Below are 55278 nucleotides of genomic sequence, written 5' to 3' on the forward strand. Positions count from 1 at the left end.
GGCCCAGCGCTCGCTCGCGGTGCGGGACTTCCACCGGATCCAGGACCTCGTCGCCGCCGATGTCTCCCTGCTGCCGCTGTGGCAGCAGAAGCAGTACGTCGTGTCCCGGGACGACATCACCGGCACCGAGTACGCTCTCGACTCCTCGGCGATGCTTCAGCTCTGGGAGCTCGGGCGGGGCGTCACGGACTGACCTTTCCCAACGGGGGGCGAATTTTTCAGCACACGGAACTGTGAGGAACGAGTACGTGAAACTGCGTGACCGATGGCTGGCCGTCCCGCTGGGCGCCGGCTTGATGGCCGCCACGCTGGCCGGCTGCGGGACCGAGCAGGCGGACGGGGGCGGCGGAGGCGACAAGGTCGTCATGGGGATGTCGGACAACGTCCTGTCCACCGACCCTGCCGCCGGTTACGATCCCGGCTCCTGGCTGCTGTTCAACAACGTCTTCCAGTCCCTGCTCAGCTTCCCCAAGGGCGGCACCGCCCCGCGGCCGGAGGCCGCGCAGAAGTGCCGGTTCGAGGACAACCAGAGCAAGGTCTACCGCTGCAAGCTGCGGGCGGGTCTGAAGTTCAGCAACGGCAACCCGCTGACCTCCAAGGACGTCAAGTTCTCCTTCGACCGCACCCTGCGGATCAACGACGAGAACGGCCCGGCGGTGCTGCTGTCGTCCATCGACAAGGTCAGCACCCCTGACGCCCGCACGGTCGTCTTCCACCTCAAGGCCGCCGACGCCACCTTCCCGCAGAAGATCGCCTCGGGCGCGGGCTCCATCGTCGACCACCGCGAGTACCCCGCCGACCGGCTGCGCACCGACCACAAGGCCGTCGGCTCCGGCGTCTACACGCTGGACTCGCTGGACGAGGAGAGCGCCGAGTTCTCGGTGAACCCGGAGTACCAGGGTGACGCCGAGGCCCAGAACCCGGGCGTCGAGCTGAAGTTCTTCCACGGCCGGCAGAGCGACCTGAAGGCCGCCGTGAAGAACGGTGACATCGACGTCGCCTACCGTGGTCTGACCATGCAGGACACCGCCGACCTGGAGGCGACCTCGCTGGACAGCGACGGCGAGATCAAGGTCGTCAAGGGCACCAGCGCGGAAATCCAGCACCTGGTGTTCAACGTGGACGACCCGGTCGTCGGCAAGCTGGGCGTGCGCAAGGCCATCGCCCAGCTCATCGACCGCGGCGCCCTGGTCCGCGACGTCTACAAGCGCACCGCGGAACCCCTCTACTCGATCGTCCCGGCGGGCATCACCGGCCACAACACGGCCTTCTACGACGCCTACGGCGACCAGCCCCGCCGCGACCGGGCCCAGGCATCGCTGCGCTCGGCCGGGGTGACCGGCAAGGTCAAGCTGACCCTGTGGGGCACGCCGAGCCGCTACGGGCCGGGCACCATCCCCGGACTGCGCAAGATCGCCGCCCAGCTCAACGCCAGCAAGCTGTTCGACGCCAAGGTGCGCAGCGTGGACCTGGAGACGTACGAGAAGGGCATCGAGGCCGGGGAGTACGGCGTCTATGTGAAGGGCTGGGTGCCGGATTACCCGGACGCCGACAACTTCGTCTCGCCGTTCTTCGGCGAGGGCAACGTCCTCGCCAACCACTACACCTCGAAGATCATCACCGGACAGCTCATTCCGGCCACCGCCGCGCAGCCCAGCCGGCAGGCCACCGTTCCGGACTTCCAGCGCATCCAGGACATCGTCGCCCAGGAGCTGCCGGTGCTGCCGCTGTGGCAGGGCAAGCAGTACGCGGTGGCCCGCTCCAACATCTCCGGACTCCAGTGGACCCTGGACGCGTCCACCGTCTTCCGATTCTGGGAGATCAAGAAGTCCTGACGGTCCGGACGGTCCGGGCGGTCCCGAGGGAGACAGTCCCGGCGGAGACCGTCCCGACCGGGCCGGTCAGCCCCTGGTGACCAGCCCCTGATGACCGCGACGCCCCGGCGCCTGAAGGCGCCGGGGCGTCGGTGCTCGCTCGGGTGCGGCCCGCGCTACTGCGCGCCGGGCCGGACCAGCCCGCTCTCGTACGCGTACACCGCGGCCTGCACCCGGTCGCGCAGCCCGAGCTTGGTCAGCACATGGCCCACATGGGTCTTCACCGTCGTCTCGCTGACGAACAGGTCCGCCGCGATCTCCGCGTTCGACAGGCCGCGGGCGACGAGCTTGAGCACCTCGACCTCACGGTCGGTGAGCGTGTGCAGCGTGTCCGGAACCGGCTCCTCGCCGGACGGCAGATGCCCCGCGTACTTGTCGAGCAGCCGCCGGGTGATGCTGGGCGCCAGCATCGCCTCGCCGGCCGCCACCACCCGGATCGCCTGCACCAGCTCATGGGCGGGCGCGTCCTTGAGCAGGAAGCCGCTGGCCCCCGCGCGCAGCGCCTCCACCACGTACTCGTCCAGATCGAAGGTGGTCAGCACCAGCACCTTGGCGGGGCCGTCCCGGCCCGGCCCGGTGATCTGCCGGGTCGCCTCCACGCCGTCCATCCGCGGCATCCGGATGTCCATCAGCACCACGTCGGGCTGCAGCGCCCGGACCTGGTCCAGGGCCTGCAGACCGTCCCCGGCCTCACCGACGACCGCGAGGTCCTGCTCGGCCTCGAGGATCATGCGGAAACCGGTGCGCAGCAGCGGTTGGTCATCGACGAGCAGGACACGGATAGCCACGGAGGTCTCCTTCGCTAGACCTGTCTCATTCTGCCCTGGCCTTATGCGTCGGGCTGCGCCGGGACGGTGATCCGCAAGGGGTACGGCGGGGGAGTGCCGCCGAATTCCGGACAGTGCGCCTGGTGGTCGCACCAGCCGCACAGCTTGGACTGGCGCGGCCGCCAGTCACCCGTCTCGGTCGCCAGCCGGATCGCTTCCCACAGGGCGTGCAGCTTGCGCTCCACCCCGAGCAGATCCGACTCCTCCGGGTCGTAGGTCAGCACATCGCCACTGCCCAGATAGACCAGCTGGAGGCGGCGCGGCACGGTACCCCGCAGCCGCCACAGCACCAGGGCGTAGAACTTCATCTGGAACAGCGCGCCCGAGGCGTACTGCGGGGCGGGCGCCTTCCCGGTCTTGTAGTCGACGATCCGCACCTCGCCGGTCGGGGCGACGTCCACCCGGTCGATGTAGCCGCGCAGCGTCAGCCCGGACTCCAGCGCCGTCTCCACGAACAGCTCGCGTTCCGCGGGCTCCAGCCGCGTCGGGTCCTCCAGCGTGAACCACCGCTCGACCAGCCGCTCCGCGTCCCCGAGCCACTGCGCCAGGCGATCCGGGTCCTCGCTGCCGTCCTCCCGGGCGAACAGCTCGGCCAGCTCCGGCCGCGCCGCCAGCAGCCGCTGCCACTCGCCCGGCACCAGCGCGCGGGCCCGGGGCACGGTGCGCTCGGCCGCCGGATCGTCGAAGAGCCGCTCCAGCACCGCGTGCACCACCGTGCCGCGGGTCGCCGCGGCACTCGGCTTCTCCGGAAGCCGGTCGATCACCCGGAAGCGGTACAGCAACGGGCACTGCATGAAGTCGGCGGCGCGCGACGGAGACAGCGAGGACGGCCGGCCCCGGTCCGAAGCGGCGGCCCCGGCCGGCCCTCCGACAGCCCCGGCCGCTCCGGTCGTCTCGGTCGCTGCCGCGGTCGTTTCGCCGGTCATCTCTCCGGACGAGGAGGAGGGGTCTGCGGCCTCCCCGGTGACGATTCCCATGGCGAAGACCATACGGCCTGCCACTGACAGTGAGGCCCCGGACCGACCGCCACCGGCCGCGCACCGCCCCGCACCGGCGGCGAGGAGAGCCGGGCCAGTGGGGTCGGGGAGCGGCCGGCGCATACCATCGACGGCAGAGCTCCTCGCACTGCATGATCGTGGGACCGTACCAAAGGGGTGCGAGGGACGAATCCGACGAGGGGACACCGTGGACAACAGCGGGCGCCGGCAGTCCGGCAGCGGGGGAGCCGACCGCGCGACCGGGCCCCAGGGAGACAGGCCACGACGCCCCCGTGAGACGGGTGGTGGCTTTCTGATGGGCCGGCCGTTCGGCGTCCCGGTGTACGTCGCGCCCAGCTGGTTCATCGTCGCCGCACTGATCACCTGGGTCTTCGGGGACCAGCTGGACCGGGTGCTGCCCGAGCTGGGCGCCGCCCGCTACCTCGTCTCGCTGTTCTTCGCGGTCGCCTTCTACGCCTCGGTGCTCATCCACGAGCTGGCCCACACCGTCGCCGCGCTCCGCTACAAGCTGCCGGTCCGCCGGATCCAGCTGCAGTTCTTCGGCGGGGTCTCGGAGATCGAGAAGGAGAGCGAGACGCCGGGCCGCGAGTTCGTCCTCGCCTTCGTCGGGCCGCTGCTCTCCCTGGTGCTCTCCGGGCTGTTCTACCTCGGCATGCAGTTCGTCGAGCCAGGCACGGTGCCCGGGGTGCTGCTGGCCGGGCTGATGATCTCCAATCTCATCGTGGCCGCCTTCAACCTGCTCCCGGGCCTTCCGCTGGACGGCGGCCGGATGCTCCGCGCCGTCGTCTGGAAGATCAGCGGCAAGCCGATGACCGGCACCATCGCCGCCGCCTGGGTCGGCCGGGCGCTCGCCGTCGCGGTCCTGATCGGCCTGCCGCTGCTCAGCCAGGCGGGCGGGCTCAACGAGGACGCCGAGGGCTTCGGCAGCTTCGAATCGCTCACCGACGCGCTGCTCGCCGCCATCCTGGCCGCCATCATCTGGACCGGTGCCGGGAACAGCCTGCGCATGGCCCGGCTGCGCGAGCGCCTGCCGGAGCTGAGCGCCCGTACGCTCACCCGGCGGGCCGTCCCGGTCGCCTCCGACACCCCGCTGTCGGAGGCGCTGCGCCGGGCGAACGAGGCCGGTGCCCGCGCCCTGGTCGTGGTGGACGGCAACGGCCTGCCCACCGCCGTGGTCCGCGAGGCGGCGATCGTCGGGGTCCCCGAGCACCGGCGGCCCTGGGTCGCGGTCGGCGGCCTGGCCCAGGACCTCAGCGACGGCATGAAGGTCTCCGCCGAGCTGACCGGCGAGGAGCTGCTGGACACCCTGCGGGCCACCCCGGCCACCGAGTACCTGGTGATCGAGGAGACCGGGGAGATCTACGGCGTGCTCTCCACCGCTGACGTCGAGCGCGCCTTCGTCGCCGCCATGGCCCGCACCCCCTCCTGAGGTCTGGGCGGCGGCTCCGGGCGCCCGCGGCTGAACGGCTGAACAGAGCCCCCGAAATAAGCGGGTAGGCTGGTCACATGTCCGAACCGACCGGTGCCGCCCGCCGTCGCGGGCCCTTCAAGGTCGGGGACCAGGTCCAGCTCACCGACCCCAAGGGACGCCACTACACGTTCACGCTCGAGGCCGGGAAGAACTTCCACACCCACAAGGGTTCCTTCCCGCACGACGAGCTGATCGGCGCTCCCGAGGGCAGTGTTGTCCGTACCACCGGGAACGTCGCCTACCTCGCGCTGCGCCCGCTGCTCCCCGACTACGTCCTGTCCATGCCCCGCGGCGCCGCCGTGGTCTACCCCAAGGACGCGGGGCAGATCCTGGCCTTCGCCGACATCTTCCCCGGCGCGCGCGTCGTCGAGGCGGGCGTCGGGTCCGGCTCGCTCAGCAGCTTCCTGCTGCGGGCCATCGGCGACCAGGGCATGCTGCACTCCTACGAGCGGCGGCCCGACTTCGCCGAGATCGCCAAGGCGAACGTCGAGCGCTACTTCGGCGGTCCGCACCCCGCCTGGCAGCTCACGGTCGGTGACCTCCAGGACAATCTCTCGGACACCGACGTCGACCGCGTCATCCTCGACATGCTGGCGCCCTGGGAGTGCCTGGAGGTCGTCTCCAAGGCGCTGGTCCCCGGCGGCATCCTGTGCGCGTACGTCGCCACGACCACCCAGCTCGCCCGCACCGTCGAGGCGATCCGCGAGTTCGGCACGTTCAACGAGCCGGCCGCCTGGGAATCGATGATCCGCAACTGGCACGTCGAGGGCCTGGCCGTCCGCCCCGATCACCGCATGATCGGCCACACCGGCTTCCTGCTCACCGCCCGGCGGCTGGCCGACGGCGTCGAGCCGCCGCTGCGCCGCCGCCGCCCGGCCAAGGGCGCGTACGGCGAGGACTACACCGGCTGGGGCGGCAAGGACGCCGCCGGCGGCAAGGCTGCCGCCAAGGGCGCCGAGAAGGACGTCGCCGCCGGCGACGGGGACGGCTCCGCCGACCGCGCCTGACCGGCCGGGCCGACCGCGCCTGACCGGCCGGGCCGACCGCGCCTGACCGGCCGGCCCGCCGCGGCCCCGGCACCTCGCCGGGCGGCAGCGGACCGTAGCCCCAACACACCATCGCAGCCACCGACTTCCCCCGGGAAGCCGGTGGCTGCGGCGCGTGGTGCCGGCCCGCCGCGGGCCCCGGCGCGCAAACCGGTACCCGGTGGTTCCCGCGCCCTGTGACGTGTGGCACGATGCTGGGCACCCCGAGCCTCCCCCAGCCACTCCCACTGGCTTCGCCGGGGCACCCTGGACCTCGTCCGGGGGTGCCTTACGGGGAGGTGCCCGCCGCTCTCACAGGAGTCGCCCCGCGTGCAGTCCCTGGCAGGTGCTGAAGCCCGTCCGGCATCCTCTCCGCTCGACCTGGACCTCGCGCACAGCCGCCCCCGGCCGGTGCACTGGGTCGCCACCGCGGCCGCCATCGCCGCCGTCATCGCGGGCGGCTCGATCGTGCAGCCCGAGGACGCCCATGCCTCCGGTCCGCGGCCCGCGGCCGCGGCGCCGGCGGTGCCCGCGGTCCCCGCGCCCGACGCCGGTGCCGCGGACTATCCGGTGGACTGCGGACCCGCCCGGCTGGACGTGGTGCAGCGGGCCTCCGGCGATCTGGACGGGGACGGACGGCCGGAGACGGTGGCCGTGGTCCGCTGCCACTCCGAGGCCGGGACCCCGCCCAGCGGCATCTACGTGCTGGCCCCGGCCGAGGCCAAGGGCGCCGCGCCCCGCGTGGTGGCCACCTTCCTGGACCCGAAGGAAGGGATGAGCGTGCAGGGCTTCGCGCTGCGTGGGACCACCGTCTCGGCGACGCTGCTCGGTTTCTCCTCGACGGACGTCCCGCGCTGCTGCCCGGATCTCCAGCGGAAGGTCAACTGGCAGTGGCGGGACGGCAAGTTCGCCCTGAAGGCGCTGCCGGCTCCGGGGAGTGTCTGAGTCGTCACTCGGCGTCGGGGCCGTATACCTCAATCTTGTCTGAAATGCGTCGTACGTGGATGCAATCACCGGGACATTCCCGGGCCGAGTCCACCACCTCGGCGAGGAGCGGCAGCGGCACCGGAGTGGTGGCGCCGGCCTCCTGGAGCAGCTCGTCCTCGGGGCTCTTGACGTAGGCCAGCCCGTCGATGTCCAGCTCGAAGACCTCAGGCGCGTACTGCACGCAGATCCCGTCCCCGGTGCACAGGTCCTGGTCGATCCACACCTCCAGCTCGGCGCCGTCGGTGCTGATGGAGAGGCCGTCGCTCTGCGCGGTCATGTGCTCTGCCGTTCCCTGTGCATGTGCCGCAGCGCCGACCAAAAGAAGCCAGCTCTGGCGGGTGTTGACCGTCCCGACGATACAACCGCTCGCTTTCGGATCTTGTTCGGTGGGTATTCACCTGGGGTGAGGACGTGCGCAAGGGTGAAGATCGGACACACTCCGACCGGGTTTGTGATCTAGGGGTTTCAACCTGCACCGGCCCAGGTAGGGTCAGGAAGCGTCCAGCTCCCCTTGGAGGAGGTGAGGACCGTGGCAGCCCACGACGACGACATCAACCGCGGCATCCGGCCGGGGCGGGGGTCTGAGGACCCAGCCGGCCAGGTTGCCTATCTAGAGCAGGAAATCGCCGTCCTGCGACGCAAGCTCGCCGACTCTCCGCGGCACACGAGGATTCTCGAAGAGCGGATCGTCGAGCTGCAGACCAACCTGGCGGGCGTGTCCGCACAGAACGAGCGGCTCGCCAACACCCTCCGTGAGGCCCGAGACCAGATCGTGGCCCTCAAGGAGGAGGTCGACCGGCTCGCACAGCCGCCGGCGGGCTTCGGGGTGTTTCTCCAGGCGAACGAGGACGGCACAGTCGACATCTTCACCGGAGGCCGGAAACTCCGGGTGAACGTCAGCCCAAGCATCGAGCTCGACGACCTCCAGCGCGGCCAGGAGGTCATGCTCAACGAGGCGCTCAACGTGGTCGACGCCATGGAGTTCGAGCGTGCCGGGGACATCGTCACCCTCAAGGAGATCCTTGAGGACGGCGAGCGTGCCCTGGTGATCGGGCACACCGACGAGGAGCGTGTGGTGCGGCTCGCCGAGCCGCTGCTGGAGGCCACCATCCGCCCCGGCGACGCCCTGCTGCTCGAACCCCGCTCCGGCTACGTCTACGAGGTCGTCCCCAAGAGCGAGGTCGAAGAGCTCGTCCTGGAAGAGGTCCCGGACATCGACTACACCAAGATCGGCGGACTGGGAAACCAGATCGAGCTGATCCGGGACGCGGTCGAGCTCCCCTACCTCTACCCCGACCTGTTCAAGGAGCACGAACTGCGGCCGCCCAAGGGTGTGCTGCTGTACGGTCCGCCCGGCTGCGGCAAGACGCTCATCGCCAAGGCCGTCGCCAACTCCCTTGCCAAGAAGGTCGCCGAGGTGACCGGGCAGCCGGCGGGGAAGAGCTTCTTCCTCAACATCAAGGGCCCCGAGCTGCTCAACAAGTACGTCGGTGAGACCGAGCGGCACATCCGCCTGATCTTCCAGCGGGCCCGGGAGAAGGCCAGCGAGGGCACGCCCGTCATCGTCTTCTTCGACGAGATGGACTCCCTCTTCCGCACCCGTGGCTCCGGGGTCAGCTCGGACGTGGAGAACACCATCGTCCCGCAGCTGCTCTCCGAGATCGACGGTGTGGAGGGCCTGGAGAACGTCATCGTGATCGGCGCCTCCAACCGCGAGGACATGATCGACCCGGCGATCCTGCGCCCCGGCCGCCTCGATGTGAAGATCAAGATCGAGCGTCCGGACGCGGAGGCCGCCAAGGACATCTTCTCGAAGTACCTGACCGCGACCCTGCCCATTCACACGGACGACCTCACCGAACACGGCGGGTCGCCGAAGGCCGCGGTGGCGGGCATGATCCAGTCGGTCGTCGAGCAGATGTACGCCGAGTCCGAGGAGAACCGCTTCCTCGAGGTGACATACGCCAACGGCGACAAGGAAGTCCTCTACTTCAAGGACTTCAACTCCGGCGCGATGATCCAGAACATCGTCGACCGGGCCAAGAAGATGGCGATCAAGGCCTTCCTCGACCACGACCAGAAGGGTCTGCGCGTCTCCCACCTGCTCGCCGCCTGCGTGGACGAGTTCAAGGAGAACGAGGACCTGCCGAACACCACCAACCCGGACGACTGGGCCCGGATCTCCGGAAAGAAGGGCGAGCGGATCGTCTTCATCCGCACCCTCGTCACCGGAAAACAGGGCGCGGACACCGGACGCTCCATCGACACGGTGGCGAACACCGGTCAGTACCTGTAAGGCCACTCTCCGGCTGCGGACGTCCTGTCGATCCCCCCGCCGAAGGCAGGGGAAGGGCGTCCGCGGCCGGACGCGTCTTTCCGCACGGGAAAAGCACGAGAGCACGGACGAAACCGGACCGGAGCAATGACCGAAATGATCTCCCAACCGCCGCGTCGCCCCTTTAGGCTCGTCGGTACCGCCGCGACGCGCTGTGGGGGATCAGGGCCGACCGCACTCGGACCGGAGGCGCAGCGGGACTTGAGCGCCGGCCTCATCGGGGGCCGCCGCCAGGCAAGGAGGGCCGCATGACCGTACGGCGCGTAATGGGCATCGAGACGGAGTACGGGATCTCTGTCCCCGGTCACCCGAACGCCAATGCCATGCTCACCTCATCCCAGGTCGTCAACGCCTACGCGGCGGCGATGCACCGGGCGCGCCGCGCCCGCTGGGACTTCGAGGAGGAGAACCCGCTGCGGGACGCCCGCGGCTTCGACCTCGCGCGCGAATCGGCCGACGCCAGCCAGCTCACCGACGAGGACATCGGCCTGGCCAATGTGATCCTCACCAATGGCGCGCGGCTCTACGTCGACCACGCGCACCCCGAGTACTCCGCCCCCGAGGTCACCAATCCGCGGGACGCGGTGCTCTGGGACAAGGCGGGCGAGCGCATCATGGCGGAGGCCGCGCTGCGCGCCGCCGAGGTGCCCGGCGCCCAGCCCATCCACCTCTACAAGAACAACACCGACAACAAGGGCGCCTCCTACGGCACGCACGAGAACTACCTGATGAAGCGGGAGACCCCCTTCTCGGACATCGTGCGCCACCTGACGCCGTTCTTCGTCTCCCGGCAGGTGGTCACCGGCGCCGGCCGGGTCGGCATCGGCCAGGACGGCCACGAGCACGGCTTCCAGATCAGCCAGCGGGCGGACTACTTCGAGGTCGAGGTGGGCCTGGAGACCACCCTCAAGCGCCCCATCATCAACACCCGCGACGAGCCGCACGCCGACGCCGAGAAGTACCGGCGACTGCATGTGATCATCGGTGACGCCAACCTCTCCGAGATCTCGACCTACCTCAAGCTGGGCACCACCGCCCTGATCCTGTCGATGATCGAGGACGGTTTCATCGCCGTCGACCTCGCCGTCGACCAGCCGGTGCGCACCCTGCACCAGGTCTCGCACGACCCGACCCTCCAGCGGCTGATCACGCTGCGCAGCGGCCGCACACTCACCGCCGTCCAGCTCCAGATGGAGTACTACGAGCTGTCCCGCAAGTACGTCGAGGACCGTTTCGGCACGGACGCCGACGAGCAGACCCGCGACGTGCTGACCCGCTGGGAAGACGTGCTGAACCGCCTGGAGAACGACCCGATGAGCCTGGCCGGAGAGCTGGACTGGGTCGCGAAGCGGGAGGTCATGGAGGGCTACCGGCGGCGGGACGGCCTGGACTGGGACGCTCCCCGGCTGCACCTGGTCGATCTGCAGTACGCCGATGTGCGCCCCGAGAAGGGCCTGTACAACCGGCTGGTGGCCCGTGGCCGCATGAAGCGGCTGCTGGACGAGGCCGACGTGGAGCGGGCCCGCAGCCGGCCGCCGGAGGACACCCGGGCCTATTTCCGGGGGCGCTGCCTGGAGCAGTACGCGGACGACGTCGCCGCCGCCTCCTGGGACTCGGTGATCTTCGATCTGCCGGGGCGTGACTCGCTGCAGCGAGTCCCCACGCTGGAGCCGCTCCGCGGCACCCGCAACCACGTCAAGGAGCTGCTGGACCGCTGCCGCACCGCGGAGGACCTGGTCCGGTTGCTCTCGGGGGGCTGAAAAGACCTTCGAAAGGGAATGATCGAGGTGGTCCCCGCGCGTTGGAAGAGTGCGGGATCGATGTCGGACCCGGCTTGTAGGGTCTGATCTTGAGCGATCGAATCAAGCGGGCAACCGAGCGGGGTGAGGTGGATGGCGACCAAGGACACCGGCGGCGGGCAGCAGAAGGCGACACGTGGCTCCGAGGAGGTCGAGGAGCAGGCGCAGGACGCGCAGGCTGCCGAGGAGCTCCGGGAGCGTCAGGAGAAGCTGTCGGACGACGTCGACTCCATGCTGGACGAGATCGACGACGTCCTCGAGGAGAACGCCGAGGACTTCGTGCGGTCCTTCGTGCAAAAGGGCGGCGAGTAGGGCGACCCGGGCCATCCGCCCTGTTCCGGGCCTGCTCCCGACAGGGCGGATGACACCGGCAGCCCCGGGTAAGGTCCGTGCAGTGTGACAAGATCGGCCCGACGCCATGCGGCAGGCGGCCACCTACCTGGAAGGAATGGTGTGGAAGCCAACACCGTTAGCACAGGGCGTCTGCCAGCGGCCTTCCTGACGCCCGGCTCGTCCTCGTTCATGGACTTCCTCGGCCAGCACGCGCCGGAGCTGCTGCCGGGCAATCGGCCGCTCCCGTCCGTGCAGGGGGTCGTGGAGGCCCCGCACGGCACCACCATCGTCGCGGCCACCTTCCCCGGCGGCGTGGTGCTCGCCGGCGACCGGCGCGCCACCATGGGCAACGTCATCGCGCAGCGGGACATCGAGAAGGTCTTTCCCGCCGATGAGTATTCCGCGGTCGGTATCGCCGGCACCGCCGGACTCGCCGTGGAGATGGTCAAGCTTTTCCAGCTGGAGCTGGAGCACTTCGAGAAGGTCGAGGGCGTCCAGCTCTCCCTGGAGGGCAAGGCCAACCGCCTCTCCACGATGATCCGTGGCAACCTCGGCATGGCCATGCAGGGCCTGGCCGTGGTGCCGCTCTTCGCGGGCTGGGACGTGGACCGCGAGAAGGGCCGGATCTTCTCCTACGACGTGACCGGCGGCCGTTCCGAGGAGCACGGATACGCGGCCACCGGCTCCGGCTCGGTCTTCGCTCGCGGCGCGCTCAAGAAGCTGTTCCGCGAGGACTTCACGGAGAACCAGGCGGCCACCGCGGTCGTGCAGGCGCTGTACGACGCGGCCGACGACGACTCCGCGACCGGCGGGCCCGACCTGGCCCGGCGGATCTACCCGATCGTCACGGTGATCAGCGAGGAAGGCTTCAAGCGGCTCACCGAGGCGGAGGTGTCCGAGATCGCCCGGGCCATCCACGAGCAGCGGCTCCAGCAGCCGGACGGCCCGCGGGCCGCCCTGCTCTGAGATGACGGGGGGACCACCGGGATGCATTCGCCAGTGACAGTGACAGAAAGGAACGGATAGCCGGTGACGACGCCGTTCTATGTATCGCCTCAGCAGGCCATGGCCGACCGCGCCGAGTACGCCCGCAAGGGCATCGCGCGCGGCCGCAGCGTGGTGGTGCTGCAGTACGCCGACGGCATCGTGTTCGTCGCGGAGAATCCGTCCCGTGCGCTGCACAAGGTCAGCGAGATCTACGACCGCATCGCCTTCGCCGCGGTCGGCAAGTACAACGAGTTCGAGAACCTGCGCATCGGCGGGGTGCGCTACGCGGACCTGCGCGGCTACACCTACGACCGCGATGACGTCACCGCCCGCGGCCTGGCCAACGTCTACGCGCAGACTCTGGGCACCATCTTCTCCAGCGCCGCCGAGAAGCCGTACGAGGTCGAGCTGATCGTCGCCGAGGTCGGGGACGGCCCCGAGGACGACCAGATCTACCGGCTTCCGCACGACGGCTCCATCGTGGACGAGCACGGCTCGGTCGCGGTGGGCGGCAACGCCGACCAGATCAGCAACTACCTCGGCCAGCGCCACCGGGACGGGCTCACCCTCGGCGAGGCCCTGAAGCTGGCCGTCGAGTCCCTGGCCAGGGACAGCAACGGTGGCGAGCGCAGCCTCACCGCCGAGCAGCTGGAGGTGGCGGTCCTGGACCGCACCCGCCCCCAGCAGCGGAAGTTCAAGCGGATCCTGGGGCGCCAGCTCTCCCGCCTGCTGGAGCCGGAGAGCACCCCGGCCGCCGAGGAGGAGGAGCAGGCGGCGCCGGAGTCCCCCGGCGGGGAGTCCTCCGGGGCCGAGTCCACCGGACCCGCGGACTCCACGGAATCCAAGGACTCCAAGGACTCCAAGAGCTCCGAGGAGTAGTGAGTGGCCGGAAGGCCCCGGCGGGCAGCAGCCCGCCGGGGCCTTCCGTGCGAAGGGGTTATGCCGGGCGGGCCGTGGAGCCGCGGACGACCAGCTCCACCGGCAGGCTTCCGCCGTCCGCCGGGCGCCCATCCAGCACCGCCAGCAGGGCCTCCATGCCGTGGGCCCCGACCTGCTCCGCGGGCAGCCTGACGGTGGTCAGCTCCGGCTCCAGGGCGGCGGCCAGCGCCAGGTCGTCGAAGCCGGTCACCGAGATGTCGTCCGGCACCCGCAGCCCCAGCCTGCGCACCGCCTTGCAGACACCCGCCGCCAGGACGTCGTCGTCACACACCAGAGCGGTGGGCCGGGGGCCGGCCCCGGCCAGCGCCCGCTCGGCGGCCTGCCGACCCCCCTCGACGCTGAGACCCGCCCGTTCCACCCGCACCCCGGCCCCCGGCACCGCGTCGAACGCCCCGGCCAGCGCGCGGGCCCGCACCCGGAAGGTCCAGGAATCCACGTCCGCGCCGATGTGGACGATCCGGCGGTGCCCCAGGGCCAGCAGGTGCTCCGCCACCTGCCGCATGCCGCCCGCGATGTCCGGGTTCACGGTCGCGGCGGCACCCGCGTCGTCCGGGTCGCTGTCCAGCATCACCAGCGGCAGCCCCCCGCCCCGCACCGCCGCGAGCGCCTCGGCCGCCATGGAGGAGGCGATCACCCCGTCCAGCGAGGCGCGCGCCGAGTCGAACGGGTCGCGGGCCGGGCCGATGCCCTCCGGCGAGGGATACAGCACCACGCCGAAGCCGTGATCCGCGGCCACCCGGGCCGCTCCGGTGTACACCCGGGCGAAGAACTCCGTGGTCAGGGCGGGGACGACGAGCAGCGCGGTCCTGGTGCGGCCCAGCCGGAGGCTGCGCGCCGCGAGGTTGGGCCGGTATCCCAGGTCGCGGGCGGCGGAGCGCACCGCCTCCGCGGTGCGCTCCGACACCCGGCCGCGCCACTTGTCACCGAGGACGAGCGAGACGGTCGCCTGCGAGACCCCGACCACGCGCGCCACGTCCTTGCTGGTGACCTGCGCCCCGGCGATCCGCCCGGCGGCGGCCTCGTCCGCCGCGGTCCGTGTCCGGTCCGCGGCGTCGCCGGTGGGCGCCCCGCGCACGGCCCGGGCCCCGGCTCGCCTGGCCACTGACCCACCGCTGCCGGCCGGTCCCGTGAGGTCCTGGTCGGCGACGTCCTGCTCCCGGGCGTCCCGGCCGGCAGCACCTCGCTCCTCGTCGCCCTCGTCCGGGGCTTCCCGCTCCCTGACGCGCTGGTCCGGGGCTTCCGGCTCCCTGACGTCCTGTCTCGGGGCGACGTGCTGCCGCTCCGGGGCACCCCGCCGCTCTTCCTCCGGACCGGCCTCAGCCGGGTGCGGGCTCCGCTGCTCCGCGGCGGCCGCCGCATCCCCACCCGCGGGGCCGCGCCTCGCGCCCGTCACCATCGCCTCGCTTCCGCTCTCGCCCTGCGCAGTTGCCCACCGCGAGGTAACTCAGTGGACCGGCGGTGAGCTGCCATGGTACGTATGACGCCGGACGTTATACGTAAAACCCCGGGAGATCCGGGGGAGAGGGGGAGGACGATGGCCACCGGCTACGCGGATCTGCTGCGCACCCGGCATGCGGCGCGGCTGCTCGCCGGGACACTCATAGGCCGCCTGCCGAACGCCACGGCCGCGCTCGCCGTGGTGCTCTTCGTGCGCGCCGAGGGCGGCAGCTACGCCCTCGCCGGCGGGCTCTCCGCGGTCTACGGCGTGGGCAACGCCATCGGGCAGCCGCTGCTGGGCCGGGCGGTGGACCGCCTCGGGCAGCCCCGGGTGATGTTCCCCGCCGCTCTGCTCTCCGCCCTCGGCATGGCGCTGTTCGCCCTCTCCGGCGTGGAGCCGCTGCCCGTCGCCTACGCCGCGATGCTGATCGCCGGCCTGTTCACCCCGCCGCTGGAGGGCGGCCTGCGGGCCCTGTGGCCGTCCGTGCTGAAGCGTGAGGACCAGGTGCACGCGGCGTACGCGCTGGACGCGGTCGCCCAGGAGGTGATGTTCGCCGTCGGCCCGCTGCTGGTGACGCTGCTGGTCGCCGCCTGGTCGGAGGCCGCCGCGCTGCTCGTCATCAACGCCGTCGGAGTAGCCGGCGCGCTCTCGGTGGTGGTCTCGCGGCCGTCCCGCCAGTGGCGTTCCGAGTCGCGCGAGGCGCACTGGCTCGGCGCGCTGCGCTCACCCGGACTGCTGGTGCTGCTCGCCTCGTTCTTCTTCGTCGGGATCGCGCTGGGCTCCATCGCGGTGGCCGCGGTCGCCTACGCCGACGAGCACGGCGGCGGCATGGTCTCCAGCTATCTGCTCTCCGCGCTCGGCGTGGGCGCGCTGATCGGCGGGGTGGTCTACGGCGCCCGGCAGTGGCCCGGTTCGCCCGAAGGCCGGATGCGGTTGCTGATGGCCGCGCTGGCGGTGGGATACCTGCCGCTCGCCCTGATGCCCGGGGTGGTGGGCATGACGGCCCTCTCGCTGATCTCCGGCGTCTTCCTGGCACCGGTGCTCGCCTGCGCCTTCGTCGTCATCGACCGGCACGCGCCGCGCGGCACCGTCACCGAGGCGTTCTCCTGGCTGGTGACCACCTTCGTGGTCGGCAACGCGGTCGGCACGGCGCTGGCCGGACCGGTCATCGAGACCGTCGACGTCAGGGGCGGGTTCGCCGTTCCGGGAGCGGCCGGCGCGGTGGCCCTGCTCGTCCTGCTGGCCGCGCGCCGCTTCCTCGCGCCGGTGAACGCACCCGCCCCGGCCACCGCGTCCGCACCGGTCACGGCGGAAAATGATCGAAACGGTGCCGCCGAACCCGGTTTCAGAGCAGGCCGTCAGGCGTAATGTTCAGTCATGGACCGCCGCATTTTCGGGCTGGAGAACGAGTACGGCGTCACATGCACGTTCAGGGGACAGCGCCGACTGTCTCCTGACGAAGTGGCGCGGTACCTCTTCCGCCGTGTCGTTTCCTGGGGCCGCAGCAGCAATGTCTTCCTGCGCAACGGCGCTCGCCTCTATCTGGACGTGGGATCACACCCGGAATACGCAACTCCCGAGTGCGACAACGTGACCGAGCTGGTCACCCACGACAAAGCGGGCGAGCGCATCCTCGAAGGACTCCTCGTCGACGCCGAAAAACGCCTGCACGAGGAAGGGATCGCGGGCGACGTCTACCTCTTCAAGAACAACACCGACTCGGCGGGTAACTCCTACGGCTGCCATGAGAACTACCTGGTGGCCCGGCACGGCGAGTTCTCCCGCCTCGCGGACATCCTCATTCCCTTCCTGGTGACCCGTCAGCTGGTGTGCGGCGCGGGCAAGGTGCTGCAGACCCCGCGCGGCGCGGTGTACTGCGTCAGCCAGCGGGCCGAGCACATCTGGGAGGGCGTCAGCTCCGCCACCACCCGCTCCCGGCCCATCATCAACACCCGGGACGAGCCGCACGCCGATGCCGAGCGCTACCGCCGCCTGCACGTCATCGTCGGCGACTCCAACATGTCCGAGACGACCATGCTGCTCAAGGTCGGCGCCACCGACCTCGTGCTGCGCATGATCGAGGCGGGCACCGTCATGCGCGACCTCACCCTGGAGAACCCGATCCGGGCCATCCGCGAGGTCAGCCACGACATCACCGGACAGCGCAAGGTGCGGCTGGCCAGCGGGCGCGAGGCATCCGCCCTCGAAGTCCAGCAGGAGTACTACGAAAAGGCGGTGGATTTCTGCGAGCGCCGCGGAATCCGCACCGGCACCGTGGAGCGCGTCCTCGAACTCTGGGGCCGCACCCTGGAAGCCGTCCGCTCGCAGGATCTCGACCGCATCGACACCGAGATCGACTGGGTGATGAAATACCGGCTCATCGAGCGGTACCGCGCCAAGAACAACATCACCATGTCCCATCCGAGGATCGCTCAGATAGACCTCGCCTACCACGACATCCACCGCCGCCGAGGGCTCTATTACCTCCTGGAGAAGCGCGGACAAGCGGCTCGCATCTGCAACGACGTGAAGATCTTCGAAGGCAAGTCGGTGCCGCCGCAGACCACCCGCGCCCGGCTGCGCGGCGATTTCATCCGGCGCGCCCAGGAGCAGCGCCGGGACTTCACCGTCGACTGGGTGCACCTCAAGCTCAACGACCAGGCGCAGCGCACCGTGCTGTGCAAGGACCCGTTCCGTTCGGTGGACGACCGGGTGGAGAAGCTCATCGCCGGAATGTGAGGTTCTGCTGAATACCGACGCGGGCCCCGTACGTTCCTCGTACGGGGCCCGCGCCACAACGTAGAGTGGCGCGCATTGCCCCCGCAGGATCTATCGAACGAGGACATCCGTGCGCCGACGCTCCGTACTCCTTGCCGTGCCCGCCGGCCTGCTCACGATGGCGGGCTGCGGTAGCGAGAAATCCGACTCCGACAAGGGCGACAAGGCATCCCCCTCCGAGCCGCAGAGCCCCACCTCCTCCGCCGAGCCCACCGGCAAGATCGTGAACGGCCCGGTGCCCGAGCTGACCGGCGGCACGGCGTTCGGCGAGAAGCCCAAGGTCGCCAAGGGCTCCGGAGACCCGTCCTCCGATCTCGCGGTCAAGACCCTGATCGCCGGCCGCGGCGGGGCCGTGGCCAAGGGCGACTACCTCCAGGTGAACTACCTCGGCCAGATCTGGAAGACCGCCAAGGTCTTCGACAACTCCTACGACCGGGGCAAGCCGGCCGTCTTCCAGATCGGCACCGGACAGGTCATCCCCGGCTGGGACCAGGGTCTGGTCGGAAAGAAGGTCGGCAGCCGCGTCGAGCTGGCGATCCCCCCGGCCCTCGGCTACGGCAAGCAGGGCCAGCCGCAGGCCGGCATCAAGGGCACCGACACCATGGTGTTCGTCGTCGACATCATCGGCACCTTCAACGGCAGCAGCGCCGCCAAGGGCTCCACGGTCGCGCAGAGCAACAAGGACCTGCCCAAGGTCGGGGACAAGACCGACGGCAAGGCCCCGGAGATCACGGTGCCCAAGACCGACGCGCCGAAGAAGCTCGTGTCGAACTACATCATCGAGGGCGACGGGCCCAAGGTGAAGGAGACCGACGGCGTCCTGGTGCAGTACAAGGGTGTGCTGTGGGACGGCGGCAAGGAGTTCGACTCCTCGTACAAGCGGGAGCAGCCCGCCCAGTTCTCCCTCCAGCAGGTCGTCAAGGGCTGGTCCCAGGGCCTGACCGGCAAGAAGGTCGGCAGCCGGGTGCTGATCGTCGTCCCGCCGGACCTCGGCTACGGCAAGCAGGAGCAGCAGGGCATCCCCGCCGACTCCACGCTGGTCTTCTCCGTCGACATCCTGGCGGTTCTGTAAGACTGTGCAGGTTGCCCACAACGTTACGAGGAGCAATTTTTCGTGAGCATCGACAAGCCCGAGGTCGACTTCCCGGTCGGTCCGCCGCCGGCCGATCTTGACATCAAGGACATCTGGGAAGGCGACGGGGCCGTCGCGAAGACCGGGGACACCGTCTCCGTCCACTATGTCGGCGTCTCCTTCTCCACCGGCGAGGAGTTCGACTCCAGCTGGAACCGCGGCACCCCGCTGCAGTTCCAGCTGGGCGCCAAGCAGGTCATCCCCGGCTGGGACATGGGAATCAAGGGCATGAAGGTCGGCGGCCGCCGCCAGCTGACCATCCCGGCCCACCTGGCCTACGGCGACCGCGGCGCCGGCGGCAAGATCGCGCCGGGCGAGACCCTGATCTTCGTCTGCGACCTGGTCGCCGTCTAAAGACACCGGTCACCACCCGGCTCGAGGCCCCCTGCGCACCGCAGGGGGCCTCGGCTTTCGCCGCGCGTCCCCGGAGCGGTACGGTCACGTCCAAGAGGCCGAAGAAGAAGGGGCGAGACGCGTCGATGGCGATTGCCAAGGCCGAGCGGCTGATGAATCTGGCGCTGTGCCTGCTGGGCACGCGGCGTCCGCTCACCAAGCGGGAGCTGCGCGCTTCCATCGAGGCGTACCTCGAAGCGGGTGCGGCGGGCGCGCCCGGCGCGGCCGACCCGGCCGCCACAGCCGCCCGCGACGAAGCCTTCAACCGGATGTTCGAGCGCGACAAGGACGACCTTCGCGAACTCGGCCTGGTCATCGAGACCGTGGAGGGACTCGACGGCGAGACGGGCTACCTCGCCCGACGCGACAGCAACCGGCTGCCGCCCATCACCTTCGACGCCGAGGAAGCCGCGGCCCTCGGCCTGGCCGCCAAGGTCTGGCAGCAGGCCCGGCTGGCCGGCGCGGCCAGCGGCGCCCTCCAGAAACTGCGCGCCGCCGGGATGCCGCTGGCCGACGAGGAGTACGGCCCCCAGGCCCCCGGCGCCCTGGAGCCCCGCATCCCCGCGCACGAGGCCGCCTTCGAACCCCTGATGCTCGCCTGCCGCGACCGCCGCCCGGTCGTCTTCGACTACCGCAAGGCGAGCGCCGCCCACGCCGAGCGCCGCCAGGTCGAGCCCTGGATCCTGGAGTGCTGGCGCGGCCACTGGTACCTGGCGGGCTGGGACCGGGACCGGCAGGCGGAGCGGGTCTTCCGGCTCTCCCGCATCACCGGCAAGGTGCGCTCCCGGATCGGCGCCTTCACCGCAGAGGTCCCCGACCACGTCACCGTCCGCGAGACCGTCGAGCGGTGGGCGGGCGAATCGGCCACCGAGACCGCCCGCATCCGGCTGCGCGCCGGCCACGGCTATCCGCTGCGCGCCAGGGCACTGAGCACCCGTCCGCTGGGCGACGGCTGGGACGAGTTGGAGATCCCGTACGGGCACGGGCTGGACGCCTGGCTGGTCGAGCTGGGCCACGACGTGCTGGTGCTGGAGCCCGCGGAACTGCGGGCGGATGTCGTCGACCGGCTGCGCGCCGTCGCCAAGGGCTGAGAGGGACGGAACGACTTCCTATGGCCGGCAACGCCATTGACCAGACCCGCCGGATGCTCTCCCTGGTGACGTATCTGCGCGAGCGCCCCGGCGCGCGCGTCAGCGAGGTCGCCCGCGCCTTCGGCATCACCGAGGACGAGCTGATCGCCGACCTCGATGTGCTGCCGATGTGCGGCACCAGCTTCCGCGGCGGAGACCTGCTCGACATCGACACCGACGGCGAGCGCATCTGGTGGCACAACCCGGACGCCACCGGCAGCAGCGCCGGCGAGCCGCTGCGGCTGGCCGCCGACGAGGCCACCGCGCTGCTGGTCGCCGCCCGCGCCGTGGCCACCCTGCCCGGCCTGCGGGAGGGCGACCGGCAGGCGCTGCTGCGCGCCACCGCCAAACTGGAGGCCGCCGCGGGTGAGGCCGCCGGGGCCAGCGCCCGGCTGTCGGTGACCTTCGAGGCCGAGGGCGGGGTGTTCGCCGACATCGACCGGGCCATCGCCGAGCGGCGCCGGGTGTGGATCCGCTACTACTCGCCCGCGCGCGACGAGCTGACCGAGCGCGAGATCGACCCCATCCGGCTCTTCGCGGTCGGCCACACCTACGTCGAGGCGTGGTGCCGCCTCTCCGAGGCGCGGCGCACCTTCCGACTGGACCGGGTGGCCGAGATCAAGCTGCTCGACGACGCCTCCGACCCCCCGCCGATCGAGCTGCGCGACCTCGCCGATCTCTCCGCCGGGCTGGTGCAGACCGCGGCCGAGGACCCCGAGGTGGTCATCGAGGTCGGCCCCGGCGGGCGCTGGGTGGCCGAGTACTATCCGCACGACCGCGCCGAGGAGCTGCCGGATGGGGGCCTGCGGATCACCCTGCGCACCCCCGACCCGGGGACGCTGCGCCGGCTCGCGCTGCGGCTGGGCCGGGACGGCCGGATCACCGCGCCCCAGGAGCTGGCGGACAGCGCGCGGGACGCGGCGCGGCAGGCGCTCGCGGCGTACGGCGAGTGAAGGGACGGAAGAGTGACCGCTGGGCCGAACCCCGCCTCCGGACCGGTGATCTTCAAAGCCGGCTGTCCGCAGTGCCGCGGTCAGTTCGAGCTGGCGGCGGACGCGCTGCGGCTGGCGATAGGCGGCAGCGACCGCACCACCTTCTACTCCTTCACCTGCCCCGACTGCGGGTCGGCGGTCCGCAAGCCGGCCGGGGAGCGCATCGTGGAATTGCTCACGGGCGGCGGCGTCAGCACCCTGCGGCTGCACTCGGCCTGACGGCCGCCGGAACCAAGCGCGACGCCAGGGCCGCCGCGGACCGCTCGCCCGAGGCCGCCGTGCGGGGACCGCGGGCCCGGTCCCGATGGGCGCCCCGGTAGGCTCCATCCATGTTCTGGCCGATGCTCGCTGTCGCTCTCGCCTTCTGTGGAATCGCCGTCCTCGGAGTGCTCGCCGCCCGCGTCTTTCTCGAGGTGCGGCGGCTGTCCCGGCAGGTCGCGGAGAGCTCGCGCCGGATCGCACACGCCGCCGAGGAGCTGGAGCGGGCCGCTACACCGCTGGCCGCGCACGTCGACGCGACCGTCCACGGCAGGTGAGCGGCTCTCATGACCGCAGCCCCCGGAGGGTAGGCTTCAAGGCGCAGAAACTGACAGCGGGTGCGAACCTCGCAACCGGGCGTACGCAAGGGCATTGCCCGGCGTTTACCCCAGCGGGTTACGATCGCTGGCAGCACTAGCACGCCCGTCCGACCCACACGGCAGGCAGTAGGTACGCCGCCCCGGCGAGAAGGTAGTAGCACATGAACCTGAGGCCCATGGAGATCGTTCTTATCCTCGTCGTCATTCTGCTGCTCTTCGGTGCCAAGAAGCTTCCGGACATGGCTCGGTCGCTGGGCAAGTCGGCCCGCATCCTCAAGAGCGAGGCCAAGGCGATGAAGAAGGACGACGAGGCCGCCGCAGGTGCCCCGCCCGCCGACCAGCCCGCCGCGCAGGACGCGCCGAAGACCATCCAGGCCGCGCCCGGAGACGTGACCAGCTCGCGCCCGGTCAACGAGCCGAACCGCACCACCCAGAGCTGACGAGGGCCCGCCAAGCCGCGCGGGCGTCGGTCTGACGCGCCGCGGACGGTTTTCGCACGAGACGAGGACGTGGGTTGCTCAAGTCTGCCCGCAAGCAGAAGCAGGAGAAGGACCCGGAGGGGCGGATGCCCCTCGCGGAGCATCTGCGTGAGCTGCGCAACCGGCTGCTGAAGTCAGTGATCGCGATCATCGTGGTCACGATCTTCGGGTTGATCTATTACAAGCAGATCGCCGAGTTCATCACCGACCCGGTGATCGACTCCGTGGGCTGCCCTGAGGGCCGGACCGCGAACCTCGACGGTTCCTCCTGCGCCCGGATCACCGCCAACGGTCTGATCGCGCCCTTCACGATCATGCTCAAGGTGGCCCTGGCGACCGGTGTCGTCGTCTCCAGCCCGGTCTGGCTCTACCAGCTCTGGGCCTTCCTCGCACCCGGGCTGCACGGCCACGAGAAGAAGTACGCGCTCAGCTTCGTGGCCGCCGGCGTCCCGCTCTTCCTCGGCGGCGCCTACCTCGCCTACGCCATCCTGCCGACCTCGGCGGGCGCGCTCATCGGCCTCACCCCTGGGGGCTGGGAGAACCAGTTCCCCGCGGACGAGTTCCTCGACATCGTCACCCGCCTGGTGATCGTCTTCGGACTCTCCTTCGAGCTGCCGCTGCTGCTGGTGCTGCTCAACCTCGGCGGCATCCTCACCGGCAAGCGCATGCTCAGCTGGTGGCGGTTCATGGTGGTGGGCATCACGGTCTTCGCGGCCGTCGCCACCCCCACCGGCGACCCGCTGACCATGTCGATCCTGGCCGCACCCATCGTGGTGCTCTACTTCGGTGCGACCGGAGTCAGCCTCCTCAACGACCGGCGCCGCCGCCGTCGGAACCCGGACGCCGATCTGAGCGACGACGAGGCGTCCCAGCTCGACCTCACCCCGCAGCGCATCGACGACGTCGAGCCGGTCTCCGCCTACCGGGCCCCGACCGAGCATGCCGGCGGCGACGACCACGGGGATGCGGCCCGCCGCAACGGGTACGACGACATCACCTGACCGCGGCCTGAACCGGTGACCGGATAGGGTCCTCCCAGACTCCAGGGGGGACCCAGTGACCTGCGACATCACTCTCTTCGTCAATCCCACCGCGGGCCGCGGGCGCGCCGCGCACGCCACACAGCCCGCCGCCCGGGTGCTGCGGGACGCCGGATTCAGCGTCCGCACGGTGCTGGGCGCCGACGCCGATGACGCGCTGCGCCGGGCCCGGGAGGCCGTGGCCACCGGCACCGGGGCGCTGATCGCCGTCGGCGGCGACGGCATGACCTCCCTGGCGCTGCAAGCCGTCGCCGGAACCGGCACCCCGCTCGGGGTGGTCGCGGTCGGCACCGGGAACGACTTCGCGCGGGCCGTCGGGCTGCCGGTGCGTGACCCGGCCGGCGCCGCGCGCGCCATCGCACGGTCCCTGAAGGAGGACGGGGGCCGGCCGGTCGACCTGGGCCAAGCCGGGGAGACCTGGTTCGGCACCGTACTGGCCGCCGGGTTCGACTCCCGCGTCAACGACCGGGGCAACCGCATGCGCTGGCCCGCCGGCCGCTTCCGCTACGACATCGCCATGGTCGCCGAGCTGGCCGCGTTCCGCCCCACCCCGTTCCGCGTGCGGCTGGACGACGGGCCCGAGCGCGAGATCGAGGCCACCCTGATCGCGGTCGGCAACACCACCTCCTACGGCGGCGGCATGCGGATCTGCGCGGACGCCCGCTTCGACGACGGGCTCTTCGACGTCACCGTCGTCGGCCCGTGCAGCCGCGCCACCCTGCTGCGCGTCTTCCCACGCGTCTACCGGGGCACGCATCTGAGCCATCCGGCGGTTGCCGTGCACCGGGTGCGCTCCATCACGCTGGCCGCGGACGGCATCACCGGCTACGCGGACGGGGAGCTGGTGGGCCCGCTGCCGCTCACCGTCCGCAACGTCCCCGGCGCGGTGCGTGTGCTGGGCGCCTGACGCCCATCGGGCCGGGCCGTCAGACCCCTCGGGCGGGGCGCGAGGCGGCCGCGGACCGTGCCCCGGACCGGGCGCTTCGGCGATAAAGATCGTACGTTGTCAGAGGCGGCCGGTAGGCTCGTAGACACAATGACCGACGAGTTGACTCCTGCCGAGCGCTACGCCGCGGCCCGCCGCCGGGCCGCCGAGGAGGCCACCGCGCTGGCCCCCTTCCGCGCGATGTACGACTTCGAGCTGGACCCCTTCCAGATCGAGGCGTGCAAGGCCCTTGAGGCCGGAAAGGGCGTGCTGGTGGCCGCGCCCACCGGCTCCGGAAAGACGATCGTGGGCGAGTTCGCCGTCCACCTGGCCCTCACCCAGGGCCGCAAGTGCTTCTACACCACCCCGATCAAGGCGCTGTCCAACCAGAAGTACACCGACCTGGTCAAGGCCCATGGCGTCGGCCGGGTGGGGCTGCTGACCGGGGACAACAGCATCAACCCCGACGCCCCGGTGGTCGTGATGACCACCGAGGTCCTGCGCAACATGCTCTACGCGGGCTCCCAGACCCTGCGCGGCCTGGGTTATGTGGTGATGGACGAGGTGCACTACCTCTCCGACCGCTTCCGCGGCGCGGTGTGGGAGGAAGTCATCATCCACCTCCCGGATTCGGTGACCCTGGTCTCGCTCTCCGCGACCGTCTCCAACGCCGAGGAGTTCGGCGACTGGCTGGACACCGTCCGCGGCGACACCGAGGTGATCGTCTCCGAGCACCGGCCCGTTCCGCTGTGGCAGCACGTGCTCGCCGGCCGCCGGATGTACGACCTCTTCGAGGAGAAGAGCCAGGCGGACGGCGGCCGCGGTACCGCCCGGCGCGAGGTCAACCCCGACCTGGTGCGGCTGGCCCGTATGGAGAGCAGCCGGCCCAGCTTCGGCCGCGACAAGCGCCGCGGGCGCAACGGCATGCGGGAGGCCGACCGGGAGCGGGAGCGCCGCCAGCGCAGCCGGATCTGGACGCCCAGCCGCCCCGAGGTCATCGACCGGCTGGACGCCGAGGGGCTGCTGCCCGCCATCACCTTCATCTTCAGCCGCGCGGGCTGCGAGGCGGCCGTGCAGCAGTGCCTGTACGCCGGCCTCCGGCTCAACGACGACCACGCGCGCGCGAAGGTGCGGGCCATCGTCGAGGAGCGCACGGCCGGTATCCCGGACGAAGACCTGCACGTCCTGGGGTACTTCGAGTGGCTGGAGGGCCTGGAGCGGGGCATAGCCGCGCACCACGCCGGCATGCTGCCGACCTTCAAGGAGGTGGTGGAGGAGCTGTTCGTCCAGGGCCTGGTCAAGGCGGTGTTCGCCACCGAGACCCTCGCCCTCGGCATCAACATGCCCGCCCGTTCCGTGGTGTTGGAGAAGCTCGTCAAGTGGAACGGCGAGCAGCACGCCGACATCACGCCGGGGGAGTACACCCAGCTCACCGGCCGCGCGGGGCGGCGCGGCATCGACGTCGAGGGCCACGCGGTGGTGTTGTGGCAGCGCGCCACGGACCCGACCGCGCTGGCGGGCCTCGCCGGCACCCGCACCTATCCGCTGCGCTCCTCCTTCAAACCGTCGTACAACATGGCGGTCAACCTGGTCTCGCAGTTCGGCCGGCACCGTTCGCGCGAGCTGCTGGAGACCTCCTTCGCGCAGTTCCAGGCCGACAAGGCGGTCGTCGGCATCTCCCGCCAGGTGCAGCGCAACGAAGAGGGCCTGGCGGGCTACCGCGCCTCCATGACCTGCCACCTGGGCGACTTCGACGAGTACGCGCGGCTGCGCCGCGAGCTCAAGGACCGCGAGACGGAGCTGGCCCGGCAGGGCGTCGCGCAGCGCCGGGCCGCAGCCGCGGCCGCGCTGGAGAAGCTCAAGCCGGGCGACGTCATCCATGTGCCCACCGGCAAGTACGCCGGCCTGGCGCTGGTGCTGGACCCGGGCCTGTCGGCCGCCCGCACCGGCGGCCACCGGGGGTATGACCACCAGGACGGGCCGCGGCCGCTGGTGCTCACCGCCGAGCGGCAGGTCAAGCGGCTGGCCTCGATCGACTTCCCGATCCCGGTCGAGCCGCTGGAGCGGATGCGCATCCCGAAGTCGTTCAACGCGCGCAGCCCCCAGTCGCGCCGCGACCTGGCCTCCGCGCTGCGCACCAAGGCCGGGCACCTCGATGTGCGCCGCCATCGCAGGGAGCGGTCGGCCGCCGCCGACGACACCGAGATCGCCAGGCTGCGGGCCGCGCTGCGCGCCCACCCCTGCCACGGGTGCGACGAGCGCGAGGACCACGCCCGCTGGGCCGAGCGCTACCACCGGCTGCTGCGCGACACCCGGCAGTTGGAGCGCCGCATCGAGGGCCGGACGAACACCATCGCCCGCACCTTCGACCGGATCTGCGCCTTGCTGTCCGAGCTGGACTACCTGCGCGGCGACGAGGTCACCGAGGACGGCAAGCGGCTGGCCCGGCTCTACGGCGAGCTGGACCTGCTGGCCAGCGAGTGCCTGCGGGACGGCGTCTGGGAGGGCCTGAAGCCCGCGGAGCTGGCGGCCTGTGCCTCCGCGCTGGTCTACGAGGCCCGGCAGGCCGACGACGCGATGCCGCCCAAGCTGCCCACCGGCAACGCCAAGGACGCGCTGGGCGAGATGGTGCGGATCTGGGGCCGGCTGGACGCCGTGGAGGAGCAGCACAAGATCAACCAGGCGGAGGGCGTCGGCCAGCGCGAGCCGGACCTCGGCTTCGCCTGGGCCGCGTACCGCTGGGCCTCCGGACACGGGCTCGACGAGGTGCTGCGCGAGATCGACATGCCGGCCGGCGACTTCGTGCGGTGGTGCAAGCAACTGATCGACGTACTCGGTCAGATCGCCCAGGCGGCGCCGGAGGGCGGCACGGTCGCGCGCAACGCCCGCCGGGCGGTGGACGGTCTGCTGCGCGGCGTCGTCGCGTACTCGTCGGTGGGCTGACCGAGACACCCCGAGGGAGTCCGAGCGCCCAAGACGCGTGTGGGCCCCGCCGGTTGCGTCCGGCGGGGCCCACATACGCGTCACGTACGGCTCACCCGTGCGTCATCCACGGCTGACCGGCTGACCGGCCGCCCGGGAGCCGGCCGGTCAGGCGGCGGCCGCGCTGTCCTGCTCCTGCTCCGCCTCCACCTGGGCGTTCCACTCGCGCTTCGAGGACTGCCAGCCGTCCTCGTCGTGCCCCCGGCGCCAGTAGCCGGAGATGGACAACTGCTCGCGTGTGATGCCGCGTTCCAGCCGCAGATGGCGGCGCAGCTCCTTCACGAAGCCGGCCTCGCCGTGCACGAACGCCTGCACCTGGCCGGCCGGGAAGTCCAGCGCCCGCACCGCCGCCACCAGGGCCTCGCCGACCGGGGCGTCACCCCGGTGCAGCCAGCGGACGTCCACACCTGCCGGAACGTTCAACCGCTGCTCTTCGCGCGGGTCGGCGACCTCGATCAGCGCCCGCACCGGCACACCCGCCGGAATCCGCTCCAGGGAAGCGGCGATGGCCGGCAGCGCGCTCTCGTCCCCGGCGAGCAGATGCCAGTCGGCGTCCGCGGCGGGCGCGTACGCGCCGCCGGGGCCGATCAGCCGGATCTCCGCGCCCGGCAGAGCGGCGGCAGCCCAGGGGCCGGCCAGTCCCGCGTCGCCATGGACCACGAAGTCGATGGTCAGCTCGCGGGCCTCGGCGTCCCAGTCGCGCACGGTGTAGGTGCGGGTGCGTGGCCACTGGTCCCGGGGGAACTCCTCGCGGATCCGCGTGATGTCGAACGGCTCGGGATACTCCACCCCGGGCACCGGGAAGAGCAGCTTGACGTAGTGGTCGCTCCACTCGCCCGCGGCGAACGCGGCCAGGCCGTCGCCGCCGAAAACGAGCCGCACCATATGCGGGGACACCCACTCGGTGCGCAGCACCCGCGCATGATGGACGTGCTGTTTCCTGCGGACAGGCCGGTCTGACACGGCACCTCCCGATCAAGGAAGAGTTAGGTTTACCTAACCTAACACGTCACTCCCGTAGCGTGGTGAGAACACGCTCCAGCGAGCCGCCCAGCCCCCACCGCCCAGCCAGCCGTTCCAGCGCGGCCGGGTCGCGCGGCGCGCGGGGCAGGGCCGGATCGGCCTCCGGCAGCGGAACATCGGAAGCCACCCGCACCACCTTGGAGGCCACCGCGACATACGGCCGCGCCTCGTCCAGCCGCCTGCGCTGCGCGGGGGTCAGCTTCGAGCGCGGATCGTCGACCGCGGCCATGATCCCGTCCAGATCGCCGTAGGCGGCGAGGAGCTTGGCCGCGGTCTTCTCCCCGACACCGGGCACCCCCGGCAGCCCGTCGCTGGGGTCCCCGCGCAGCAGGGCCAGATCGGCGTAGCCCGGGCCGTCCACGCCGTACTTCTCGCGGAGCACCGCCTCGTCCACCACCGCCAGCGTGCCCACGCCCTTCACCGGATACAGCACCCGGATCCGCCGCTCGTCGTCCACCAGCTGATACAGGTCGCGGTCGCCGGTCACGATGTCCACCGGACCGGCGGCGCGGCCGGTGAGGGTGCCGATAACGTCGTCCGCCTCATACCCGGCCGCGCCCAGCCGGGCGATGCCGATCGCGTCCAGCACCTCGTCGATCACCGGCACCTGCGGGGAGAGGGTGTCCGGGATCTCCTCCTCGTCCGGGACGCCCTCCGGCGCCTCGACGGCCACCCGGTGCGCCTTGTACGTCGGGATGAGGTCCACCCGCCACTGCGGCCGCCAGTCGAAGTCCATGCAGGCGACCAGTTCGTCCGGGTGGTGGTCCTGGACCAGCCGGGCGATGAAGTCGAGCAGCCCGCGTACGGCGTTCACCGGCGTGCCGTCCGGCGCCCTGACCGATTCCGGCACTCCGAAGAAGGCGCGGAAATAGAGCGAGGAGGTGTCGAGGAGCATCAGGCGTCGCGTCACGCCTCGATGATGCCGCACCCCACCGACACCGGCCGGGCGGCGGGGCGGCACGGCACCCGGGCGGCCGGACCGCGAACCGCGCGATCCGCAAGACCGCGAGACGTGAAGTAGGTCACGCGGTGGTTTACACCAATCGGCCCCGGGCAGGCGCGCACCCGGAGCGGACCCGTTCGATGTCGATGACCATCGCAGGGCACGCGGACGGATTCCGCACCGCTCCACGACCTGCCCACGGGGGTTGGCAGGTCGTTTTTTGCTGCGACTCGAGAGGTGTATGTGTCCAGGCTGCGAGCCGAGAACCTGTACAAGGTGTTCGGCAGACGACCCGAAGAGGCGGTGCGCCGGCTGGCAGCCGGCGCCGACCGTGACCAACTGCGGGCGGACGGCACGACGGCAGCGGTGATCGACGCCTCGTTCTCCGTCGAGGCAGGCCAGATCTTCGTGGTCATGGGGCTGTCCGGATCCGGCAAGTCGACCCTGCTGCGCATGCTCAACGGCCTGCTGGAGCCGACGTCCGGACAGGTGCTCTTCGACGGCCAGGACCTGACCTCGCTCAGCCCGCAGCAGCTGCGCGAGGTGCGCTCGAAGAAGATCAGCATGGTCTTCCAGCACTTCGCGCTCTTCCCGCACCGCAGCGTGCTGGAGAACGCCGCCTACGGGCTGGAGGTGCAGGGCGTACCGCGAGCCGAACGTGCGCGCCGCGCCACCGAATCGCTTGCCCTGGTGGGCCTGGAGGGGTGGGAGAAGTCCTGGCCCGACGAGCTGTCCGGCGGCATGCAGCAGCGCGTCGGCCTGGCCCGCGCCCTGGCCACCGACGCCGATCTGCTGCTGATGGACGAGTCGTTCAGCGCCCTGGACCCGCTGATCCGCCGCGATATGCAGGACCAGCTGCTGCAACTGCAGCAGCAGCTGAAGAAGACCATCGTCTTCATCACCCACGACCTCAACGAGGCGATGCGGCTCGGCGACCAGATCGCCGTCATGCGTGACGGCCGGATCGTCCAGACCGGCTCCGCCGAGGACATCCTCGTCACCCCCGCCAACGACTACGTGGCGTCCTTCACCCAGGACGTGGACCGCACCCGGGTGCTGACCGCCGGGGCGATCATGGCCGAGCCGGACACCGTGCTCGGCGGCCGGACCGAGGACGGCACCCCGCTCGCCACCGAGCGGGACGTGCTCGCCGCCGCCCCGGCCACCGTCTCCCCCGACACCCCGATCGCGGAGCTCTTCACGCCCTGCTCGCGCAGCGCCGCCCCGGTCGCCGTGACCGACGGCGGCGGCGCCCTCCTCGGCGTCGTCCCGCGCGCCCGGCTGCTCGCCGTCCTCGGCGACCCGGATCCCGGCCCCGAACCGGGCCCCGTCCCCGAGCCGGGCCCCGGCTCCGCCGCGCGACCGGCCGTCGGCGGCAAGGACGTCGCCAAGGACGGCGGCAAGAACGTCGCCAAGGACGGCGGTAAGGACAAGGGCAAGGCCGACGGCAAGGACCTTGACACCCCCGAGGACAAGGTGGCCGCCGATGCCTAGGCTCGAACTCGGAAAGTGGATCGACTCCGGCGTCAACTGGCTCCGCGACCACCTCGACTGGCTCTTCGACTTCATCGCGTCCGTCGTCGAGGGCGCCTACGACGCCGTCCACCAGGTGCTCGCCGCCCCCGAACCCCTGCTGCTCACCGGCATCCTCGCGCTGCTCGCGTGGTGGCTGCGCGGCCTGCTGCCCGCGCTCCTCGCCTTCGCCGGCTTCGCGCTCATCGACTCGATCCAGCAGTGGGACGAGGCGATGGAGACCCTGTCGCTGGTGCTCGTCGCCGGCGCGATCACCATCGTGCTGGCGGTGCCGCTGGGCATCTGGGCCTCCCGCAGCCGGGCCGTCAGCGCGGTGTTGCGCCCGGTGCTGGACTTCATGCAGACGATGCCCGCCTTCGTCTACCTGATCCCCGGCATCTTCTTCTTCGGCGTGGGCGTCGTCCCGGGCGTCATCGCGACCATCGTCTTCTCCATGCCGCCCGGCGTGCGCATGACCGAACTCGGCATCCGGCAGGTCGACGCGGAGCTGGTCGAGGCGGCCGACGCCTTCGGCACCCACCCCCGCCGGATCCTCACCCGCGTCCAGCTGCCGCTGGCGCTGCCCACCATCATGGCGGGCGTCAACCAGGCGATCATGCTGGCGCTCTCCATGGTCGTCATCGCCGGCATGGTCGGCGGCGGCGGACTGGGCTCCTCCGTCTTCGAGGCGATCAGCTCCGTCGACGTGGCGCTCGGCTTCGAGGGCGGCATCGCCGTCGTCATCCTCGCCATGTACCTGGACCGCATGACCGGCGCGCTCAACCAGCGCGTCTCCCCGCTCGGCCGGCGCGCGCTGGCCAAGCGGAGCGCCGCCGACACCAGCGGCCTCAAGGTCCTCCAGTGGCGGCCCACCACCTCGCTCGCGATGACCGGCGTCATCGTCCTCGCCCTCGTCGCCGGCGGCATGAACGTCTTCGGCGGTGACGAGGAGCGCGAGCAGGTCGCCGTCGACGTCGGCAAGGGCCGCTCCGTCAGCATCGGCTACATCAACTGGGACGAGGGCGTCGCCTCCACCTACCTGTGGAAGGAAATCCTCGAACAGCGCGGCTTCAAGCCCGAGGTGAAGCCGTACGACGTCGGCGCGCTCTACACCGGCATGGCCGCCGGCGACATCGACGTGCAGACCAATTCCTGGCTCCCGGTCACCCACGCCCCCTACTGGAAGCAGTACCAGGACCGCCTGGAGGATCTCGGCGCCTGGTACGACAAGACCTCGCTGGAGGTCGCCGTCCCCTCCTACGTCAAGGGCGTCCACAGCCTCGAGGACCTCAAGGGCAAGGCCGGCACCTTCAAGGGCAGGATCATCGGCATCGAGCCGGGCGCCGGCGAGATGAAGCTGATGAAGGACAAGGTCCTCCCGGCCTACGGCCTCGACAAGGAGTACCAGCTCGTCAAGGGCTCCACCTCCGCCATGCTCGCCCAGCTCAAGCGGAGCATCGCCAAGAAGGAGCCGGTCGCGGTCACCCTCTGGTCCCCGCACTGGGCCTACAGCTCCTACGAGCTGACCAAACTGAGCGACCCCAAGGGCTCCTTCGGCTCCGGCGACGGCATCCACACCCTGGCCCGCAAGGGCTTCTCCGAGCGGGAACCGCAGGTCGCCCAGTGGATGAAGGACTTCAAGCTGAGTGAGAAGCAGCTCACCGGCCTGGAGGCCGAGATCGAGAAGGCGGGCCAGGGCAACCAGCAGCAGGGCGTCCGCGCCTGGCTGGACAAGCACCCCGGCATGCTCGACAAGATCGCCCCGGCAGGTGCCAAGCCCGGCAAGCAGGCGGGCGCCGCGCCGCGCATCGGCTACTTCCCCTGGGACGAGGACATCGCCACCACCTACCTGTGGAAGAACGTCCTGGAGCAGCGCGGCTACAAGCCGTCCATCAAGCAGTACGACGTCGGCTCGATGTTCACCGGAATGAGCGCCGGCCAGATCGACGTGGAGTTCGACGGCTGGCTGCCGGTCGCCCATCGCCAGTACTGGGACCGGTACAAGAAGAACCTCGTCGACATCGGCGCCTGGTACGACAAGACCTCGCTGGAGATCGCGGTGCCCTCCTACGTCAAGGACGTGAAGTCCCTGGCCGATCTCAAGGGCAAGTCCAAGACCTTCGACGGCAGGATCATCGGGATCGAGCCGGGCACCGGCGAGATGAACCTGCTCAAGAGCAAGGTCCTCAAGGAGTACGACCTGGAGGACGAGTACGACCTCGTCGACGGCAGCACCCCGGCCATGCTCACCGAACTCCGCCGCGCCTACGAGAAGAAGGAGCCGGTCGCCGTGGTGCTGTGGACCCCGCACTGGGCCTACAGCGCCTACGACCTGACCAAGCTGGCCGATCCGAAGAAGGCGTTCGGAGCCAACAACGAGATCCACTCGCTGAGCCACACCTCCTTCCCCGGGAAGTACCCCGAGTTCCACCGATGGCTGAAGAACTGGCACATGACCGAGGAGGAGCTCGCCGGCCTTGAGCAGGCCGTCCAGGACGCGGGCAAGGGCAACGTCGAGAAGGGCGTCCAGAGCTGGATCGACGCCCACCCCGGCATCGTCGACAAGATGGCCCCCGTCACCCCCTGACGGCCCCGGCCCCGGCCCCGGCCTGACCTGGCCTGACCTGGTCTGACCTTGACCTGGCCTGGTCGGGCCTGACGACGGTCCGGGGCCTGGTCCATGCCGTACGCCGCCACGGAAACCTGCCGTGGCGGCGTACGGCGTACTACGCACTGCGCGCTGCGCGCGGCGTGGTGCGCACGCCTACCGCGGACACCGCCGCCTGCCCTCCGCCGCGTACCGTGGAGCGATGAGCAGCAGCGGCGCCGTGCGGCGCGTGGTGTCCCTCGTCCCCTCGCTCACCGAGGCCGTGGCCGCCACCGCACCCGAGTTGCTGGTCGGGGTGACGGACTGGTGCAGCCATCCGCCCGGCCTGGGCGCGGTGCGCGTCGGCGGCACCAAGAACCCGGATCCGGCCCGTATCGCCGCGCTCGCACCGGACCTCGTCATCGCCAACGAGGAGGAGAACCGGGCCCCGGACCTCGCCGCGCTGCGCGCCTTTGGCCTCGACGTCCTGGTCACCGAAGTACGCACCCTGGAGCAGGCGTTCACCGAACTGGAGCGGGTCCTGGTGCGCGGCTGCGGACTTCCGCGCCCCGACTGGCTGGACGCCGCGCGGGACGCCTGGCGGGACGTACGGCCCACCAGCACCCCGCTGCGCGCCGTCATCCCCATCTGGCGACGCCCCTGGATGGTGCTGGGCCGCGACACCTTCGCTGGCGACCTGCTGTCGCGGCTGGGGGTGCGCAACCTCCACGACACCCATCCGGAGCGCTATCCCCGCATCCCGCTGGACCAGCTGAACGCCTCGGGCGCCGACCTGGTGGTGCTCCCCGACGAGCCGTACCGCTTCACCGCCGAGGACGGCCCGGAAGCCTTCCCCGACCTGCCCGCCGCCCTGGTCAGCGGACGCCACCTCACCTGGTACGGCCCCTCTCTGGCCGAGGCCCCGACCGTCCTCAGCTCCGCCCTGTCCGCCACGCACTGACCTGCTGCCGGCCGTCCGCCGGCTGGCTGCTGACCGCCTGGGTGGGGTGGTGGCGTGCGGCGGTGGCGTGAGTCGGTGGCGCGCACTCCTGGCCGCGCGCCTCCTCACGGTCGCGAGGCGGGTACGGCGCCGGCCACCGGTGCGGTCCCAGCCGGCCCCACGCGCTCGCCTCCCGCCCCGCAGGCCCGGACCGCGGCACCGCCCTGCCCGGTACCCCGCCCTGCCCGGCGCCCCGGCCAGCCCGGCTACCGCTGAGCCGCCGCCGCGCCCGATCCGACTACCGTCTGGGCCACCGCAGGCCCGGACGGCGACACCGCCCTGCCCGCCGCCCCGGCTACCGCTGAGCCGCCGCCATGCCCGGCCCGGCTACCGCCTGGGCCGCCGCCCCGGCCGAACCGGATTCCGCGCCAGCCACGGCCCCCGCCACCAACCCGGCCCCCGCCATCGACCCGGTCCCCGCCATCGACCCGGCCACCGGCGCGCCGCCGCGCGCGGAAGCCGGCGGCGGCACGAGCAAGGTCCCTCGCGCCAGACCCATCGCCGTGCGCCAGGCGACCACCACCCACGCCGCCACCAGCACCGCGTACAGCCCGACCGCCAGCCAGGTCAGCGCGTGCAGCCCGGTGTGCCGGGCCAGCCCCGTCGCGCCCGTGACACACGTGCCGACCGGGAAGGTGAAGCCCCACCAGGTCATCGCGAACGGCAGTCCGCGGCGCGCCACCTGGGCCACCAGCGCCCCGGCCAGCACCAGCCACAGCAGCGCGAAGCCCAGCACCGGCACTCCGTACGCCACCGCGAAGTACGCCCCATGGACTGCCGGCGGCGCCGCGTCGGCCAGAGTGCCGGCGGCCGTGGTCGACTGGCCCAGCGGCCCGAGCACCAGGAAGAGCGTCGGGGCGAGCGCCGGGGCCGGCAGCCCGTACCGCAGCAGCCGGGCGAAGATCAACGGGAGCATCAGCAAGACCGCGAACAGGCTGATCCCGAACAGCGCGTAGCAGCCCAGCAGCAGCGCCTCCCGCCACTGCCCGGCCGGCAACCACGGCGCCAGCGCAGGCCCCGACGCCGCCGACACCATCGGCGCGACCACCGGCAGCAGCCAGACCGGGGCGGCGTCACGGGCCGCGATCCGGTGCCGGGTGATCATGAGGTAGGGGATTCCAGCCGCAGTGGCGAGGCCGAGGAGTGTCCCGACCCCCCACAGCACCGCGGCCACGGCCACCGCTGCCGGCTCACCGATCAGCCCGGCGCCGACGGACAGCGTGCCGCTGCCGACCGCCAGCAGGGCCATCGCCGCGCAGCCGTGGAACGGCGCGGCCGCCGCGTCGCGCAGCTGCGCCCGCGCCTGGTCCGCGTGGCACGTCCAGTGCACCGCCCGGCCGATGAGCAGCGCCACCAGCGCACCCGCGGCCAGAGCCCAGACGGCCTGGAACACCGGGCGAGTGCCCGCCCCGCCGGCCAGCCCGTGTCCCGCGTTCGCCACGATCGCGGTGCCCATCACCGCCGCGTACCAGTTCGGTCCGAGGTAGCGCACGCGAGCGCGCCGGCGGCCGGCGGTGGTGGCGAGGGAGGGGCGCGAGGGACTGAGAGCGGTCATGTTCATACCCTTTCGGCCTCCTTGCTCCGCCACCAGAGACCACATCCCTATGAGGACATAAACTGAACTTATGAGCAGCGACCGCCCAGGGCCCCCCGAGCACGCCGTCGACCACACCCCCCTCCCCCTCGGCGCCCCGGTCGCCCACCGCGTCCCCGACCTCGGCGCGCTGGAGCTGCTGCTCGCCGTCGCCCGCCTGGGCAGCCTCGGCCGCGCCGCCCGCGAGCTCGGCATCACCCAGCCCGCCGCCAGCAGCCGCATCCGGTCCATGGAGCGCCTGCTCGGCGTCCCGCTGGTCGACCGTTCGCCGCGCGGCTCACGGCTCACCGAGGCGGGAGCCCTGGTGACGGACTGGGCGCGCCGGATCGTCGAGGCCGCCGAGGCGTTCGACGCGGGCGCGCACGCGCTGCGCGGCCGCCGCGACTCCCGACTCCGCGTCGCCGCCAGCATGACGATCGCCGAATACCTGCTGCCCGGCTGGCTGATCGCGCTGCGCGCCCTGCGGCCGGACACCGCCGTCTCACTGCTCACCGGGAACTCCGCCGCGGTCGCGACCCGGTTGCTGACCGCCGAGGCCGACCTGGGGTTCGTCGAGGGCCTCGACATCCCGGGCGGGCTGGACGGCGCGGTGATCGGCCACGACCGGCTGGTCGTGGTCGCCGCCCCCGACCACCCCTGGGCGCGCCGCCGCGCCCCCCTCAGCCCCGCCGAGCTGGCCGACACCCCCCTCATCCTGCGGGAACGCGGCTCCGGCACCCGTCAGGTCCTGGACGCGGCCCTCGCCACCCACGGCGGACTCGCCGACCCGCTGCTGGAACTCGCCTCCACCACGGCGGTGAAGGCCGCGGCGATCAGCGGCGCGGGCCCCGCCGTACTCAGCCGGCTGGCGGTCGGCGAGGAGCTCGCGGCCCGCCGGCTCATCGAGATACCCGTGGACGGCGTACGGCTCCGCCGCGACCTGCGCGCGGTATGGCCCACCGGCCAGCTCCCGGCAGGCCCGGCCCGCGACCTCCTCGGACTCACCCGCTCCACCCCCTGACCCCAAGACCCGCTCTACCCCCTGCCCCCAAGACCCGCCCCACCCCCTGACCCCGAGCCCCGCGCGGCCTTGACCCCCTCATCCCTGAGCACACACGGCCGGTCCTGTCCTGGTCGACCCTGCGCCCGGCCTCCGCGTCCGCCCGCACAGTGCACTCAGCCGGCTCCGCGCCCGGCGCCCCCCGGGACCTCACCGCGCGGCCCTGCCCCGACCAACTTCGGCCGGCCGCCTGGGACCCCGCGCCACGCCCAACCAATCCCCGCGCCGAGCAACCAGAGCCGGCCCCACTCCGGCCCAAGGCGCCCACGCCCCCTTGGCCGGTGCCCCGAGCGACGGCAGAGTGCTCCCTGCGCACGCGCCCAGGCCATTCCCCGTGCCGGCCCCGCGCTGGCTCGGGCCCCTGGCCCCGTCCCCTCACCCCTGACCCCGGCCCTCAGGAGACGACACCCATGGTTTCTCCCGCCCCGACCGCACACCACTCCGGCCACCTCGACGCCTCGGACGGCACCCGGATCGCCACGTACACCTGGCTGCCGGAGCACGAACCGCCACGCGCCATCGTCCAGATCGCCCACGGCGCAGCCGAGCACGCCCAGCGATACGCCCGGTTCGCCCGCTTCCTCGCCGCCCACGGCCTGCTCGTCGTCGCCTCGGACCACCGGGGCCACGGAGCCACCGCGGAGAACACCGGTGGGTACGGAGTCGTCGGTCCGGACGACGGCTGGCGGGCGACGGTCGGCGATCTGCGAGCCATCGGCGAGCGGCTCCGGGCCGAGCATCCGGACCTTCCGCTCTTCCTCTTCGGCCACAGCATGGGCTCGATGCTCGCCCGTGACTGCGCTCAGGAGTACGGGGCCGAGCTCGCCGGACTGATCCTCAGCGGCACCTTCCGATCGCTGCCCGGCGCCGAGTCCGAGGAGCTCATCGCACACATCGAGGGAGAGATCGCCGAGCGAGGCCGGGACGGCCGGTCCTCCTTCACCCCGACCCTCTTCGCCTCCTTCAACGACCCGTACGAACACGTGACCGGGTTCGAATGGCTGTCCAGGGACCCCGCCGAGGTCGCCACCTACGCCGCTGACGAACGCTGCGGCTTCCCGTTCAGCGCGGGCCTCTCACTGGACTGGGTCCGGGCCGTACGGAAGATCAACGACCCGGCGCACCAGTCCCGCATCCCCGCCCACCTGCCGGTCCACATCGCGGTGGGTACCGAGGACCCGTGCAACCAGCGGATGACCCTGGTCTACGAACTGCTGGAGGACTTCCGCTACATCGGCACCCGCGATCTCACCTGGAAGGGCTACATCGGCGCCCGCCACGAGATCCTCAACGAGACCAACCGCGAGGCGGTCCAGCACGCCCTGCTCGGCTGGCTGGAAGCCCACCTGCCCCACTGAGCCGCCCGGCCGTGATCACATGGTTCCCGGGTTGAAGACGTCCTGCTCGATCAGCAGCTTGTCGATGCGGGCCTTGTCCACTCGATTGGTCACCTCCTCGACCTCCTGCCGGTCCCGTACGCACTTGGCAAGTGTGAAGCTCGACGTCACGACGAAGACCAGCCCCAGCGCGAGGAATCCCCGCTCCCACGCCCCGACCGGCAATTTCAAGATCCCGTACGCCACCGCCGCCAAGGAGATCCCGAACGAGATCGCGGCCTGAACGAAGAACGCGGTGGTCGTCGGCCGCTGAATGGATGGAGTCGTCATGTGCGTAGCGTGCTCGCCCGATGACGCACGCGCATGAGTACTCCTACTCAGACACTCCCGAGCTCCGCATCCCCTGCCCGCCCCACCAGGTGGAGGCGACCACCCCCTGAAGTGCGGTATTGTTCTCATGCGCGGTCGGCGAGGGGGAAACCCCAGCCGGACGAGCACCGGGACGTGGCGCAGCTTGGTAGCGCACTTGACTGGGGGTCAAGGGGTCGCAGGTTCAAATCCTGTCGTCCCGACGGTGCAATCGCAGGTCAGGGGCCCATCTCCTACGAGGAGATGGGCCCCTGAGTCGTGTTGCGGACCCTTCTGGGAGCCAAATGGGAGACGATCTTCTACCGTCTCTCCAGAGCCGTCTCGTGCTCCCGCAGCAGCCGGTCCAGCACTGGCACTGCCGACGTTCGGCACATCGCCAACCGCGCCGACAGCGCCGCCTCCCAGACTTCCGTCAGCTGCTCACACAGCCTCATCCTCATCTGCGGCGTCACGTGCGAGTAGTTCGCTGACATCGAACTGTCCGTATGGCCCATACGCTCGTCCATCAGCACCTTGGGAGTGCCCAGTTCGTCCATCAGCACCTTGTGCCCGTGCCGGAGGCCATGCCGCGTCAACCCGTCCTTGATCGGTACCCAGCACGCCGCCGCCCGGCCCTGGGAATTCCGTCCCCGCACCGGCTGACCCGGCCACGGCCCAGCCGACACAGGCACCGGCCGCCGCTCGTACGGCCCCTTCTTCGGGTACCAGCCCGACGCGGCAGGCTCGAAGATCCACGTGGCGAATCCCGACCGGCGCCAGTGCACACCGTCCCCGGTCGTCCCAGTCCGTCGTACGAATCCCAGCTCGGCGACCACCTTCTCCACCCGCGCGCGCGTGTGCTCGGCCACTCGCTCCGGCCGGTTCAGCACGTTCGACACAGTGCCTGTGGATACGCCGGCCAGCTTCGCTACGTCCGCAAGCGTCGGTCCCTCCCGCCTCGCCCCTCCGCCGGCCGGTCCTCGTCCCCGGAACACGTGGCGGCGCTGATGACAAGGGCAGGGAACGGGTGCGGTACGGGCGATGTGGTCTGTGACCAGACGAGTCAGAAACGCCGGCACGTCCACATCGCGGTATGAGTCGTCCTTCGGTGGACAGCGCAGCAGTTCGCCGGAGTCCAGCTCGTACAGCTGCCACTCGACGCGAATGACCCCGGGCCGTACAAACTGAGGCTCCAGACCGACGATCTCGCCCCACCGCTGACCGGTGTACGTCTTCGTTGTGCACGCTACGAACTCGTCATCCCGGCCGCTGAGGAGCGACGCTCGCTCGGCCAGGAGGAGCGCCCCCAGCGCGCTTGTGATCTTCTTCTCCGGGCCCCTGTTCGCGGACCGGCCGGCCCGTTTCCCGCGCCCCCGCCGCCGGGCGGCCGGATTGGTGGCGATGAGCCCTTCGTCCATGGCGTCGGCCAGAATCAGGTGCAGGATCCTTCGGTATGTGCCGACGCTGGTCGCGGAGTTGGCCTCCTTCTCCTTCTTCTCCCACGCATCGATCATTTTGCTGTCGATGGCTGACAGCGGCGTATCGGCGAATGTGGGGAGTAGGTGCTTCAGACTGTGCCCGTAACTCTGCTTGGATGACTCGGCAAGGTCCAGCCCGTCCAGCCACCCGTCCTGTTCGGCGTCGCTGCTGCCGGAGCCACGGACGAATTCGCCGAACGTCTTCCGGGCATCCTCCGGGGCGACCCAGCCCCCGCGCTTCGCTGCCGCTGCCGCAGTGCTTTCCATATCCTGAGCGGCCTTGAGTGCGGTTCGTTTCGTCGGGTACTTGATTGCTCTGCCGTCTGTGCCGCAGACGGTGCCGTATTTGCCGTCTGGCCGCTGGTAACGGCCTCGGTAGTAGTCCTTGCCGTCACGGCCTCTGCGCTTTTCCGTGTATGCCACGCCTCACCTCTTTTTGCGAAAGGCGCGCCGAGCCTCAAGGTGGGGGATAGGGGGCGCGGTCCTTCGTCTGCTCAGCTCGACAGGAGGGTGAGCAGGTCTTCCATGGACAAGCCCGCACGGAGTGCGGCTCGCAGCATGCGCGCCTGAGCTGCCGTGAACCTCTTGGAGTTGAGGTAAACAACGTCAACGGGATGATTTACCCACAACGTCACGTTGTCGGGCATGCCCGACACGCGTCGAATCCGCGACCCGGACGTTCTCATAGGTACCCCACGCGCCAGACAGGTTGGCCCCCTCATCTGGTCTTCACATGAGACCACAGAACGCCCACGGATGGCAGTGGTCCCATGCAACTCATGAGAAACGGGAGCGCTATGGGGCCTCGTCGGCCTCTTCGTCGGCATCCGGCTCGCTGAGCATCCGGATGACGTCCTCTCGCTCCTGCCAGGCCAGCAACGCCTTATGCAACTCTTCCGGAGTCCGGTCGGGCTCCCCGCGCACAACGATGGTGGCGCGCAACTCCCCGCCGGGTGTCGAGACCGTGAGGACCTGCGAATCCAGAAGCGGGCCCTCCTGGAGCGCCTTGATGACGCGGAGCGACAGGTCGGCCGGTGCGACCTTCGACTGCTCGCCCTCTTCGGTGCCACTGCCGGCCTGACGTCCCGCCGGCGCCTGGTCGGAGGCCAGTGCCGGCTCACCTCCGCTGAGAACCAGCTCCGGTGAGTCGTCGGTCCATCCCACGAAGCGTGCATAGGCCCGGATTGTGGGGGTCACCTTCTTGAAGCTGGCCCCACCTTCGATGGCCTGAAGAGTGGACAGACCGATCTCAAGTTCGCTTGCCACCTGCTGCTGGGTGCGCTCGCCGCGGGCGGCGGCGAGCTTGCGGCCGAGTCGTGCCCAGTCCCTTTCCATGCCGCCATCATGCCGCATCCCCATGCAACCGGGACCCAGATCGCGCCTGCGAATAGGCGGGCACACGACGCGTCGGTTGCATCGGGGGCCGCACCTAGCGCGCTCCGTTGAGCTCGACGCCTAGAAAATGGGGCCCAGAAGTTAGGTAAAGGTCTTGCAGGCGTGCCCGTGGACACCTAGATTCTAGGTGTGACACCGAACGGGATCGCCATCCGAGCCCTGAGGGAGACCCGAAAACTGGGTCTTCGGGGGCTGGCTCGACTCACTGGGCTTGACCGCAGCTTTCTCTCCCGCCTGGAGCGGGGGCTGGCTGGGGCGAGTGAGGACACGATCCGGCGAATCGCACAGGCCCTTGAGGTGTCCCCGGCAGACATCACCCGAGGAGACGACGTGCTCACGAAGGACGAGAAGACGAGCGGGGAGCAGGAGAAGCCGACGCGTGAAGTCCCCGCGCCCGGCACTGAGGCCGGGGCGTACTTCCACTACACGCCGGAGGAAGCCCAGGAGTGGCTTCCCTGGTCCGCCTTGCAGCTCAGGCGCAAGGCGTACGCCCGGGAGATTCCGCACAACAGCGGCGGCAGTCGGGTCAGCTTCACCGGCCTCGACATCCGCGAAATCAGTCGGATGACGGCCGTTCCGCCGCTGGCCAAGACCCACAAGCGGACCGCGCGCACCTCCGCCGCCTGATCACACAAGAAGCGGGGCCGCCCGGCTGGACCCCGGAACGACCCCTCACGGCTTCACCCCACCCAATCTCTGATCAAGAAAGCGAGGCTCCACCGTGAGCACTCACCCTAGCCAGCGCGGGCGCCTGATGGCAGCGCTGTCCGCCGCCGGGCACCTGGTGGCCAACGGCCCCGTCGCCGCCGCGTCCATCAACATCCGGCCCTCTTCGGACTTCCCGCCCGGTGTGGTGGGCGTCGACATGCTGCTGCACGAGAACGCGGAAGCGGTGGCGAAGTACCGGGACACCTTCGGCGGGACCTTGACCCACCGGGAGGGCATCACCGGGGACCGGGCCAGCCGCTACACCGAGACCAAGCTGCTCGGCTCGCTCGATGGCGTGCCATTCATGGTCTGGACGCGCACGGACAAGGCGCCCGTGCCACCGGGTGCGGCCGTCTCCGCCGCCTGGCTGGGCGCGCTGCTCGCCCCCTCCCACACCAGCGCCCCCGATGTGCCGGAGGACTCCCCGGCCGCGTTGCTGGCGCTCAGGGTGCGCAATTCGCAGCCGGACGTTGTGGCCACGGAGGTCACTGCTGCTGACCGCGTGGGGATCACGGTTCGGCCGCAGTCCGTGGAGTGCTGGAACTGGTGGACCGCCCGGCTGAGCGTGGACCTCAAGTCGACCAGCCACCGCGACGGCTTCAGCGTCGCACGGGGCTCCCACAGGGGCGTGACCGTGCACCTCACGGGTCTCGGCGTGCCCGCGCTGCTGGGCGAGGCCCTCCAAGCAGAGCAGGAGGCCCGCTCGTGATCTGGCTCCTCCTCGCCCTGGCGGGGGCCGGCGGCCTGTTCGTCTGGCTCGGCGTCGCGGACTCTCACGCCGCCCGACGAGCGCCCCGCACCGCCACCGACCCGTGTGCGGCCTCGCGCGCCCGCTCGTCCGCCGCCCGGACCGGGCGTCACAGCCAGCCCGGAGGCACTCCGTGAGCGGACCCCTGTACATCCAGGCGCTGCCCGGCGCCTTGACGGTCGATGTGGAGGCGCTGGTGCGGAACAACATCGCCGACGTCATCGACGCCCTCACCGGCGACCTGTACGACGACCTCGCGGAGATCGCCGACCGGGCCGCGACCAACGAGGCGTACGACGGCCACCAGCGGGAGCGCTTGCTGGCGGAGCAGTTGACCGAGCTGTTGGTGGAGCGGGTCGCGACGCGGCTGCACCTCACCCCGCAGCAGGCGCTCCGTGCGGGTAGGCAGCTGACCGAGCTGGCCGCGCCGAAGGCCCTGCCCACAGCGGGCGGCGAAGGCGGTGAGGGCCGGTGACCGCGACCAAGAGCCAGATGGCGTGGAACCGCGGTCTGACCGGTCAGTCGGGCGCGCCGCGTCTGGTTGCCCGGCCGGGCGGGTGCATCACCGAAGGGTGCGGCGAGCTGCACGCCCTCACCGAGCACACCGACCTGACGCGGGTGTTCGTGGAGGGATCGCGGGAGCCGGCCCGGGTCTACTGCTCGTCCTGGTGCGTGACCTATGGGACCGCACTGGCCGAGGTCCGGGCGATCGGGGCGGTCGCGTGACCAGTCCCAAGCACGCCAGGGACACCGAGCGGGGTCGGTACTACACCGACCCCGCCGGGGGCCCGGACCTGGTGTCCGTCACCAACGTCATCGCCACCGCGATCCACAAGCACGCACTGATCCCGTGGGCGGTGAAGCTCACCGCCGAGCACTGCGTGGACAGGCGCTTCGAAGTCGCGCGCCGCGCCCGGACCGACCGCGATCAGCTCCTGCGGGAGATCAAGGCGGTGCACCGGGACGCTCGCGACCGCGCGGCCGACCTGGGTACCCGCATCCACCACCGCGCGCACATGATGGCGCTCGGCGCTCCATGGGCGACCGATCCCGAAGTCGACCTGTACGCCCGTCAGTTGGTGCGGTTCTGGCAGACGTGGGGCGTGGACCTGGAGCGGCACATCGTCGCTGCGGAATGCACCTTCGTCCACCGCCGCCTGGGCTACGCCGGTACCGGCGACTGCGTCCTGTGGCTGCCCACCGGCCCCCGCCGGCGGCCGGAGCTGTGGCTGATCGACTACAAGACCTCAGCGACCCGACCCGCCTCCTCGGTCTACCCGGAGAACGCGCTCCAACTGGCCGCGCTCCGCTACACGGAGGGCCTGCTGCTGCCGGACGACACCACCGCCCCGGTGCCCCGCATCCAGCGCACCGGCGTGCTCAACCTCCGCCAGCGGTCCCACGCCCTGGTGCCCATGCCCGGCGACCGCGCGGCGCACCGCGCGTTCCGGGGCGCCCTGGAAGTCACGAAGTGGCTGCACCCGGCGCCCACCGCCTACCCCGCGCTCCTGCCCCCCGTGGCCGAGCCGCGCACGAACCGAAAGGCAGCCTGATCATGGGCTCCCGCATCATCACCATGCAGCGCCAGGCACGCGAACTAGGGCGGCTGCGCACCGGGTACAGCGTGCCCAGCGACAAGCCGGGCGGCCGTCCCCGGCCGGTGAAGTCGAAGACGTGGGTGGTCACCTCCCACGCCCAGCACTACGTTGCCGCCGCCGCTGAACAGTGGGGCGGCACGGTCCAGCGGTGGCAGCCGCAGGGCAACGGGCCCGAGCAGTGGCGGGTGATCACCGAGACCTCCTCCATCGACGCCCTCCTGCCGCCCGGCGACCCGCTGTCCCAGTTCAACGAGCTGTGGTCCGGCGGCGGTTGCCAGCGCCGGTGCGACGGCCAGACCGAGCAGCTCACTGGCCAACCGTGCCTGTGCCTGTCCCAGTTCGGCGAGAACTGGTACCGCATGCCCAAGGGCCGCGTGTGCTCCGCAACATCGCGGATCGCCGTGGTCCTGCCGGACATGCCGGATGTCGGCGTGTGGCGTGCCGAGACCCACAGCTTCTACGCCGCGCACGAGATGGCGGGCACCGTCGACCTGGTGCTGTCCGGCACAGGCGGCAAGGGACTCGTGCCGGTGTCCTTGCGCATCGAGCCGCGCCAGCGCGTCGCTGAGGGGAAGACCAAGAAGTTTCCGGTCGTCGTCGTGGAGATCAGAGGCATCACTCCGCGCCAGGCCCTGACCGGACCACTGCCCACCGCCGTAGCGCTGGACCCGGCCGGGGCGGGTGAGCGGCTGGCGATCGAGGCCGGCCGCCCGGATTACCTTGCCGAGGCCGAAGGCGCGTTGACCTCCGACGACGTGCGGGACGTGTGGCGGCGGGCTCACGAGGCCGGAGAGGTCCACCCCGAGGGCACCGACCCGCTGTCACAGCAGCTGATGGCCATAGCGCAACGCCTGGACCAGGAGAACACCACACCCGATCAGGGCGAGGTGCCGGGCGCGGACCCGAAGCCTGATGAGGACGGGGCGTACGAGGCCGAGGTCATCGAGGACCAGGGCGAGCACGCCCGGCCCGACCCGGCCGGTTGGCCGCCCGTGGCCCAGCCCGGCGCGGGAGCGTCGCAGTGACCCCGGCCACGGCCGCCGCAGCAGGGCTCCTCGGCTGCGGCGGGGCCGCCCTCATCGCGCTCGGCGCCACCGCACTCCGCCGCAGCACCCGCCGGTCGCGGACCGGCCGCCGAAGTGCACGGCAGTTCGCCGAACTCGCCGATCAGATCGCCTCCGGCGACGCCGAGCCCGGCGAACACCGCTGGTGCACCGAGGAGATGCGCACCACCTACCACGCCATCCACCGCGACGGGTCCCGCACCTGCTGGACCTGCCACACCACCACCAGCGAGGAGCAATGACCGCACCAACGCTGTTCGAGCGCTCCCCCGCTGCCCCGGCCCCCGGGCCGGCGGCGGGGCCCCGCCCCCTGGCGGCGGCGTCATGACCGGGAACTGGCGCGACCGCGCGGCGTGCCGCCAGATGGACCCCGAGATCTTCTTCCCGATCGGCAACGGCGGTCCGGCCGCCCGTGCGGCTACGAAACTCGCCAAGGCCGCCTGCCGCTCGTGCCCCGTCATCCGGCAGTGCGGGGACTGGGCCATCCGCCACGGCATCCCTGACGGCATCTGGGGCGGTCTCGACAAGGACGAACGGCGCCGCGTAATCCGCAAGCGCGCACGGAATCAGCCCCGGCCATGACCGCCAGCTGGCCGCCGGCAGACCTTCCGGGTCTGCACATCGATCTTGGCCATTGGTCGCCGGCGGCCAGCGCCTGGCTCCGCTACCCCACCGCCGACTACCGGTGCTCCTGCGGCTGGTCGGACAGCGCCAGCGGGGACGCCGTCCCGGCCTTCGTCGCCACCGCCCGCCGCACCCACCTCACCAACTGCCCCCATCACCCACCGCCGAAGGAGTCCGCCGATGGCCCTGAACCCGCATGAGATCCGCCTCCGCTTCGCCCCAGTGAAGACCGACCCGGACCGCACAGCCATAAAGGACCGGATCACTGACGCCGCCCTCGAACTCGCGCTGCTCATCCACCAGTTGGTGCCCGGCAGCCGCGAGGAATCCCAGGCCGTCAAGGCCGTGGAGATCGCGGTGCAGTGGGCGCACGACGGCATCGACCGCCGGTACGTGGCCCGCGACGAGCGGTCGCGTTCGTGAGGTGATCCGCACGGTGGCGGGCTGCTCCCGCCGGTCCGCCACCGCGCACAAACGGTTCACCACCCCACCGAAGGAAGCACGTTGACGACAGACGAGCAGGGCCCCAGCGGAAGCGTCCCCCATGCTTTCCGCAACGCGCTCTTCTGGCGCTGGGCACCCCAGATGCCGAAGGGACTGCCCACCCTGTTCGTCACCGTGCTGTACGCCCTCGCCGCCGCAGCGGACCCCGCCGGCCGCGTCCGCTTCCGCGACGGCAAAGCGATCCGCATCAAGGACATCGCCGCGGGCTGCAAGGCGGACGAGAAGGACGTCCGCCGCCAGCTGGACGCCGCGATCGCGGCCGGAGTCGTCGGCGTCGAAGGCGAGCGCCGCCGCGGGCGCCCCGCGCTCTACATCCTCCTGCTTCACCCTCAGCCCGACTGGGACGCCGCCGTCCGCTGCCTCGAGGCCACCAAGCGGAAGCGCCCGGAGCGCCAGGCCCCACCGTGGCGAGCAGAAAAGAACGGGGGACCGCCCCCCGAACCCGCGACCCCGGAGAACGGGGGACCGCCCCCCGAACTTCCCCGTGATCCCGAGAACGAAGAACGGGGGACCGCCCCCCGTATGAGTTCGGGGGACCGCCCCCCGTTTGGTTCGGGGGACCGCCCCCCGAACAACCCAGGGATAGCCAAGGAACTACCCCAAGCCATGGCTGATGCGGATGAGCAACCACAGGACGCACGCGGGCGCACGACCCCCAACCCCCACGAACCACCAACCTCGACACCGACCGCGCCCCCGCCCGCCGACCTCCCCCGCTGCCCCCGCTGCCAGCAGCCCATCATCCGCCCCGGCAAAACCACCTGCGCCGGATGCGAACGCACCCACACCACCCCCGCCACCACCCCAAAGGCGGCCGACCCATGAACCCCCTCGAACGCCCCCTCATGGACGAAATCCCAGACGGCACCTTCGGCGGCGCGCACCCGGTTACTCACCCGAACGCGCGTATGCCCCACAGGACGTCCCTGACGCCCCTGCTCGGGATCACCCGCACTGCGCCCTGATAGCCCGCCACACACCCCAGGAGACGCCCGGATGGCTGCCACCGAACCGCGCCCGACACGCGGAGAAAGCACATGCCCCGCATTCCAGCCCGGGGACCTCTGCGCCGCGTGCGGCGAGGCGCGCCGCTGGCATCGCCCGGCCGCCGACGCCGTACCGGTCGACTGGCAGGCCGCGGCCAGCCGAGCCGAGGCCGAGCGGGACGCCGCGTACCGCGAGCGTGCCCATCTCCTCGCCTGGCTCGCCGCGCTCCACCCCGCCAACGCCGTCGTCATGGCTGCCGACGACGTCCCCGGCGAGGACAGCTGGCAGCTGCTGTACCTCCTGGCCGGCGGCCGCCAGCTCTCCTGGCACATCCACCCCCGCGACACCGACCTGCTGACGGGCGTCGAACACGTCGACCCCAGCGACCCACGCGCCCAGTGGGACGGCCACACCACCGCCGAGAAGTACCAGCACATCCGCGAGCACACTGCGCTCCTGAACGGCTCGGCTGACCAGCCGGTGTGCCTGTGCACCGACGACGGCCGATGCCCCGCCTGCCGCACCACCGCCTGACCCGCTGCGGTCGGGCGCGCCGCCCCGCGCCCGGCCGGCCCCGACCGACCGCACTACACGCACCCGGGAGCACCACCGTGACCACCGCCGCCAGCGACGCCGACCGCCACCTCCAGACGGTCATCACCCACTGGGACGACCTCCACCACGCCCTCGCCAGCACCGGCACCGGCACCTGGCCGCCCGCCGGCCGCATGTCCGACTACCTCGCCGCGCTGGACCAGGTCGACGCCGAGGAAGCCGAAGCAGCACGGTGGCGCGCCGCAGCGCAGCGAGCCGCCGAACGCAACCCGGACCAGATCGGCGAGACCCGAGCCCCGGTCCGGCTCGCCATCGTGGACACCATGCGCACCGTGGAAGCCGCCCTCGTCCACCTCGCCGACCAACTCGCCGCCGTGATCCAGCGCCCCACCCTCACGGTGCCGACCGGCTGCGGCTGGACCGACGACGTCCACCGCCAGGCCGCACTCCTCGCCGCCCGCGACTCCGCAGACCCGGCCCGCTGGCGGTACAGCGGGCAGCGCACCGCAGTCCGGGCCGCCGAGTGGCTCCTACAGCGGGTACGCGGCGAGGCGGGGCCCTGCCGGAGGTTGGACGACGGACAGCTGCGGCTCCTGGGACAGGTCGCGGCCGAAGCGGCAGGGCGCATCGAGCGGGCACTGGAGCTAACGCGGGAAGCCCGGCCGCTCGCCGAGCCGTGCCCAGACTGCGCAGGCCAGCTGACCTTGGAAGGCGGCGACGGTCAGACGCCTGCCGTCCGGTGCGGCGGGTGTGGCCGGACGTGGCGGGAGCCAGAGTCCCTGTCCTACATTCACTGTTAGGGCTTGTCCGGCGAATCATGCAGGGCATCGGTCCGCATTAGATCGGAGGTCCGCCTCCTGGATGGTCGGGATGGCTGGAGTGGGCTGCCGATCGATGGCCGTCGCTCGCGCGAACCCAACCTTGGCGCGGCTCCATGCCGGCAGCGGCAGCCTTGGGCGCAGTCGGTGATCCGGCCACGAAGTCGTGCCAGGCGTGCCAAGTCGAAAGATCCGCCGGACAGGCCCTAGACCCCGAGCTTGTCGATCTTCATTTTGTAAGAACGAGGGATCCGGCAACGATCGTGAGCAGCACCGCGAAGAGAAAGAAGATGATCTGCCACCTGGAGTCGCTCGTGACGCTGCTCGCCCAAATGGTGGGCTTCGTAGGACCCCTTGGCTTATTTGGGCTATTCTCCAATTGTGCAGTCAAGGCATGAAGTGTCAGCAAGCCAAATAGAATAGAGAAGAGAAATAGGCCCCAACTAATTGCAAGAAGAACTTTTGGGCAGCCTCCCGCCTCGCCGAGGAAATCCTTCGCGAAGGTGATGGTTACAGCGGTGATCGCAGTCGAAAGCGTGATGAGCTGAGTCGTTGCCGCCTGAGCGAAATCGAATGCCTTATGGAGGTGAGGGTCGATTGGAGATGGCGCGCCAGTCACGGGCACCACGGCCATTTTGGACAGAAGCGCCTGATCGCGGCGGAAAACGTTTGCAGGTCAACCTCACGTCCTTCACGACTGATTGTATCGCTCGCCATCTCCCTGACGAACTCACGCAGTTCGAACTCCGCCGCCTCCAGGTTCGCAAGTAGAAGTTCATCGTCGCCACCGAGGTCGATTCCTTTAACCCCATCCGCGATGAGCGAGTCAAGAGAATCGATGGCATCGGCAGTGAAAGACAAGCCGGATCTAGCCATTGACTCGAAGGCGACACCTTTAAACCACTGTCCCATCCTCTGGGGTGTCAGCCATTCATTCGTCATGACTGATCTCCTTTACGGCGCTGCTGACTCAGTCCATGATCTAACGCAAGAGCCCGAAGGCAACTCTGACTGAGCCATTGGTGTCTGCGGCAACCAAGGACCAGGCCATGATCTGCGGCGGCTCACATCACCCGAACAGGCGCAATTGTTGACAGGGAAGTCGGCCCCAACAGCGCTACCCGGCGGCGAACCAGTCGTCGGGGCCCCCGCCGCGCCACTCAATCAGCTCGGTGCTCTCAAAGTTCAAGGCGTCGGGATCCAGGCCGGCCCGGCGCAGGAACTCTGCCAGATCGTGCATCCCGTAGGCCGTGCCCATAATCTCGCCGTCGATACGCACCCGGCGCCCGCCGGACGGGGTCGGCGGGTAGACGACGACGGGCGGATGAATGGCCATGTGACCAGCGTGCTCCGGAGGCCCGCCAGGCGCAGCCCGGCTACATCCCCAAGTCGCTGTCAGGGCGGCAGAACGGGCACGGCTCTATGCCTTCGGCCAGGGCCCGACGCGCCTGCTCTCGAGTGATCGGCTTACCGGCCGCCATCGGGCAGTCGCCGTGGTGGACGCTCACCGGCATGCGGTCGCGTGACCTCGCGAGCTGGATCATCCACTCGGGTGCGGGCGGCGGCTCAGGCACGGGCCGGCGCGTCTGTTCCTGGCGTTCCAGTTCCTGGATGGTCGCCCTCAGTCGACCAAGCTGCCACGCCAGGAATTCTTCCGCGATGCGGAGGCGGTCGAGGCGAGACAAACTATCGGACACACGTTCGAGTGTAGGGCGTCGGCCCGGCCAGCAGTGCCCCCATCCATGCGGGGGCAGCGAGACCCCCGTGGCGGGCGTCAGCGCTGCCGTCAGCGACCCTTTGAGATCTTCCATGCCCGCGACCGGTCGATCCCGATCTCCTTGCCGATCTCAGGGAAGTCCATGCCGCCCTCGTTCATGGTGATGACAGCCTGCTGACGGATCTCTTTGACCAGCCGGTGCAGGTCAGGCCACAAGCGCAGCACCTCGGTCGTTACCTTGGCGCGCTCGGTGGCGTCCGGGATTGCCTCCAGTGCGCGCACGGCCTGGCGCAGCGCCTTGATTTCCGGCCGGACCTCGGCCTCCTCGTCCGTCATTGCTCACCTCCCGCCCGGAGCGTAGGGCTGCACCGCCATGTCGGTGTCGGGTACCCTCCACGGGTGTCGGGTCCCCGACACCAGCTTGTTGGCTGGCGCTGACGCCTGCCAGCACCTGACAAACAGAACGGCCCCCCGACGGTGCCGAGAACACCATCCAAGGGGCCTGACCAGGAGAGGTGTGTTCTCCATGGCTGATCGTCAGCCTACCCATCCGCCCGCCCCGCCAGGCGGCCCGCGTGCCATCGCTGCCCTCGCTGGCCTGGCCGCCACCATCATCGTGATCCTCACCGCGGCCGCCATGTGGCTGTCGTACGAGCACCTCCACGATGTAGCCGCCGCGCACGGCCTCCGTCACTCCGCCGTGCGCGCCTGGGCGTGGCCGGCAACCGTCGACCTCTTCATCGCCGGCGGCGAGCTGCTGATCCTCCGCGCCTGCCTGGCCAAGCGGGTCGACTGGTGGGCGATGAGCCTGACCACGGTCGGCTCTCTCGGATCGATCGCCCTCAACGTCGCCGGGGTCGGCCCGAACGCCCAGCCGCTCGACTACGTCGTGGCCGCCGTCCCGCCGATCGCGAGTCTGCTGGCGTTCGGCGCGCTGATGAACCAGCTCTACCGGCTGATCTCCCGGTACGTCGACCAACCCGTCAGCGCCCCGCGATCGGCCGCCGACGCCCCGGCCGCCGTCCACGTCGACCAGGAGCAGGCCGTCGCCCCGCCGCCCCCGGCCGCTCCGCCGGCGCACCGCCCGGCGGTGCGCGCTACCTTCCGGGCCCCGGAGCTGCTGCCCCCGGACGAGTCGCCGAGGGGCGACGGCGAGACCGCCGCGCCCGAGCGGCCCCGGTTCAACGACCCTCGGCACGAGGCCATCCGGCAGTTGTACGAGAACGGGTATCGGCCTGGCACAAAGGCGATGTGCGATGCGGTGGAGCAGGCGACCGGCGCCCGACCGCCCGAGTCGACGGTGCGCACCATGCGGCAGATCATCGAGGCCGTGGAAAGCCAGCTGGCCAAGCTGCCGCCCGCGCCCCTGCCACTGCGTCGCGCAGGCTGATCGGTCAACTCCGGCGCTGTTCGCCGGCGTCGCTGTCCGGCTCGTCGGCCCTGGTCGCCGTCCGCGTCAGTGCGCCGGGCTGCGAACCAGCCGGACAACTACCGCAACCTGATCAGACAGAGAGAGGATCGCTTCATGGAGCGAATGACCGTGCAGGTGCTGTTGACCATCGGCGATCAGGCCGAGCTCATCACCCCCGAGCGAGACCACACCAACCCGGAGCGCGTACCCGTCGCACGGATCGCGCAGGACACTGGTATCCCGGCTGAGCAGCTGCCCGGCCGGAAGTTGATCGCTGTTGTGGACAACGGAGAATTGGTGAGGTTCGAGTCCGTCTGAGGGGCGTCGGGCCGGCCGGATCACCCGGCCGCTTTCGGCCCGGCCCGACGGGATGGACCGGCTAGCATGGGGCCCGGCTTTCCCTCGTGGAGAGTTCAACTGGGTAGGGTCGGCGCTCTGTCACCCCCGGTCTCCGGGGATCGCGCCGACCCTTCGTTGTTGTCGGGAGCTTCCCCGTGGCTCCTGAGAGAGGCGACCGCCGCCCCCGGCCTGGCTGGCCGGGGGCGGTTGGGTTTACGACCTGTTGTCCTCCGGATCGTCATTCGAGTCGGGGGACGGCTCAAGCTCTTCGTAGAGTTCGAGCAGGGTGCTGAGCCGGGCCAGGGAGGCGGTTGCGCTGTCCACCCGCCAGGGTGTGGCACCGGCTGTGGCCACCAGCGTGGTGATCTCGTAGGCGGTGAGCCATTCGAGGATCACCGCAGTGAGCACCTTCGCGGCCGCTTCGGGGATCGGCTCGTCCGGGACCAGGGTGCGGGCCCGATCGAGGGACTCCAGGACCGTTCGGACAGTGTCACTGTCTGTCGGGTTGAAGTCTGGGACGCTCACTGGAACCGGCAAATCCTCCAATACCGCCTGGATATACAGGAACGAATACAGGACCTGCCTGGCGAGGAAGGTGAACCCTTCCCAGTTCTCGTCATGGTTGTCCGCCATGACTTCCTCTCTCTGTGGAGTTTTCAACTGGCGCCGATTTCAGGGCTGTCACTCCCCGAATCGACGTGCTTAACAATACAACACGGGTGCACTTTGATGCAACGCAAACTCCCAATCGATGGGTGTTGCTAGTTAGTGCAGCAGCGATGTATTCTGATGCATGTAAGGGCGAGGGGCCGCAAACTCCTCGTCCACCGCCACAACTCAAGAGAGGACCAGAATGTCCGACGCACATAAAGGCGAAAGCCTTGCGCTAACCCACCTGACCGCGAGGGTCTACGACCTTCTCACCCGGGTGTGCAGTGGACTGCCAATCCCGCACTGCCTGCCAGGCCACAACCGGCGGGCCACCGGGGAGCGCCTGAGGCCCGACGCGATGGTTGCCGCCGTGCAGCGCCTGACTCAGATCGTCAGCGATATGCCGCTCAGCGAAGACCACCAAGCGGGGGTGTGGGGTGCCAGCCTTCACTGGCTGACAGCGTTCGACCTGCTCGGCGTTCAGCTGACCCGATGGGAGGATGTGCGAGTTCACGCCATCCTGATCGCACTCGCACACGCCGAGGAATCCCTGCGTGCGCTCGCCTCCGAACTGGGGGTAGACATCCAAGACTTCGGAGAGTCGATCGTCTCGGATTAGCAAGAGTGACCAAGTGCCCCCGACGGCCAGTCGGGGGCACTCCCATTTCTGTTGCGATTCACTGCACTTGCGTTGTATCATCATGCTTGTGAGGAGGGGGCCGCAAACCCCCGGCCTCGCCAACCACAACAACTCAAGAGAGGACGGGCTACATGGCCAATGAGTCGGACCCCCAGATTGCGAGCTTGGAAAAGGCCCTCTCAAGCTTCTACGGATTGCTTGTGACGGTCTGCTCGAAGCTACCGCTCCCGATCAATCTGCCTGACATGCCGGTCACTGACATGATCGTCGTGCAGGCCGTGAAGCGGATGACTCGGATCATCGAGGATGAGACGATCAGCCACCGGCTGGCTCACGCGATCTTCACCGGAGCCCTGCACTGGCTGACGGCGGCGCGCCTGCTCGACGTCCTGCGGTCGGACTGGGACCGCACGCCCCCCGAGGACCGGCAGTACCTCCCGGTGACCGAGATCCAGCAGAGCCTCGCGCTGGCTGGGGAGTTCCTGACGCTCGCGGCACAGGAAACGAGGAAGCTCACGTAAGCGATCGCCCCCGGCACCCAGCCGGGGGCCCAGAATGAAGGACCGGCGGGGGCCGGGCCGAAACCCACGGACAGCGAATGTCCGCCGCAAAACCCCCGCCGGTCACCACCACAACCTCAAGAAAGGTCGGGCCACCCATGGTAGCCAACGACGCCACCCCCAGAGGGGAGACGCTGCGCGAGATCGCCGAGCGCTACCACCGCGCGGAGACCACCGTGCGGAACCAGTGGTCACGCCACCCTGAATGGCCCGAACCCCTCCCCCAGAAGCGCGGCCGCTCGTACGTGTACCCGCCGGACCTCGTGGACGAGTGGTACCGGGCGGTGTTCCCCGAACGCCCTGCCATCGAGCTGGAGCCCACCCGTCTGTACACCGCGCAGCAGTTGGAGGACGCCGGCATCGGCCTCCAGGCAGTGTCCATCCGGTCCGCCCTCTCGCGCGGCCACTGGCCCGAGCCGGACGACACCAGCGACGGCGTGAACCGCTGGTACGGCGCCACCATCACGGAGCACCGGCAGCCACGCAACACCAGCAGTAAGAGCGCGGCAGCTCCAGCCGTGATCACCTTCAAGGCTGGCGCCCCCGCTGACGCGCTCCAGCAGGCAGCTGACTGGGCACGCACCAATCCGGCCGCGACCATCGCCGACGTCCGTTGGAGGACCGCGCAGCCGTACGCTATCGACCTGTTCGTCTAC

General features: G+C 70.6%; 62 protein-coding genes, 1 tRNA gene and 1 pseudogene (2 of these 64 cut by a window edge). 48 read left to right on the top strand and 16 right to left on the bottom strand.

The annotated features are described in order from the left end of the window. Window positions 1-193, top strand: partial view of an ABC transporter substrate-binding protein gene (locus AC4BDD_RS24590; RefSeq protein ID WP_490687626.1) — the final stretch only. It extends 1412 nt beyond the left edge of the window; 193 of the gene's 1605 nt are visible here — the last part of the coding sequence; the start codon falls outside the window, past its left edge; it ends in the stop codon at window positions 191-193. Between the two features lie 55 nt (window positions 194-248). Then, window positions 249-1835 (top strand): ABC transporter substrate-binding protein, encoded by a 1587-nt coding sequence (locus AC4BDD_RS24595; protein WP_490687627.1) that lies wholly within the window; start codon window positions 249-251, stop codon window positions 1833-1835. A 155-nt stretch (window positions 1836-1990) separates the two neighbouring features. Here AC4BDD_RS24595 and AC4BDD_RS24600 read toward each other — a convergent pair whose 3' ends face one another. Then, a complete protein-coding gene (locus AC4BDD_RS24600) occupies window positions 1991-2662 on the bottom strand; it encodes a response regulator (protein WP_110627057.1) in 672 nt (223 codons plus the stop codon). A gap of 41 nt (window positions 2663-2703) precedes the next feature. Continuing rightward, on the bottom strand, window positions 2704-3678 hold the full coding sequence (locus AC4BDD_RS24605; RefSeq protein ID WP_490687628.1) for a RecB family exonuclease: 975 nt from the start codon (window positions 3676-3678) through the stop codon (window positions 2704-2706). On the opposite strand from AC4BDD_RS24605, the gene AC4BDD_RS24610 reads away from it, so the two are divergent. The 3 genes from AC4BDD_RS24610 to AC4BDD_RS24620 all read left to right on the top strand — a co-directional run bounded on the left by AC4BDD_RS24610 (window position 3677) and on the right by AC4BDD_RS24620 (window position 7140). Continuing rightward, window positions 3677-5128, top strand: a complete 1452-nt coding sequence (locus AC4BDD_RS24610; protein ID WP_490687629.1) for a site-2 protease family protein — start codon at window positions 3677-3679, stop codon at window positions 5126-5128. The two genes, AC4BDD_RS24605 and AC4BDD_RS24610, sit on opposite strands and share 2 nt — an antisense overlap. A gap of 77 nt (window positions 5129-5205) precedes the next feature. After that, window positions 5206-6177 carry a tRNA (adenine-N1)-methyltransferase gene (locus AC4BDD_RS24615; RefSeq protein ID WP_490687630.1) on the top strand — a complete coding sequence of 324 codons (972 nt, stop codon included), beginning with the start codon at window positions 5206-5208 and terminating at the stop codon, window positions 6175-6177. Between the two features lie 348 nt (window positions 6178-6525). Further along, entirely contained in the window at window positions 6526-7140 is a 615-nt protein-coding gene (locus AC4BDD_RS24620; RefSeq protein ID WP_490687631.1) for a hypothetical protein, read from the top strand. Between the two features lie 4 nt (window positions 7141-7144). On the opposite strand, the gene AC4BDD_RS24625 is transcribed toward AC4BDD_RS24620, so the two are convergent. Beyond that, a complete protein-coding gene (locus AC4BDD_RS24625) occupies window positions 7145-7459 on the bottom strand; it encodes a ferredoxin (protein ID WP_490687632.1) in 315 nt (104 codons plus the stop codon). Window positions 7460-7711: 252 nt separating this feature from the next. On the opposite strand from AC4BDD_RS24625, the gene arc reads away from it, so the two are divergent. From arc to prcA, 5 genes are all read left to right on the top strand, one after another. Next, a complete protein-coding gene (arc, locus tag AC4BDD_RS24630) occupies window positions 7712-9478 on the top strand; it encodes a proteasome ATPase (RefSeq protein ID WP_490687633.1) in 1767 nt (588 codons plus the stop codon). A gap of 287 nt (window positions 9479-9765) precedes the next feature. Further along, complete coding sequence (gene dop, locus AC4BDD_RS24635; RefSeq protein WP_490687634.1) at window positions 9766-11277, top strand: depupylase/deamidase Dop; 1512 nt, start codon at window positions 9766-9768, stop codon at window positions 11275-11277. Between the two features lie 132 nt (window positions 11278-11409). After that, window positions 11410-11628 (top strand): ubiquitin-like protein Pup, encoded by a 219-nt coding sequence (locus tag AC4BDD_RS24640; RefSeq protein WP_490687635.1) that lies wholly within the window; start codon window positions 11410-11412, stop codon window positions 11626-11628. Window positions 11629-11769: 141 nt separating this feature from the next. After that, a complete protein-coding gene (gene prcB / locus AC4BDD_RS24645; protein WP_490687636.1) occupies window positions 11770-12615 on the top strand; it encodes a proteasome subunit beta in 846 nt (281 codons plus the stop codon). Between the two features lie 63 nt (window positions 12616-12678). After that, window positions 12679-13515: a proteasome subunit alpha gene (gene prcA / locus AC4BDD_RS24650; RefSeq protein ID WP_490687637.1), complete on the top strand. Its 837-nt coding sequence runs from the start codon at window positions 12679-12681 to the stop codon at window positions 13513-13515. 58 nt (window positions 13516-13573) lie between these two features. Here the strand turns inward: prcA and AC4BDD_RS24655 are convergent, their stop codons facing one another. Continuing rightward, a complete protein-coding gene (locus AC4BDD_RS24655; protein WP_490691928.1) occupies window positions 13574-14548 on the bottom strand; it encodes a LacI family DNA-binding transcriptional regulator in 975 nt (324 codons plus the stop codon). A gap of 561 nt (window positions 14549-15109) precedes the next feature. Between AC4BDD_RS24655 and AC4BDD_RS24660 the strand changes: the two genes are divergently transcribed. From AC4BDD_RS24660 to AC4BDD_RS24715, 12 genes are all read left to right on the top strand, one after another. Next, complete coding sequence (locus AC4BDD_RS24660) at window positions 15110-16381, top strand: MFS transporter (RefSeq protein WP_490687638.1); 1272 nt, start codon at window positions 15110-15112, stop codon at window positions 16379-16381. A 9-nt stretch (window positions 16382-16390) separates the two neighbouring features. Continuing rightward, window positions 16391-17752, top strand: coding sequence for a Pup--protein ligase (gene pafA / locus AC4BDD_RS24665; RefSeq protein WP_490687639.1), 1362 nt, complete (start codon window positions 16391-16393; stop codon window positions 17750-17752). Between the two features lie 109 nt (window positions 17753-17861). Then, window positions 17862-18863, top strand: a complete 1002-nt coding sequence (locus AC4BDD_RS24670; RefSeq protein WP_490687640.1) for an FKBP-type peptidyl-prolyl cis-trans isomerase — start codon at window positions 17862-17864, stop codon at window positions 18861-18863. A 42-nt stretch (window positions 18864-18905) separates the two neighbouring features. Next, window positions 18906-19277 (top strand): FKBP-type peptidyl-prolyl cis-trans isomerase, encoded by a 372-nt coding sequence (locus AC4BDD_RS24675; RefSeq protein ID WP_490687641.1) that lies wholly within the window; start codon window positions 18906-18908, stop codon window positions 19275-19277. A 125-nt stretch (window positions 19278-19402) separates the two neighbouring features. Continuing rightward, window positions 19403-20407 carry a helix-turn-helix transcriptional regulator gene (locus AC4BDD_RS24680; protein WP_490687642.1) on the top strand — a complete coding sequence of 335 codons (1005 nt, stop codon included), beginning with the start codon at window positions 19403-19405 and terminating at the stop codon, window positions 20405-20407. 20 nt (window positions 20408-20427) lie between these two features. Then, a complete protein-coding gene (locus AC4BDD_RS24685) occupies window positions 20428-21399 on the top strand; it encodes a helix-turn-helix transcriptional regulator (RefSeq protein WP_490687643.1) in 972 nt (323 codons plus the stop codon). Between the two features lie 12 nt (window positions 21400-21411). Further along, complete coding sequence (locus tag AC4BDD_RS24690; protein WP_490687644.1) at window positions 21412-21657, top strand: hypothetical protein; 246 nt, start codon at window positions 21412-21414, stop codon at window positions 21655-21657. Between the two features lie 110 nt (window positions 21658-21767). Then, window positions 21768-21974, top strand: coding sequence for a hypothetical protein (locus AC4BDD_RS24695; protein WP_490687645.1), 207 nt, complete (start codon window positions 21768-21770; stop codon window positions 21972-21974). Between the two features lie 218 nt (window positions 21975-22192). Then, a complete protein-coding gene (gene tatA / locus AC4BDD_RS24700; RefSeq protein ID WP_490687646.1) occupies window positions 22193-22456 on the top strand; it encodes a Sec-independent protein translocase subunit TatA in 264 nt (87 codons plus the stop codon). Window positions 22457-22530: 74 nt separating this feature from the next. Then, a complete protein-coding gene (gene tatC, locus AC4BDD_RS24705) occupies window positions 22531-23496 on the top strand; it encodes a twin-arginine translocase subunit TatC (RefSeq protein ID WP_490687647.1) in 966 nt (321 codons plus the stop codon). A gap of 55 nt (window positions 23497-23551) precedes the next feature. Continuing rightward, window positions 23552-24442 (top strand): diacylglycerol kinase, encoded by an 891-nt coding sequence (locus AC4BDD_RS24710; protein ID WP_490687648.1) that lies wholly within the window; start codon window positions 23552-23554, stop codon window positions 24440-24442. Between the two features lie 129 nt (window positions 24443-24571). Continuing rightward, window positions 24572-27403, top strand: coding sequence for a DEAD/DEAH box helicase (locus AC4BDD_RS24715; protein ID WP_490687649.1), 2832 nt, complete (start codon window positions 24572-24574; stop codon window positions 27401-27403). A 147-nt stretch (window positions 27404-27550) separates the two neighbouring features. On the opposite strand, the gene AC4BDD_RS24720 is transcribed toward AC4BDD_RS24715, so the two are convergent. Beyond that, entirely contained in the window at window positions 27551-28405 is an 855-nt protein-coding gene (locus AC4BDD_RS24720) for a siderophore-interacting protein (RefSeq protein ID WP_490687650.1), read from the bottom strand. Between the two features lie 46 nt (window positions 28406-28451). After that, window positions 28452-29375, bottom strand: a complete 924-nt coding sequence (locus tag AC4BDD_RS24725) for a 5'-3' exonuclease (protein ID WP_490687651.1) — start codon at window positions 29373-29375, stop codon at window positions 28452-28454. Window positions 29376-29651: 276 nt separating this feature from the next. Here AC4BDD_RS24725 and AC4BDD_RS24730 point away from each other — a divergent pair, with 276 nt between their 5' ends. The 3 genes from AC4BDD_RS24730 (at window position 29652) to AC4BDD_RS24740 (ending at window position 34468) form a co-directional block, all read left to right on the top strand. Continuing rightward, the gene (locus AC4BDD_RS24730) at window positions 29652-30902 is read left to right on the top strand and encodes a quaternary amine ABC transporter ATP-binding protein (RefSeq protein WP_490687652.1); all 1251 of its coding nucleotides are present in this window, start codon (window positions 29652-29654) and stop codon (window positions 30900-30902) included. Then, the gene (locus AC4BDD_RS24735) at window positions 30895-33507 is read left to right on the top strand and encodes an ABC transporter permease/substrate binding protein (protein WP_490687653.1); all 2613 of its coding nucleotides are present in this window, start codon (window positions 30895-30897) and stop codon (window positions 33505-33507) included. The genes AC4BDD_RS24730 and AC4BDD_RS24735 overlap by 8 nt, the downstream gene beginning before the upstream one ends. A 223-nt stretch (window positions 33508-33730) precedes the next feature. Continuing rightward, on the top strand, window positions 33731-34468 hold the full coding sequence (locus AC4BDD_RS24740) for a helical backbone metal receptor (RefSeq protein WP_490687654.1): 738 nt from the start codon (window positions 33731-33733) through the stop codon (window positions 34466-34468). 334 nt (window positions 34469-34802) lie between these two features. Here AC4BDD_RS24740 and AC4BDD_RS24745 read toward each other — a convergent pair whose 3' ends face one another. After that, window positions 34803-36068 carry a TDT family transporter gene (locus AC4BDD_RS24745; RefSeq protein ID WP_490687655.1) on the bottom strand — a complete coding sequence of 422 codons (1266 nt, stop codon included), beginning with the start codon at window positions 36066-36068 and terminating at the stop codon, window positions 34803-34805. Window positions 36069-36132: 64 nt separating this feature from the next. On the opposite strand from AC4BDD_RS24745, the gene AC4BDD_RS24750 reads away from it, so the two are divergent. Together AC4BDD_RS24750 and AC4BDD_RS24755 are read left to right on the top strand one after the other, a co-directional pair. Next, window positions 36133-37101, top strand: a complete 969-nt coding sequence (locus AC4BDD_RS24750) for a LysR family transcriptional regulator (RefSeq protein WP_490687656.1) — start codon at window positions 36133-36135, stop codon at window positions 37099-37101. A 449-nt stretch (window positions 37102-37550) separates the two neighbouring features. Then, window positions 37551-38498 carry an alpha/beta fold hydrolase gene (locus AC4BDD_RS24755; RefSeq protein ID WP_490687657.1) on the top strand — a complete coding sequence of 316 codons (948 nt, stop codon included), beginning with the start codon at window positions 37551-37553 and terminating at the stop codon, window positions 38496-38498. A 15-nt stretch (window positions 38499-38513) separates the two neighbouring features. Here AC4BDD_RS24755 and AC4BDD_RS24760 read toward each other — a convergent pair whose 3' ends face one another. Then, window positions 38514-38807, bottom strand: coding sequence for a YiaA/YiaB family inner membrane protein (locus AC4BDD_RS24760; protein WP_490687658.1), 294 nt, complete (start codon window positions 38805-38807; stop codon window positions 38514-38516). A 168-nt stretch (window positions 38808-38975) separates the two neighbouring features. Here AC4BDD_RS24760 and AC4BDD_RS24765 point away from each other — a divergent pair. Next, a tRNA-Pro gene (locus AC4BDD_RS24765) sits at window positions 38976-39049 on the top strand. A gap of 96 nt (window positions 39050-39145) precedes the next feature. Here AC4BDD_RS24765 and AC4BDD_RS24770 read toward each other — a convergent pair. Together AC4BDD_RS24770 and AC4BDD_RS24775 are read right to left on the bottom strand one after the other, a co-directional pair. Continuing rightward, the gene (locus AC4BDD_RS24770; protein WP_490687659.1) at window positions 39146-40726 is read right to left on the bottom strand and encodes a LacI family DNA-binding transcriptional regulator; all 1581 of its coding nucleotides are present in this window, start codon (window positions 40724-40726) and stop codon (window positions 39146-39148) included. Window positions 40727-41098: 372 nt separating this feature from the next. Then, window positions 41099-41638 (bottom strand): helix-turn-helix domain-containing protein, encoded by a 540-nt coding sequence (locus AC4BDD_RS24775; RefSeq protein ID WP_490687660.1) that lies wholly within the window; start codon window positions 41636-41638, stop codon window positions 41099-41101. A 189-nt stretch (window positions 41639-41827) separates the two neighbouring features. On the opposite strand from AC4BDD_RS24775, the pseudogene AC4BDD_RS24780 reads away from it, so the two are divergent. The 15 genes and pseudogenes from AC4BDD_RS24780 to AC4BDD_RS24850 form a co-directional block, all read left to right on the top strand. After that, a pseudogene (locus tag AC4BDD_RS24780) lies at window positions 41828-41962 on the top strand (helix-turn-helix domain-containing protein); the annotation flags it as partial. Between the two features lie 66 nt (window positions 41963-42028). Beyond that, window positions 42029-42325, top strand: coding sequence for a hypothetical protein (locus AC4BDD_RS24785; RefSeq protein ID WP_490692005.1), 297 nt, complete (start codon window positions 42029-42031; stop codon window positions 42323-42325). 94 nt (window positions 42326-42419) lie between these two features. After that, entirely contained in the window at window positions 42420-43115 is a 696-nt protein-coding gene (locus AC4BDD_RS24790; protein ID WP_490687661.1) for a hypothetical protein, read from the top strand. Next, the gene (locus tag AC4BDD_RS24795; RefSeq protein ID WP_490687662.1) at window positions 43112-43291 is read left to right on the top strand and encodes a hypothetical protein; all 180 of its coding nucleotides are present in this window, start codon (window positions 43112-43114) and stop codon (window positions 43289-43291) included. Before AC4BDD_RS24790 ends, AC4BDD_RS24795 begins: the two co-directional genes overlap by 4 nt. After that, the gene (locus tag AC4BDD_RS24800) at window positions 43288-43629 is read left to right on the top strand and encodes a hypothetical protein (protein ID WP_490687663.1); all 342 of its coding nucleotides are present in this window, start codon (window positions 43288-43290) and stop codon (window positions 43627-43629) included. Before AC4BDD_RS24795 ends, AC4BDD_RS24800 begins: the two co-directional genes overlap by 4 nt. After that, a complete protein-coding gene (locus AC4BDD_RS24805) occupies window positions 43626-43880 on the top strand; it encodes a hypothetical protein (protein WP_490687664.1) in 255 nt (84 codons plus the stop codon). Before AC4BDD_RS24800 ends, AC4BDD_RS24805 begins: the two co-directional genes overlap by 4 nt. Further along, window positions 43877-44707 (top strand): hypothetical protein, encoded by an 831-nt coding sequence (locus AC4BDD_RS24810; RefSeq protein ID WP_490687665.1) that lies wholly within the window; start codon window positions 43877-43879, stop codon window positions 44705-44707. The genes AC4BDD_RS24805 and AC4BDD_RS24810 overlap by 4 nt, the downstream gene beginning before the upstream one ends. A 2-nt stretch (window positions 44708-44709) precedes the next feature. Next, a complete protein-coding gene (locus AC4BDD_RS24815) occupies window positions 44710-45777 on the top strand; it encodes a recombination directionality factor (RefSeq protein ID WP_490687666.1) in 1068 nt (355 codons plus the stop codon). Then, window positions 45774-46058, top strand: a complete 285-nt coding sequence (locus tag AC4BDD_RS24820; RefSeq protein ID WP_490687667.1) for a hypothetical protein — start codon at window positions 45774-45776, stop codon at window positions 46056-46058. Before AC4BDD_RS24815 ends, AC4BDD_RS24820 begins: the two co-directional genes overlap by 4 nt. A gap of 82 nt (window positions 46059-46140) precedes the next feature. Then, window positions 46141-46398: a WhiB family transcriptional regulator gene (locus tag AC4BDD_RS24825; RefSeq protein ID WP_490687668.1), complete on the top strand. Its 258-nt coding sequence runs from the start codon at window positions 46141-46143 to the stop codon at window positions 46396-46398. After that, the gene (locus AC4BDD_RS24830; RefSeq protein WP_490687669.1) at window positions 46395-46640 is read left to right on the top strand and encodes a hypothetical protein; all 246 of its coding nucleotides are present in this window, start codon (window positions 46395-46397) and stop codon (window positions 46638-46640) included. Before AC4BDD_RS24825 ends, AC4BDD_RS24830 begins: the two co-directional genes overlap by 4 nt. Next, entirely contained in the window at window positions 46621-46863 is a 243-nt protein-coding gene (locus AC4BDD_RS24835) for an Acb2/Tad1 domain-containing protein (protein ID WP_490687670.1), read from the top strand. Before AC4BDD_RS24830 ends, AC4BDD_RS24835 begins: the two co-directional genes overlap by 20 nt. Window positions 46864-46944: 81 nt before the next feature. Next, on the top strand, window positions 46945-47769 hold the full coding sequence (locus AC4BDD_RS24840; protein ID WP_490687671.1) for a hypothetical protein: 825 nt from the start codon (window positions 46945-46947) through the stop codon (window positions 47767-47769). Between the two features lie 171 nt (window positions 47770-47940). Further along, the gene (locus tag AC4BDD_RS24845; RefSeq protein WP_490687672.1) at window positions 47941-48465 is read left to right on the top strand and encodes a WDGH domain-containing protein; all 525 of its coding nucleotides are present in this window, start codon (window positions 47941-47943) and stop codon (window positions 48463-48465) included. Window positions 48466-48542: 77 nt separating this feature from the next. Next, window positions 48543-49286 carry a hypothetical protein gene (locus AC4BDD_RS24850; RefSeq protein WP_490687673.1) on the top strand — a complete coding sequence of 248 codons (744 nt, stop codon included), beginning with the start codon at window positions 48543-48545 and terminating at the stop codon, window positions 49284-49286. Between the two features lie 247 nt (window positions 49287-49533). Here AC4BDD_RS24850 and AC4BDD_RS24855 read toward each other — a convergent pair whose 3' ends face one another. The 5 genes from AC4BDD_RS24855 to AC4BDD_RS24875 all read right to left on the bottom strand — a co-directional run bounded on the left by AC4BDD_RS24855 (window position 49534) and on the right by AC4BDD_RS24875 (window position 51357). After that, entirely contained in the window at window positions 49534-49929 is a 396-nt protein-coding gene (locus tag AC4BDD_RS24855) for a hypothetical protein (protein WP_490687674.1), read from the bottom strand. Further along, the gene (locus AC4BDD_RS24860) at window positions 49920-50246 is read right to left on the bottom strand and encodes a hypothetical protein (RefSeq protein WP_490687675.1); all 327 of its coding nucleotides are present in this window, start codon (window positions 50244-50246) and stop codon (window positions 49920-49922) included. Before AC4BDD_RS24860 ends, AC4BDD_RS24855 begins: the two co-directional genes overlap by 10 nt. A 175-nt stretch (window positions 50247-50421) precedes the next feature. Further along, window positions 50422-50640: a hypothetical protein gene (locus AC4BDD_RS24865; protein WP_490687676.1), complete on the bottom strand. Its 219-nt coding sequence runs from the start codon at window positions 50638-50640 to the stop codon at window positions 50422-50424. 40 nt (window positions 50641-50680) lie between these two features. Continuing rightward, on the bottom strand, window positions 50681-51001 hold the full coding sequence (locus AC4BDD_RS24870; protein ID WP_490687677.1) for a DUF6233 domain-containing protein: 321 nt from the start codon (window positions 50999-51001) through the stop codon (window positions 50681-50683). 89 nt (window positions 51002-51090) lie between these two features. Further along, a complete protein-coding gene (locus AC4BDD_RS24875; protein WP_490687678.1) occupies window positions 51091-51357 on the bottom strand; it encodes a hypothetical protein in 267 nt (88 codons plus the stop codon). A gap of 190 nt (window positions 51358-51547) precedes the next feature. Here AC4BDD_RS24875 and AC4BDD_RS24880 point away from each other — a divergent pair, with 190 nt between their 5' ends. Beyond that, window positions 51548-52411 carry a DUF2637 domain-containing protein gene (locus AC4BDD_RS24880; RefSeq protein WP_490687679.1) on the top strand — a complete coding sequence of 288 codons (864 nt, stop codon included), beginning with the start codon at window positions 51548-51550 and terminating at the stop codon, window positions 52409-52411. Window positions 52412-52546: 135 nt separating this feature from the next. Continuing rightward, complete coding sequence (locus AC4BDD_RS24885) at window positions 52547-52750, top strand: hypothetical protein (RefSeq protein WP_490687680.1); 204 nt, start codon at window positions 52547-52549, stop codon at window positions 52748-52750. A gap of 234 nt (window positions 52751-52984) precedes the next feature. On the opposite strand, the gene AC4BDD_RS24890 is transcribed toward AC4BDD_RS24885, so the two are convergent. Beyond that, window positions 52985-53404 carry a hypothetical protein gene (locus AC4BDD_RS24890; RefSeq protein WP_490687681.1) on the bottom strand — a complete coding sequence of 140 codons (420 nt, stop codon included), beginning with the start codon at window positions 53402-53404 and terminating at the stop codon, window positions 52985-52987. A 220-nt stretch (window positions 53405-53624) separates the two neighbouring features. Between AC4BDD_RS24890 and AC4BDD_RS24895 the strand changes: the two genes are divergently transcribed. The 3 genes from AC4BDD_RS24895 to AC4BDD_RS24905 form a co-directional block, all read left to right on the top strand. Beyond that, window positions 53625-54041, top strand: coding sequence for a hypothetical protein (locus tag AC4BDD_RS24895; protein WP_490687682.1), 417 nt, complete (start codon window positions 53625-53627; stop codon window positions 54039-54041). Between the two features lie 152 nt (window positions 54042-54193). Further along, the gene (locus AC4BDD_RS24900) at window positions 54194-54583 is read left to right on the top strand and encodes a hypothetical protein (RefSeq protein ID WP_490687683.1); all 390 of its coding nucleotides are present in this window, start codon (window positions 54194-54196) and stop codon (window positions 54581-54583) included. A gap of 137 nt (window positions 54584-54720) precedes the next feature. Beyond that, window positions 54721-55278: the 5' portion of a hypothetical protein gene (locus AC4BDD_RS24905; RefSeq protein WP_490687684.1), read on the top strand. The gene runs 9 nt beyond the window's last position; only the first 558 of its 567 coding nucleotides appear in the window; its start codon is at window positions 54721-54723; the stop codon falls past the right edge of the window.

The organism is Streptomyces sp. JLBT605 (assembly GCF_058215555.1).

Excerpts from the sequence above, each read along its gene's own strand:
- AC4BDD_RS24660 (WP_490687638.1), top strand. The coding sequence starts at position 15,110 with ATGGCCACCGGCTACGCGGATCTGCTGCGCACCCGGCATGCGGCGCGG.
- AC4BDD_RS24715 (WP_490687649.1), top strand. The coding sequence starts at position 24,572 with ATGACCGACGAGTTGACTCCTGCCGAGCGCTACGCCGCGGCCCGCCGC.
- AC4BDD_RS24605 (WP_490687628.1), bottom strand. The coding sequence starts at position 3,678 with ATGGGAATCGTCACCGGGGAGGCCGCAGACCCCTCCTCCTCGTCCGGA.
- AC4BDD_RS24625 (WP_490687632.1), bottom strand. The coding sequence starts at position 7,459 with ATGACCGCGCAGAGCGACGGCCTCTCCATCAGCACCGACGGCGCCGAG.
- AC4BDD_RS24875 (WP_490687678.1), bottom strand. The coding sequence starts at position 51,357 with ATGACGGACGAGGAGGCCGAGGTCCGGCCGGAAATCAAGGCGCTGCGC.
- AC4BDD_RS24775 (WP_490687660.1), bottom strand. The coding sequence starts at position 41,638 with ATGGAAAGGGACTGGGCACGACTCGGCCGCAAGCTCGCCGCCGCCCGC.
- AC4BDD_RS24895 (WP_490687682.1), top strand. The coding sequence starts at position 53,625 with ATGTCCGACGCACATAAAGGCGAAAGCCTTGCGCTAACCCACCTGACC.
- AC4BDD_RS24680 (WP_490687642.1), top strand. The coding sequence starts at position 19,403 with ATGGCGATTGCCAAGGCCGAGCGGCTGATGAATCTGGCGCTGTGCCTG.
- AC4BDD_RS24615 (WP_490687630.1), top strand. The coding sequence starts at position 5,206 with ATGTCCGAACCGACCGGTGCCGCCCGCCGTCGCGGGCCCTTCAAGGTC.
- AC4BDD_RS24860 (WP_490687675.1), bottom strand. The coding sequence starts at position 50,246 with ATGACGAATGAATGGCTGACACCCCAGAGGATGGGACAGTGGTTTAAA.
- AC4BDD_RS24685 (WP_490687643.1), top strand. The coding sequence starts at position 20,428 with ATGGCCGGCAACGCCATTGACCAGACCCGCCGGATGCTCTCCCTGGTG.
- AC4BDD_RS24830 (WP_490687669.1), top strand. The coding sequence starts at position 46,395 with ATGACCGCCAGCTGGCCGCCGGCAGACCTTCCGGGTCTGCACATCGAT.
- AC4BDD_RS24900 (WP_490687683.1), top strand. The coding sequence starts at position 54,194 with ATGGCCAATGAGTCGGACCCCCAGATTGCGAGCTTGGAAAAGGCCCTC.
- AC4BDD_RS24735 (WP_490687653.1), top strand. The coding sequence starts at position 30,895 with ATGCCTAGGCTCGAACTCGGAAAGTGGATCGACTCCGGCGTCAACTGG.
- AC4BDD_RS24885 (WP_490687680.1), top strand. The coding sequence starts at position 52,547 with ATGGAGCGAATGACCGTGCAGGTGCTGTTGACCATCGGCGATCAGGCC.
- AC4BDD_RS24740 (WP_490687654.1), top strand. The coding sequence starts at position 33,731 with ATGAGCAGCAGCGGCGCCGTGCGGCGCGTGGTGTCCCTCGTCCCCTCG.
- AC4BDD_RS24815 (WP_490687666.1), top strand. The coding sequence starts at position 44,710 with ATGGGCTCCCGCATCATCACCATGCAGCGCCAGGCACGCGAACTAGGG.
- AC4BDD_RS24640 (WP_490687635.1), top strand. The coding sequence starts at position 11,410 with ATGGCGACCAAGGACACCGGCGGCGGGCAGCAGAAGGCGACACGTGGC.
- AC4BDD_RS24760 (WP_490687658.1), bottom strand. The coding sequence starts at position 38,807 with ATGACGACTCCATCCATTCAGCGGCCGACGACCACCGCGTTCTTCGTT.
- AC4BDD_RS24865 (WP_490687676.1), bottom strand. The coding sequence starts at position 50,640 with ATGGCCATTCATCCGCCCGTCGTCGTCTACCCGCCGACCCCGTCCGGC.
- AC4BDD_RS24750 (WP_490687656.1), top strand. The coding sequence starts at position 36,133 with ATGAGCAGCGACCGCCCAGGGCCCCCCGAGCACGCCGTCGACCACACC.
- AC4BDD_RS24845 (WP_490687672.1), top strand. The coding sequence starts at position 47,941 with ATGGCTGCCACCGAACCGCGCCCGACACGCGGAGAAAGCACATGCCCC.
- AC4BDD_RS24825 (WP_490687668.1), top strand. The coding sequence starts at position 46,141 with ATGACCGGGAACTGGCGCGACCGCGCGGCGTGCCGCCAGATGGACCCC.
- tatA (WP_490687646.1), top strand. The coding sequence starts at position 22,193 with ATGGAGATCGTTCTTATCCTCGTCGTCATTCTGCTGCTCTTCGGTGCC.
- pafA (WP_490687639.1), top strand. The coding sequence starts at position 16,391 with ATGGACCGCCGCATTTTCGGGCTGGAGAACGAGTACGGCGTCACATGC.
- AC4BDD_RS24890 (WP_490687681.1), bottom strand. The coding sequence starts at position 53,404 with ATGGCGGACAACCATGACGAGAACTGGGAAGGGTTCACCTTCCTCGCC.
- AC4BDD_RS24835 (WP_490687670.1), top strand. The coding sequence starts at position 46,621 with ATGGCCCTGAACCCGCATGAGATCCGCCTCCGCTTCGCCCCAGTGAAG.
- AC4BDD_RS24745 (WP_490687655.1), bottom strand. The coding sequence starts at position 36,068 with ATGAACATGACCGCTCTCAGTCCCTCGCGCCCCTCCCTCGCCACCACC.
- AC4BDD_RS24880 (WP_490687679.1), top strand. The coding sequence starts at position 51,548 with ATGGCTGATCGTCAGCCTACCCATCCGCCCGCCCCGCCAGGCGGCCCG.
- dop (WP_490687634.1), top strand. The coding sequence starts at position 9,766 with ATGACCGTACGGCGCGTAATGGGCATCGAGACGGAGTACGGGATCTCT.
- AC4BDD_RS24610 (WP_490687629.1), top strand. The coding sequence starts at position 3,677 with ATGGCGAAGACCATACGGCCTGCCACTGACAGTGAGGCCCCGGACCGA.
- AC4BDD_RS24755 (WP_490687657.1), top strand. The coding sequence starts at position 37,551 with ATGGTTTCTCCCGCCCCGACCGCACACCACTCCGGCCACCTCGACGCC.
- AC4BDD_RS24695 (WP_490687645.1), top strand. The coding sequence starts at position 21,768 with ATGTTCTGGCCGATGCTCGCTGTCGCTCTCGCCTTCTGTGGAATCGCC.